We start from the raw sequence: 57671 nt of genomic DNA, 5'->3' as shown, positions 1-57671 counted from the left end.
GCTTTCTCCTTTTCTCTGAAAACTGCCATCCTCAACGACTGCTTCAAATGTAATGGTATCAGGAAATTCAAAAGGAAAATCAACACTTTCCAGATACTGGCTGTAATCCACCACATAATTCTGCACCAAAAGATCATACAAGGCCTTTGCATTTCCATCCAGCTGAGCACCATAGCTGTCCGTGTAATAGTCCAGAGAAAAAAGGCTGATGCCGCTGTCAACGGAATCTCCTGCAATAGCACCGGAGATGATCTCACCAGATTCTTCTGCCTCAATCCTGTCATTTTCCTCTGTGGAAATTTCAGCCTGAAAGCCATTTAAATCCTCATTTTCCACTTCAGGAGCTGCAGCAAATTCCTCCTCATTCCCCTCGTCAGCCCATATTTCTTCTACTGCCCCAAAGCCTTCTGCATCCTGCATTTCTGCGGCAACGCACATGGGCTGAGCAGCCATGACAAATGTTGAAAGTATAACCAGTAAGCGCTTCCGTTTCTTCATTTATCCCTCTCTTTTCTTATAAATCATTGCATATTTATTTCCGATTCGTTATAATATTTTAACATGAAATTTTATTTTTGTGTGAATAGCAGAGCATATTTCACAAATATTTTTTACACAGGAGATTCTATATATGAATAAAGAAAAGAAAATACCAGGACATATCCTCTCGCTTTTTATCATTCTTCTCTCTATCAGTGGTGTATGTCTTCTTATGTATAAAGCCCAGTTTCGTTTTAACCTTCATCAGCCCATTGAGTACGTTATGATGACAACTCATAAACCTACAGGTACCATAACCTTGTCCTCGGATTCCCCCGTTCTTACAGAGACGTTTACCTGTACAGTTCCTGAGTTAAAGATGTTTACACTTGAGGGCACTGCAAAAAATAAAACTTCCAATGCCCGCCTTTTCATCACCTTGACGAATGCAGATTCCGGAGAAATTTATTATCAGGCAGAACACACGCTTTCCGTTTTCCGCGCAACAAAAAAGAAAGAACTGACCTGCGATCTGTCCCAGCCAGTAAGTGCCTCTGAAAATGCACATTTACAATTAAAACTGAAATTAATAAATGGGGACAAAACGGTTCTTTCTTTTACATCAAATGAAAAACAGGCCCTGATTCAGGAGTTTAACAACGATACAAACAGTCATACAAATATTATTTATTCCTTCACTTACGGCGACAATAATTTCATGCTTTATTTTTATATTGCGCTGTGTGTTATCTTGCTTTTATTTATAATAATGACATTTTATCTGATCATTATCCGCCAGATGACCGTGCAGAAATTTTATATTCCTGTTGCTTTATTTCTGGGACTGATTTTCCAATGCCTGGTTACCGTTCACGGAGTTCCGGATGAACCAACGCATTTTGATGCAGCTTACAGCCTTTCTAACAAAATGCTGTTTGTAAAAAATACGGAAACCCCAGGCAATACCATATATAAACGGCGTTGTGATGCTCAGTTAAGCGATATGTTAAGCAATGGACTGGAGACGAACTCCTACTACCAGCTTCTGTTTCACAGCTTTGAGTTTGCTTCGGATACGGATCTGATTGAAATTTCCTATGTAAGCACATCAGGTCTGGTTCCTGCAGTCGTTTATGTTCCGGCTGCAATAGGACTTAGTATTGGACGGCTGCTGCATCTTTCCCCCATGCTTACCTTCCAGCTGGCAAGGATCTGCAGTCTTGTGGTATTTATCCTTCTGGTCTATTTTGCCATTTGCATTGCACCATTTGGAAAAAATCTTCTGGGAGCACTTGGGCTTTTGCCTATCACGCTGCAGCAGGCAGCTTCTGCTTCCTATGATTCTGTGATAAACGGGTTCATCTTTTTGTTTACGGCACTGTGTTTTTACCGTTTACATAACCCTAAGCGAAAAAAAAGTTACCTGATCGCTCTTGGATTTCTGGCACTGTTCATTGCAATTGTGAAAGGCGGGGTTTACCTTCCACTTTTGTTATTGCTGCTCATGTGTTTTTCCCATGTGCCGCATCCTCACATGCATAAAAAGATGCGCTGGATCGTTCCTTTATGTATCTGCGTGGGAGCTGTCCTTTTAATTGCAGTTACTTTAATTAAATTTATGCCTATGTTTTCTGCAATGTTTGCCACAGATATTTCTGCGGATCCGGAAAATACTATTTATCCGATTTCATATGTATTCCAGCACCCGCTCCAGACCATTTATATTTTGTGGAATACTATCATCCAGTGTAGTGACACCATTCTTCGAGGCTTATTAGGCGGAAAGTTATCCTGGCTGGATATTAATATCAACTGGTCCCTTTTAATAGTATTCCTGATCATTCTTTTACTGCTTGTAAACGTAAAAGGAGACACCCCGGTTTTCACCAGAAAAAGCCGGACATTTATCGCCTTTAGCTGTCTGGGATCTTTGCTGCTGATTATGTTTTCCATGATGGTCGGTTATACCACAATGGACTGTGATCATATACAGGGCATTCAGGGACGTTATTTTCTTCCTCTTGCTCCAGCGCTGTTTTCCCTGTTTTCTACATCTATGGTGTCTGTGGATCATAACCGCAGCTGTAAAATATGGGAAACTATGATGGTGATTGAAAGTCTTGTTGTTGTACAGGCTATAACAATGATCATATAACAAAAAGTGGAAGCCTTTTCTGTGCTTCCACTTTTTATTATTTCTCCAGGCAGACCTATCGTCTCTAGAGCATGTTTGAAAAAGGCTTTCTGCAAGATGTGCGTCACAATTTGTGGGAGATTTTGTCCGGATGAGGGTGCCGTAGCGGGCTACGGTAACCGAATTCGGGCAAAATATACTGCAAAGTGGGGCGTGCAGATTGCGGGAATGATTTTTCAAACAGGCTCTAGCGTTACTACCATATATGAACGTTCGTGCTTCGCACTGCTATCCAGAACTTTCATAATAATTTGTTATATTGCTCCTGTATCCTTTGTAACTCCATTTCAAAGTCCTGCCGGTTCTTCTGAACCATTGTCTGCAGGACCAGTCCGGAAAACAATGACTGAATTGCTCCCAAAACAGCAAAACCACATACGATCAGAGTAGGAATTTTTCCCACACGTCCGGTTTCAAGGAAGGTTACAAATACCGGTATAAAGAATCCAATTCCAAGGATCAAAAGCACTGCTGCCACCAGTCCGAAGAATGCCATTGGCTTATAATTACGGTATAATTTGGCTATGGTTTTCAGTACCCGGAAGCCATCTGAATATGTATTCAGTTTGGATTCACTGCCTTCGGGACGGTCTCTGTACTCGATCACTTCATTTTCGATATACATGTTCTTATCAACTGCGTGAATGCTCATTTCAGTCTCAATCTCAAACCCCTTGGATAATACAGGGAAGGACTTTACAAACTGGTAGCTGAATGCTCTGTAGCCTGTCATGATGTCGTTTATCTGGGTTTTAAACATAATATTAATGCATTTACGCACCAGACTGTTTCCAAAATTATGGAATGGCCGCTTGTTCTCTGTAAAATAAGTAGATGACAGACGATCTCCCACTACCATATCAACTTTTTTATTCAATACTTTCTCAACCATTGAAGGGGCAAATTCTGCGGGATAAGTATCATCTCCGTCTGCCATGATATAACACTGTGCATCAATTTCACGAAACATTCTGCGAATAACGTTTCCTTTGCCCTGCTGATATTCATATCTGACTACAGCTCCTGCTCTGCGGGCAATTTCATCTGTATGGTCAGTGGAATTATTATCGTATACATATATTACCGCTTCCGGCAATACTTTCTTGAAATCGGTTACAACCTTTTCTATGGTTTTGCTCTCGTTGTAACAGGGAATTAGTACTGCTATTTTATCCATTTTAAATGTTTTCCTTTCCGGTGATTCTTAAGTAAGTTTTCTTTACGCAAAAAATCCGTCGATTGTCTGTAAGTGCCTCAAAACATGGCGTAGTGCAAAACAGCAGTTTTCCTGCTATAATGCCTACATCATTGTTTGAGGCATTTTTTTCTGCTTCTTTTCAAGCGGCACTGCTCCGGTAATTCTTTTGACCAGGGCCGGAGCTGATCGATAATGTTAATTGTTTTCATATCGTCGCAAGCTTCTACATATGCATAGCAACTGCAAGGCAGAACTGCGGCGAACAAATAAAAATCCGTAGCTTCGCCAGTTACACGATCGTAATAAGGAATGGTTGTACCAGCCCAATCAACCTGCATAGCATCTCCAGGTTTATGTGTGATACGCATCGTTGCTTTTGTGAGCCTTGCCCATTTGCGATATTTGTCACAAAACTGCGTGTACATGTATGGCGTCAGCTTAGATGCATAGCAATCGGAGCAGTATTCCGTCCATAATAGGGTGAGATTTACACCTGGCTTTGCTAATTCTATAGTGGTTCCTTCTGCAATACGCTTCTTCATAACTTTTTCAATGTCTGAAGAAGTTTCAAAAATGTATCAGCCTGGAAACCGTCTGGAACATAAACTTTCATTCCCTGGAAATAGATCATAAGCCGGTTGTCGGCATTAGTGGCTCTGCTTCCCTGGGAATAAGCATTGTTAACAGAATGAAGTACTTCGCCAAATGTAGTGACTGTTTCTGAATTTGGTCTTGCCATAAGTGTGCCTCCCTTGATATATGATGTTTTACAGTATAGCAGGAAGAATAGTGGGCGTCACTACGCCATGTTTTGAGGCACTTACAATTAGAACTTCTGGCACCATGGAATGAGGCCGTCAAAGCGGAAGTCGAATTGTCAAGCTACTCCGGTAAATTTTCATATCCGGTGTAACTATATATATCTATTTACTATAGGTATTTTTTTTATTAAGACAGTAATTATCAGACTTCCAATCAGCATTATTATTAGCATTATAGGTACTGTAATCAAAGGATTTCCATTTGCAACAGAAATCCCCTTATATGCGCAATTCTCTATGATAAACGGATGTACTAAATATACACCTAATGTACATGATGACAAATATTTCCATCCACGCCACTTTATATTCTCAAATGACAAAAAGAAACATAATACACAAACAGCTTGGATACAAGTCGGAATTGAAAAATAGTTATACAACCATTCCGCTGCTTCTCCACCATTATAGTAAATAGAATACCACCAATTCCCATAAGCACCTGCTATAGATACAACTATATATATAAGGCAACTTAATATCCGTGCATTTTTCCCATACTTCTTTTTGCTTAAATAATACCCCAACACCGCATAACCAGTATATATAATAGCTGCAGTAAAATTCGTCTTTTCTAATATGGCATTTAATAGATCTGATTTGTTTGGTAATATAATAAGATTTTGACGAAAAATTATCGCTCCGAATAAAACTAAACAATATTTCACGTTCAATGAATTATTATGTATTCCTTCATGTATAATTGGAAAAATCAAGTAAACCATAATCAGCGTTGGCAAAAACCATAAATGATAATGCCCATTTATACATCCAGTCAAAAACTCTTTTATTCCTGAATATGTATGGGTCCTTAATTGCAAATAACTCTCGTAGAAAATTGACCATACTAACCATAGCTTTACTAATCTAAAAATGTTATGCGATAGGAATCTAGAAATACACAGTTTTTCTTTTTCCAAAAACAAAATTCCACTTAACATAAAAAAAAGAGGTACTCCACACCGCGCAAACATATCAAATAAATTGTAAAGTTTCCATTTATCCAAATTAGGATCAATATACCAATCAATCGCAACAACATGAATTAAGACAACCATTACACATGCATAGCACCGTACTATATCCAAATTATATCTTCTATTTTGTACTGTAATTTTTATGTTTTCACTCATTTCTCTCATCCACAAAAGTATTCCATACTCAAAAATAAAAACAATTTCTTAGCTTCTCCATTTTTATTACTCTTTATTTTTTTCATCGAAATTAATCTTTTTTTCAATAATGTAAATCGGTTTATCCTTCAACTCAGAAAACATAACTGCTATATACTGTCCTATAACTCCAATTACAATAAACAGCACAGCGAACATAAAACAAATCAGCGTAACTAATGTTGTGTAACCACTTGGAGATCCTGTAATTGTACACAAGGAGTAAATCAGAACAATAATCCCAGCCAGTGCCGAAAGCAACCCAGCATATATCCCCAATTTAAGTGGAAAATCCGAAAAGCACACTATCGTACTTATAGAAAATTTTAATAACCGTTTAATATTATAATGGCTTTCACCCCCAGCTCTATCCGCAGCTGAATACTCTATAGTAGTACTTTTAAACCCAACACTTTGTACATATCCTCTTAAAAATCTTACCTTTTCCCTATAATTATTTTTTAATACTCTAGCTACATTATTACTAATCGCAAAAAAATCAGAAGCATTTTCTTCAAATCTTGCCTGATCGGATAATATATTTATCACTTTGTAAAAAGCCTTTGATGTTATATTTTTTATTAACCCTGCTGATTTATTTTCCAAACGAACCATGCTGATAACTTCATATCCCATTTCAAATTTAGCAATAATTTCATGAATGCATTCCAAAGGATGTTGTAAATCAGCATCCATACAAACAATTCCATTACCTGATGCATTATCTATTCCTGCAATCATAGCCGCTTCATGTCCAAAATTCCTTGAAAAGCTAATTATTTTTGCCTTTTCGTCCCTTGCAGCATATTCATATAACATTTTCAGACTATTATCGTTACTTCCGTCATTAACAAAAATAATTTCATAATCCCATTTAAACTGATTTTTTATTTTATCAAACTCTTCAAAAAATTTATCTATAGCATTTTCTTCATTATAAACAGATATAATTATTGATATTTTTTTTTCTTTCAACTATGTATTCTCCTATCTTTCTTAATAAATATAAATATACGCTGTACCATTCTCTATATAAATTTGTTCATTTGGTGAAAAATATTCATAATTTTTCTTTTCGCTAACATAATCTTTTACATTATCAAAAGATTTATTATAATTATTTCCTGAATAAAAATTAAAAAGCTGAATATTAGACCAATCTACTAAAATTGATCTACTGGCCATTTCTCCACCATATCCCCAGTTAGCAATTTCATTTGTATATTTATATACTGGATGTTCATCAGGCAAAAAAGCAATATTTTCTACAATACAATTATTTTCCATTTCATAGTTCTGTATATATTTAACAATATCTTCTGCTTCTTTTTTTTCCAGTGCACATGTTATTATGCAATCAACAGTATTTCTTTGTATTTCTACAATATTCACTCCAAGATAAACAATTCCAATAACGACAGCACATTGCAACACCTTTTTTTTATTTCTCATTCCGACTATAATCACAATATGCAAAACCATAAACACGCCTGTTATCGGAACAATCATCCTTGCTGGTTGATAAAAACTCTCTTGTAACACAACTGGCATACACATTACAGCAATACCTGCTAATAATGTAACCAGAACAGCTAAAATATTCCATTTAAACCTGCCAGTTATAATTAAATAAATTAAGAGAAAAATATACGCTCCACAAATAATACACATAAAATACTTCGGCAACAACCCCAAACCAGTATTCCAAAGCACTTTTTCATTTTTCAATAACATACATAACTTTTCCAATATCTGTTGGATACCGAAATCAGCCCTACTTCCAGAATACCCTACTCCAAATGCAACCAACAGCTTTGTACATAGCATGTTTCCCAAAATTGATAATATAGCAGGAATAGCAGCTTTTACAGTATATTTTATTGCATTTTTTGATATTTTTCCTTTTTCATTACATGTGATGAATAGCATAACTACAAAAACATAAATAGAAATAGAAATTTGATAACATCCTGCCGCTAAAAATAAGAAAAAGAAAGTGAGCACATAATCTTTAATTTCATTTCTAATGAGATAGACGGCCGCTAATGTTGAAAACAGAACAGAAAGCCCCCACTGAATATAGCCTAATGAAAACCAAACCCATTCTGAAATAAAAACATTAATAATAAGCATCAAACTGCCAATATTTATTGCTAACAAAGAAAAATCCGTTATTGTGCCTTCCTGTATGCTTATTATATTGTTTATAGTTATTGTTATCAACGTAACAGATGCTGAAAAACAAATTAGCATTAACACACCAAATAAAATTTGATATGTAACTACATTTATTTTTAAATATGATAATATTATATATATTACTCCTAAACATATCCTATAGCTAGAAAATATTACTGCGTTTGCCTCTCCCATCTGATCATAATAGCAAAAAAAATCATCACTAGAATAATGTTTACTAAAAACAAATAAACCGAATACACAGAAAATAATAACTGTATTAATTAAGAACAATCCAATATTTTTTCTTTTTTCCTTTAAAGAATATACCATTTAATCACCTACTTTTATATTAAAAAATAACTTTATATAACAATAAATCATATAGTCAACCGAATATTTTTTCTGCATATTCCAACGTATTTCGGTACGTTTTTCTGTCCAATATTCTTTGCTACTAATCATAGTTTTTATAGCTTGAACAAGTTCTTTAGTATTATGAATTTCTCCACGGTTTATTTCTTCTATAAGTTCCAAATTTCTTATCTTGCTTAGGTTTCCTGCCGGATTAGGCACTACCATTCCATACATTCCGTTTCCTACAAGTTCCACTGCACTCCCACACATTGAATGTATTATCGGTAAACCATCATACAAAGCTTCTGTTGCAGAAATGCTCCATCCTTCATAATATGAGTCAAGCACAAACACATCTGCCATTTGATATAATTCTCTAACTCTTTCATAATAGGGCAAGCAAATAATATTGGTCTTGTGTTCACATTTAGAAATTGAATCTAGTACTTTATTATTATATGCTTCGTCCTGAACATTTCCTGCCAATACCAAATAAACTGGTACCTCAACTAGTTTGGCTACTATATCAAATGCAGTAATTATACCAACTTGGTTTTTTCTTGGATCAATGCTTCCAACATTCAATATTACATAAGCCTCTTGGGGAATTCCCAGAAAAGCACGAACTTCTTCTCGTGTTTTTTGTGGTTCTTCTCGCAAAATCGCCGCGTTTCCAATAACTGCTATTTTATCCGATTGTTTAATCCTATTACAATATGTCTCTTTTACAATTTCAGATACTGCGATTAATTTGGTATAATATTTTTCGTTTTCCCTTTCAATTTCAGCCACATGATCACAGTAATATACATACATGTTATGTACTACTTCAACAATGGGAATTCCTTCTTTATGCAAGAATTTAATATGTCTTTTGACGTAATGTGTATTGACCAAAGAAGGTGGATTTTTCCTGATGTAGGTTTTAAACGCATGTCCTTTTCCGTGAAATATTAGGACTTCGATTCCTACTTGTTTTAATCGTTCTGCCATTAAGCCGCCATCATCTAGACATAACACCTTAATCGGAATATTCTTTTTATAAAATTCTTGAGCTAATAAGCCAACTACTTGTTCCAATCCTCCGCGATCCAAAGAATTCACAACAATTGCAATGTATCCTTTTTTTAATGGCTCTATATCAATATCTTTTTCTAAAGAAGGTTCATGCACTTCTTTAGGTACATAATTTTCTTCATCTTTCAAAACAATAGCTTTCGAACATGATAATGCAGCCAATTGATTGCGCATGACCTGTATATCTTGACGTATCCTCATATCTTTACGAAAATCATCGACCGAACAATATGGGATTCTCCCCATTTTGGCAAGGACAACATTTAACATAAGCTGAATATTTTGTTTAATATTCTGTTTTTTTATAGCACGTTTTATTCCTTCATGATATTGATTTTTTTCAAACTCAATATCATTAATATTTTTTTCTAAACGTGCAAGACTTTCTTCTAGTTCTTCTATTTCTTTGTCCAGATTCAGCATAATTCACGCCTTATTTAATCCTATAATCTCATTTATCAGTGACCCAAATTTAGTATCTAAAAACCGAGCATATCGAATTTTTTTTCGTTTCTCTTTTTCATAATGTGCTTCGACTTTCTTCTGGAACTCATAATACATATTTTGACATACAGTTTTATCAGTATATGCTTCAATATACTTGTCAGCATATTGATTTAATAATTCCATTTCTTTATATGGTCTCTCTGTTTCCTTCTCTTGAGATTTTTCTTTCACCCTATCAACGGCTCCTATAATGCAGTCTTTCGTTATCTTCTCAAATTCATTACAAAACAAATCTGGAAATTTACCTTTTAGCCACAATGTAATTGCACTACCATATTCACTTCCATACGTTAATACAACATCTACTCGTCTGGATTTTATATAATAGCTTATAAATTCCGGATAAGCATCTATATCTAAAAATGTACATAATTCAAAAACATCATCTGTTATAGCACTAAACTCTTGAATTGAATCAAAAGCACTTATTTCAGTCGTCATAATTCCAATATGTACATTTTCTATATTCAGATTATCCAATAATTTTATATATTCTTTTTGCAAAGAGGGAAGCAATAACAAAATTTCATATGATTTTTTTTCTTTAAGACAATCCCATTTCGAACATGTAATTTTCCTGTTTTTTTCCATTTTAAACGTTCTGGGATATTCAGTTGCATCTATAGAAGTTGAAATTTTTTTTGCAACCTCATGAATTCGTTCATAGGCTCTCTTTTTTGTTTTTTTAGAATCATTCGTCTCATGCAACGCCCCATTTGAACTGATTCGATACCAAGCTAATACGCTACCAATATGTATTGGATAATCACCTCGCGCCAAAAATCGTAACCACAAATTCCAATCTTCATGTGAGTATCTTTGGGCATCATCATAGCCACCAACTTCCAGAAAGGCTTTTTTACGTATTGTTCCTATATTTATTAAAAAATTTTTTCTTTTCAATTTTCTTGAATCAAATGGTACTTTCCATACATATTGCAGTTCTCCAAATCCTACACTGTCTGTATATGCCCACGAAGCTGTTGGATTAAAATACAAAGCAAAAAAAGTTTCCTCCAGATATACAGCCTCTATTAAGTCATCTGCATCTAATGGGACAATTATGTCAGTATTTGATTTCGACACAGCATAATTTCTAGCTCCTGCTGGTCCTCGATTTTCTATATGATATAATTTTATTCTGCTGTCTGTCACTGCTAATTTTTCCAATATAGCAAGATCCGCTTCATTCGTACTTCCATCGTCTACAATAATCCACTCGAACCATTCAAAAGTTTGATTCATTACACAGTTAAACGTTTGCTCAAAATATTTTCCCGCATTATAAAAGGGAGTTATAATGCTTACAAAATGCGGAATTGAAGAACTCTTATAACACTTTCTTCTTAATCCTGGTTGTTTCTCATACTCGAATTCAACATTCATAGCATACTCCCTTTTCCATTATTTTTCTAATATGTAATTACTCATATGAAATTATATCCACCTTGCCCATATCCCATTTATGATCAACATGAATAATTCCAGTCTCCTTCAAATCATAATCCGAATGTATTAAAAAACTTTTTGCCAATTTTATTTCATCCAGAACATCATTTTGCTTGTTATACAAGCCTACATTAACATAATATTTACCGCTAAGCAAATTTAATTTATCAAAAGTAACAGAAAATTCGTTATTTCCTCTAAGCCTTAATAAATCGCCTCGTTCTGCAACAAGATTAGTCCCATAATAAACCTGTCCTTCTCTATTACATATGCTGACAGAGAAATTAGCATTGCAATCTACCAATTTTGATTTAACGGTTATTTTTAAATGAATATTGCTTTCAGAATTATATACAACAGTTTCTTCCCCTACATCATTTGTCAGAACAATATCATCAAAGAAAACATCCTCGCCACCTTTTCTTTTCGCATGTTTACTACAGAATGCAGGTAACTCCATCTCTTCAGTTTTTTCTTTTTTTACTTTTCTTTCCTCAGCTTCGTCTTTCTCGATACGCCCCAATCTTTCTGCTTCCATATATTGATAATAATGAGCATCAACAGTTTTGGTTTTTCCTTCTTCCTTAATTACCCCATCACAAATCCAGATACATCTATCACAAATTTGTTCTATCTGCCCCATAGAATGCGAAACAATAACAATTGTTGCACCGTTTTCCTTAATTTCTTTCAATCTCTCAAAACACTTTTTCTGAAAGCTGACATCTCCTACGCCTAAAATTTCATCAATAAGCAGTACTTCTGCCTGAACATTAATCGCAACAGAAAAAGCCAAACGCATATACATACCTGAAGAATATGTTCTAACAGGATTATCGATAAAACTCTCTAACTCTGAAAAGGCGATTATATCGTCTAATTTCTCATCTATTTCCTTTTTCGTCAGACCAAATATTGATGCATTCAAGTAAATATTTTCACGACCACTCATATCAGGATGAAAACCTGCACCTAATTCAATAAGACTCGAAACCTTTCCTTTTACTTCTATGTTTCCAGAGTCGGGATATATAATTTTGGTTAAGAGTTTTAGCATTGTACTTTTTCCACAACCATTCTTGCCTATAAGCGCAATTGCTTCTCCTCTTTTCACATTAAAACTAATTCCTTTTAAAACTTCTCTTTTTTCCTCTCTACCGCGTCCAGGCATAGAAAGTATATCTTTCAGCGTTTTGTTTCTGTCATAGTATATCTTAAAACTTTTTTTAACGTTTTCAACTTTAACGACGATATCATTATTCATATTTACAATTCCTCAACAAATCGTTTCTGAATCTTGTCAAACACTAAATAGCCAATTATTAACACAACCACTCCCAAAAACGTTGCATGTAATAAATTTCCCATTTCAGGAATTTGTTTATAATATAAAATCTGCTGATAAGCAACAATCACTGGTGTCATTGGATTTATATTAAAAATCGCTACAAATTTATCTGGCACAATATTCATTTCGAAAAATACTGGTGTCAAATAAATCCACGCCATCATTAAAATCCCCATAATATACTCCAAATCTCTAAAATACACCGTTAATGCTGATGTAAGCATACAAAGTCCCAATGAAAGAATGTATTCAATAAGCATGACTACCGGTAAATAAGCTAATGCCAAAGCATTTACACCATGTCCTGAAAATACCAAAACCACAAAAACAACTATGAATGTTAATAACATATTTATAAAAGAACTAGTTACAAAAGAAACCGGTAATACTAACCTTGGAAAATAGATCTTTTTTATCAAATTTTCTTGATTAACAATGCACGAAGCACCACTAGTTCCACATGCGCTAAAAAAATTCCATGGAAACAGTCCAGCTATAAGGAATATATAAAAATCTTTTATATCCGATCTTAATATTGTTGAAAAAATAAAGTTATAAATAACAAGCTGAAAAAGCGGGATTAAAAAAGTCCATAAGAATCCAAGTGCTGATGCCTTGTACTTTCCTCTTAAATCGCGTTTTATTAAACTCGAAATCATTTCGCGATAATTATAAAGTTCTTTTACTGTTCTAATCATTTTTCCTCCACTCAAGTATGTGTCTAACTATTCTTTGACTTGCATTTCCATCCCCATATGGATTTATAGCTTTTGACATTTTTTTGTATTCTTGTGAATCTTCTAATAACTTCTTCACTTCATTTACAATATTATTCTCATTTGTCCCAACCACCTTTACAGTCCCCGCCTTAACCGCTTCTGGTCTTTCTGTCTCATTTCGTAACACCAATACAGGAATTCCAAAATGCGGTGCCTCTTCCTGAAGCCCTCCAGAATCGGTTAATACCAGATAACTCCTACTTAGCAAATTATGCATATCCTCCACGTCAATAGGTTCTAACAAATAGACATTTGTAATCCCCCCCAAATATTCATTTACAATATTTCGCACCATTGGGTTCGGATGAACTGGATATACAAAATTTAAGTTAGGATAAGCATAAGATATTTCTTTTATTGCTAAACAGATATTCTTCAATCCATATTCAACGTTTTCTCTCCTATGAGCCGTTATCAATACAACTTTTTTTTCATCTGCAAGTATATCATTAAGTTTACTATTCTTAAATATATAATTTTTTTTCACCGTAGTCGAAAAAGCGTCAATTACAGTATTACCCGTAATGTAAATATCTTTCTTTATACCCTCTTTAATCAAATTTTCGCAATTATTTCTTGTTGGAGCAAAATGAAGTTCAGCAATTTTACTAGTTAACGTACGATTCATTTCTTCGGGAAATGGAGAATATTTATCATAAGTTCTTAAACCAGCCTCTACGTGACCAATTGGAATTTTCTGATAAAAAGCAGCTAACGCAGCTACGAATGAAGTCGTAGTATCCCCATGCACTAAAACCAGATCCGGCTTTTCATTTATATATACTGATTCGATCTTTTGCAAAATACAACTAGTAATCATGGTTAATGATTGCCTTGGTTGCATAATATCTAAATTATAATTTACATTGGTCTTAAATATATCAATTACCTGATTTAACATTTCCCGGTGCTGTCCTGTCAAGCAAACTACACTTTGTATACTTGTATTTTTTTCCATTTCCTTGATCAATGGGCACATTTTTATAGCTTCTGGCCGTGTGCCAATAACACTTAAAACTTTAAGCATCTACCTTTGCTCCTATTAATTAAAACTTCTTTAAAAGCTTTACTATTTTTCGTGGAATTGCAGTAATTACCCAGCCAATTTTCCATGAAATAGAATTTTTTAGTTCCTCTATGCTTTGATAATATTTTTCATTTTGACGCACTAGAAAAGAATTACAAGTGTTCAATTCATCTTTCTTTTCCTGCAGCTCTGCAATTTTTTGATTCAATATATTATGTCGAATTTTCAAATCTGCATTACTATTTTCTAACAGGAAGATTTGATTATTCAATTCGTCATTTTGTAATATTTTTTCTTTAACCTGTGTTTTTAGATTTGAATTTGTTATCTGCAAACGAGCATTTTTATCTAGCAGTTCTTGATTTTCAGCTTGAATTTTTTGTTGAGCAGATATTAATCTGCTATTATCATTTTTAAAATTATAATACTGCTCTTCCAGCCAATTCTTTCCCTTCTGGAGTTCTTCTAAATTGTTATGCCTTTCATTCCACTGTATTATTGCCGAATGCATCAAACGTGTTATTTGTTCATCCTTCCAGAGTGCTCTTTTTTCCCATTCACTATCATATTTTTCATATCGTTCTTTCAATTTTTCCCGATGTAAAGAACTGTTTTTTATAAACAGCTCCACCTCTTGAAATATTCTATCCCGATATGTGTGATATTTTTTTAAATTTTGTGGTGGATTTTCCAAATCAAATTGAACATTACCATTGATAAATTTCTCAACAGATCCATGCAATACCAGGTCTTCCAAACCATCAAATCTTCCCTGCTCAGCAATATCATCATCCAATAATAACAATACCGGTGTTTCCAATCCTAAGCAGGGTAAAGCACAATGTAGTCTAGAAGTTATTACTGCCTGTGCATTTTGATAAATTTCCAGATATTTTTCAACATTTATGAAACGTTCCTGCCAAGTATTCTCCTGTAATACTACCTTTTCCCCTTCATGGTATACTTTATGAATCTTAATTCCAGGATATCTATTCTTTATATACGTTTCCACACTATCAGGCACATCAACCAAACATATATATTTATCATTATTTCTAGGATACTTTGCTGTAAGCGTTAATGTAACACAACCACTAAGCCATGTCTTTATTCCGGCTTTTTCTAAAAACTGTTGCGTTTCCTTATCTCTGCAGCCTACCGGTTCATGTTTTCTTAAATCTTCGCTACCAAGCCCTTGCAAAAATAAATCATTAACCCCTAGAGCATCATTTTCCCAAAAGTGCATAGACAAATATAATGGATTTATGCACGGAGAGATTGGCCACCCTAATTTGTTATACATCATCCAACCGTTAACAATAACATTAACAGCCTCCTGTTCATTGGAACGAAAAACATCAAGATGCTCTCTTTCAATATAATAATCTACTTGGGGTAATAATTGAGCCGCTGCATAACTTTGTATATCATCACCAATATTTTTAGTTTTTTTGTATACAATGACACCATATTTCATTCAAAGATGCCTCCATCATTTATGCCTTTTTTCGTGTAATAAAACTCACAATGTTATGAATTATTTTTTCCAATGTCTTTCCAACTACAGGCAATCCAATTATTTTCTTGTATATTTTTATTAAGCTTCCATCTGGCTTACTATATGCTTCATCTAACTTACTCTGCAACCATGTACGCGTATTCCAAATTTCTTCACACTCTTCTTCTTTTCTTTTGTATTCACAGTACATAGTATAGTAATCTGCCGGAAAATTAGGAGTTTGCTGTAAAGCATAAGAAATACTATGTCTTTTTTCTCTGGCAGCAGTATCGGTACATAAACTTCTTAATTCACAATCAAAATGCTCTACCATTTTTTCAAGCGAGAATCCCGCTTCTATTTTTCTCCTGCAATTCTCTGACATTTTAGTTGCAAGATCAGGTCTAGTCAATATTTTAGTTATATTAACTACATATTCCATAACTTCAGCTTCTGGAAATTCTCTTTTATTCAAATCCATTTCTTCGCTTTGCTGCAATGGAATCAATGCACCAACATCATTTCCAATTAAATCTCCCTGTCCTCCAACATCACTTGAAACCACTGGTACCCCCATAGAGCATGATTCATATGCGGTTAATGCTAGACCTTCTTTCAGTGAACAAATTAAGGTTACCTTGCTATCACGATAGCAGGCTCTCATATCATTACTCCGACCAATACAATAAATGTTTCTTGTTAAACTTTTTCTATGTATTGTCTCTTTTAGTTCGTCAAGTTGAGGACCATCTCCAACAACCACAAACGCTACATCAGGGACGTTTTTTATTACTCCTTCAGCAATATCTAATAACATAAACGGACGTTTTTGTTCATGAATTCTACATGGAAATAATACAATGGGTCTTTGTTTATCCAAATTCAGTTTTTCATGTAAATATCCTGCATTTTCTTTGTTTCTATCGTAGTAATTGTGGTCAACTCCGATATACATACATTCAACACGTTCAGGATCACAATCAAATATATCTGTCATTACCTTGCGTGTAGCACTATTACATACAAAAGTTTTTTCTGATATACCATTTTGTGCACTTGAAGCTCTCGCATGTCCTCCTGCTTTCCAATACCATTCCTCCATGTGAATATAATCGATAATTACAAGTTCTGGAAAATGCATTCTGAGCCACGGAAGCATATAGTATCCATCATATGAGTTTGTCACAACCATTACATCAATTTGCCTGCTCTGAATAAAATATGCCACAAACTCTATATATCTCGATGGATCCATAAAATCAGCCATACAGAATATTTCATCCGTATATTCTTCAAATTTCTGTTTCCAATCATTATCATTTATCAAGGTTGTTAAAACATAATTCTCATACCCTTTTTTATTCAACCCTGCAATCGCATCTAAATTGAATTTATCTGCGCCTCCCATTACCATCCATGGAATCAGCCACATAACTCTTTTTCCAATTTTGGTCGGATTACTTTTCCTTTCCCATTCTGTGTATTTAGGCTTATAAAATGAATATGCCGTTTTTCTTCTTGGATATTCAATCGACTGTACAGTAGTGTCGACATTTGCTGCAGCTTCTTTTATAATATTTTCACTAAATTTATTTCTTTCTTCATCATTGTTTAAAGTTGTCAGCATACCAGTATCATGTCTTCGATACCAAAATAGTTCTCCGCTCACATGTACTGGTTTTTTATGTTGCTCAAGCATTTCCAGCCAAAAGCGCCAGTCTTCATTATAGCGCCACTTTTCAATTTTATAGCCACCAATATCATCGAAATCTTTTTTTCGAATCATAGCAGTTGCAACGAGCATATTCTCCTTTTTCATTCGTTCAGCATTGAATGGATACTTCCATACATACTCTTGGGTACCAAATCCATAGCTATCTGTATATGCCCATGCTGCATCTGGATTTTCCTGCAATGCCCAATACAAATATTCTAAATAAGGAGGTGCAATAAGATCATCTGCATCTAAGGGAACAACCAAATCTGTTTTTGCATTATTAACTCCTGTATTTCTCGCACATGATTGTCCACCATTTTCTTGATTAATCACACGGATTCGAGTGTCTTCTTTAGCAAATTTTTCTAAAATTTTAACATCTTCTTCATTTGTACTTCCATCATTTACAATTATCCACTCAAACCATGGAAATGTTTGATTCATCACTGAATTGAATGTTTCTTCAAAATATTTCCCTGCATTATAATATGGTGTAATTATTGAAACTAACGCTGTACTAACTTCCGGTGCATAAAATCTTTTACGTATTTTTCCTGGTGTCTTAGAATAATCAAAATTTTCAACCATTAATTTTTCTCCCAATACTTTACATTATTTCTTTTATTATTTCCCATCTCTTTTCCCACGAATTATCATCTAAAAATTCTTTTTGTGAAATAGAATCATATTTACAATTCACTTCATCTTCGTATAACTTTATTATAATATTTTCATATTCCTCTGCATTCTTGTAAAAAAATACAAACGGAGCGAATCTCAGAACTTCATCATACGCTACTGTAATTACATTTTTCCCCATACTTATATATTCATATAATTTTACCGGATCCACATCCCTTATAATGTCATTCACCTTAAAGGGCATTATAAGCGCATCCATATCTTTCACATTTTCCCACAGTTTGCTGTGTTCCACCACCCCTTGCATTTTTATACGCGGATGTTGCGGCACTTCGACATTCGACACCGGTCCCCATAAATAGTACTCCAAATCAGGATATAAATCCAGACTTTTCAATAATAATGGAAAATCGAACCATTCAGCAATCGTGCCAAAATAACCAATTTTGTATGCTTCCTTATTCTTGTGTCTGACAGGCTCTGGTGGATAAATGTGCTCTGATACAAAGCCATTTCTTAATAATACACTTTTCCCTTCGCCACCTAGTTTCTGTACTTTTTGTAACAGACCGGAACTGCTTGCAAATACTATATCTGCTCTGTTTACCAATTGCTGCTCTGTTTTTTTTATTACTTGACATATATTTTCATCGCTGCACAAAGCCTCATGGTTATCCATACAGTCATAAACTATTTTACCCTTATAATTTCCTGGCAAATACCGATATAGTAGCGGATGACTAATCCATACTATATCATATTGCTCTACATTCTTCATTACTTTCTGAAATAAGATTTTTTGAATAAAATGAGCAATTATATTCTTATCACGATATGGAATTGCTGAAATTGGAATACTTTTTTCTAATTCATCATTATTTTTGCGCAGGGATTGCTTTACAACGACTTCTTTATAATATGCTACCGTTACATCATAATCCCTATCCAACATTTCTGCAATGATCTGAGGACGTTGTTTTATCCAATACCAGTCAATTCCCATCAGATACAAAATTTTCTTCATTAATAGCACCTATATTGCAATTTTAATATAGTTTCATACAATAAATAGCGAGGTAATTTTAACACATATACCTATAAAAGACAAGATTTTTGCCGCTCTCCCAACATCTCCAAATACACCTCGCACGCCCCGGCTGTCTTTTCCATCATAAACCGAATCCGCTTCTTTTCTGTCCCATAGCTTTTCTTGGTTGCTGCGCCGCTTTCATGTTTCACTGACATGGAAGGATCATACACAATATTATATCCTTTTTGTTGACAACGCAGCGTCAGTATATATTCTTCGTAGAAAAACTGGGTTTCTGGCTCAAAGGCTTTTTCTTCTTTTTCGACGAATAGCGGAGTAAAGATAAGGCATGCGCCAAAGGGAACAATGTCTTTCTGGGATTGACTATAGTTTGCCAGTTGTTTTTCCTGATTTACCAATTTGTTTTTCTCTGCTTTTTGCAGCATATGGTAAACGACAGGATACATAATGGGGTAAAAGCGTAACGCCAGGCGGTTCATTTTTATGGTATACTCTGCTTCTTCTTTCGTTCGGAGTCTGGTATCCATTGGGTTCTGATGTTCACCGGTGCTCTGCCTGATCACGTCGGGTCCCAGGATATAGCATTGATTATTTTGATAGCTCTGCTCCAATCTGCTGATAAAATCTTTTTGAGTAAATTCAATATCATTATTCAAAACGACAATATAACTTTTCCCGAAATGTTCTCTGGCATACTGATATCCTTGATTATTTGCATAAGAAAAGCCGCCATTTTCTTTAATTTGTAAAACCTTGATTCTGGAATTCTCCTGATATTTTTGGAGCAGTTCCTGCCTATCCTTTTCTTTTTTCTGAATATCGTTATCCACAACCACAATTCTAATTCGTTCCTGCTGTTCCATTGCCAATATGGACTGGACACAGGTGTCTGTTACTGAATAATCTTTATAATGCAGTATCACGAAGCTTACGTATTCCATTTGTATTCCTCTTAATATTTCTACTGAAATTTTATTTCAACGCTTAATATGAAGTATCGGAAATAACACGCCACACAATCTTTTTTATTATTTTTTTTTACTGATCAGCCGCCCAAAGAATCTAAGAAGTTTTGTTTTTAATAGAAACTGCAATACTTTTACTGCTGCTTTCTGCGTAAATGGAATGTCTACCTTTGCATTCAGCTTTGCTTTGCTGTTCTTCCAATAAGTTGGAAAATATGTATTTACCGTACAGCTAATATAATCGCACAATTCCCTGATTTTCTCCCATCTTGCTCCTGGGGCGAGTTGAAAAAGACATGTTGCAAAAATTCTCAGAACAAACAACTCATAGAATTCCGGACTGTTCTGAATTCCAATTTTATTTACTCTGGTTAAAGTATTTTCCAGGCCTTTATACGGAAGAGAGTATTTTTCCAAACCTTTGAAATTGTGAATCGCTGACGATGCGTGCTGCACATAATAATACCCGCATTCCGGCAGGGTAGCGATTCGTGGACATACAGCAGAAAAAAGCAGGGATACCGGCATATCCTCCCCCCGCTCACCGCTTTGAAATTTCACGTCATACTTTTCCCACAGTTCCCGTTTGTATAAATGGGAACATACTGCTGAAATTCGGAATGTCCACTCCTCATTTTCCAAACGTTTATACACACCCGGAATAATCTTATTCAGCTCTTTTCCACCTTCGTCCACATAAGTCAGGCCACATATTACCATATCAAGAGTTTCTTTTTCCGCAAGACTGTACATTTTTTCAATATAGTCTTCCTGCAGGTAATCGTCTCCATCCACAAATGTAAGGTATTTTCCGGTTGCTTTCTCTACACCCAGGTTTCTGGCTGCTGCCACGCCTTTATTTTCCTGTTCTAACAGAATAATCCGGCTGTCTTTCTGCGCCAATTTACGCAGAATTTTCCCACTTTCATCTATACTCCCATCATTGATTATAATGATTTCCAGTTCGGGTAAAGTCTGCGCCATAACCGAGCAGATACATTTTTCTACATATTTTTCACTATTATATACTGGAATAATGACAGATACTTCCGGCATGATTTTCTCCTTAATTCTCTTCACACCTCATTAGATTCTTCACTCTTCTGGTAAACCCTCTCAATCATTTTCGCAATCCACCCCGGCCAGAATTTCCGGAACATATATAAGTCTTCCGCTCTTCTTCCGTTTTCCTCAATCAGTTCCGAGGTTGTGGATTCCTGATGGATCCGGTGCTCCATTCCTGCCTTTGCAGTGTATGCAAACTCGCCTTTTCGCCTGGAAAGTACCTCCCAAGCCTGCCAATCAATGTTGCTTTTCATGTTGTTTTTAAAGGAAAAACCGGGCAGATTGTCTTTGACAAGGGTTACAGCAGGACAGCAGATTGCGGAGCCTATGGACAGGATTCGTCTTCGGATGAAGCGGCTTTTCCAGAATATCGGAAGCTTCAACGGGCTCAACAACAGGCGTTTTACCTTAAGCAGGCGATTGTCTGTTACTGTCTTGCCGTTTCTAAGTTCGTTATAGTCTGTAAATAAAATAAGAGGATGACGGCACTTTTTTGCTGCTGCCAGAATATCCTCTGTGTAATTCTCGTAATAACGGTCGTCCTGATGTGCAAGGGTTACCAGAGGTGTATTGGCGCAGTTATATGCGAAATTCCAGTCTCCTGCCAGACCTTTTTCAAGGTAATTAACAAAAATGGGAATATCGTACTTCTCGCCCATCTCCAGGATCTGGCTGTTCGGGGTGGATGTGGCAATCAGAATTTTGCTTTCTGTTTTCTGATTTAAAAGAGACTGTATACATTCTTCCAAATAAGGGCTCTCGCCATAAGCACAAATTGCAAATGTGTGAACCATATTCATAGCCTACCGTCCTTCCCCCATACCGATTTCCGACTGAATTTCCTGCTTTTCCAATTCTTCCTGCTCTAACATGTTTTCTTTTTCGTCTATTTTCTCGATCTTTTTATTTTCCGCCTTGGAGCGAAGGGCAACCTCCGCAGATAATACGCCGATTTTGTCCTCTAGCTGGGAGACAACGATGGACAGGGTAAATATTTTCTCTACCAGCAGGAAAATGATCACCAGAAACACCAGATTACTTGGTGACATAATTCCGAATATACGACACAATTCATAGGAAATTTCCGGAAAGATTGCCAGCAAAAGTAAAATGGCCGCAAAAAAAATCCAGAAAATAGCGTCCTCCATTTTGACTTTATTTTTTCGGATTTTTCGAAGAATCCATCCAACAGTCAGAACAGAGGCAATAATAAGTAAACCTTTCAGCGTGTCGCTCATTTTTTGTCTCCTTTCTCTCGTTTACGCACCCATTGAAAAATAAAAATAGAAAAGAACATTTTCATCATATACCAAATGGAATTTTTGAAATCCAGGTAGCTGGTTCCGGCAATTCGCTCGTGCATTTCTACCTGCACTTCTTCAATCTTTACCCCGCAATTCAAAAGGTATGCCAGGGTATCCGGTTCCGGACTGTAATTGATATCGTAGCCAAAGCGTTTGATCATGCGCTTATTAAAAAGGCGCATTCCGGAAGTTACATCTCCAATATATTTCCCGCCTGTGGTTATCATGATGGCGTAGGTAAGCAGCTGACTTCCAATCATTCTGGAATTAACAGGCTTCCGCTGGGTTTTAAATCTGGACCCGATCACAATGTCACAACCGGTCCGCTCCATCTCCGTAATCATATCCTCTATATACTTTGGATCATGCTGACCATCGCCGTCCAGCTGGAGAACGTAATCATATCCATAATAGTTCGCATAGCGCATACCGCTTTTGATCGCGCCGGAAAGCCCGGTGTTTACAGGAAGATCCATGAAATTATAACCGCGGCGGGCACATATCTTACGGGTATCATCGGTGGAGCCATCATTGATCACCACGTAATCATATTGAGGATAATTCCTTTCCAAATTATCTACTACCTTTTCTATGCATCCAGCTTCATTGTAAGCTGGTATAATGATCAGAATTTTTGATATTGTTTTTATTGAGGCCATGAATTCTCCGTTCTGTGTTTCTCCACAATCTCCACCAGTTCCCGCGCTCTCGCCTCAAAGGAATATTGCTCCTTAATCACCGGCCACTGCTCGTCGACTTTTGCTTTCACTTCTTCATAGTTGTTCTCAATTTTCTTCACGCACTGGTGGAATTCTTCTTTATTGCTATAGTACAGCACTGCTTCCGGAAAGATTTCCCTGAGCTCATCGCAGCAGTCAGATATTACCGGGAGACCGCAGGCCAGGGCATCGAAAATACGATTATTCACAAACTGATAATCCAGCATGTCTTTCCAGTGGTCGTTCAATGTGACGCGGGCACTTCGGTAAAGGACGGGAATCTGGCTGTTTTCGATGAAAACGTCCTGTACCATGGTCTTATCCGGGCCTAACATGGCTTTCCAGCCGGCACCCCAGATTTTCAGCGGAAGCTTATCCTGGGCTGCCCAGAGTACGCAGGGGCGGGCTACGCCACGGGAATTTCCGATGAATAAATAATCTTTTCCACGGCTGCATTCAGCTGCCTGATCCGGGTAAAAAAGCTCAGTGTCCGTACACTGAAGCAATGGATAAACAGGAACCGTAAGCTTCGCCTGAAGCTCCCTGGCATAATGGCGGGAACCTACGCATACAATATCATAGAGCTGGTATTCTTCTTGGGTAACCATCTCCGGGTGGCTGATATTCCACATAATATAGAGGCATTTGGTGTTCCGGCGATCCGGACGGTAAAATTCGCAGCCTCGAAGTACAAGAACCACATCTGCGTTTACTTCACAGTCCCAGTCTTCGTGCAGGTCAATTATAGTGTACATTCCCATTCGATCCAGGTAACGTTTCAAGGCAACGGCATACGCATAATCGCCCCAACGGATCTTTTTTTCCTCAGGAGCAGGACATTTGATCACCCAGATCTGGCGTTCTTTCGCTTCACGCAGCACCTGTGCAGCCCGTTTTCCCCAGTCGTCCCGGCGATGCAGTTCCTGTGACACATATTCCTTCAGCTCCAGCATGGACTGGCTGTTTTTCTGAAGCTCCAGGAGGATTTTTTCCTGGCGTCTATTCTCTTTTTCCAGTTCACGCAGCTTATTGTCCATATAGGTGCGGCTTACCGGAATAAAGCTTCGTAATTTCTGTTTCAGGGTATTCCAAAAGCTCATATAGAAACTCCTTGTATAATAAGTTGTCAATCGGTAAAAATCTGTTTTTGAGTCTTTGGCTTTTATTATAACGAAATATGACAGGAAACGCAACTCCCCACAGCAAATCACCAAACAGGACAGTAGCGCAGCGTTACTGCTCACTGGTAACGTTCCGCGAAGCGCGTTACTGTGAACGAAATGAACAGTAACAGCGCAGGCGCTCTGCAATTTTCGCCTGAAACAGTAACCCTTCACAATTTTTTCACGTTTTTTTCTACCTTTTATCACTAGGAAAGTAATTTCGAATTTGCTATAATAGTTTCACGACATCAGAGCATGTTTAAAAAAGGCTTTCTGCAAAATGTGCATCACAATTTGTGGGATATTTCATCCCCATCTTTATTCAACAAACGCATCAAACTTTTCTGACATTATAAATCTTAGGAGGATACCGAATTCATGCGAAGAAAAAAGAGCTTACTAATACCGGCTGTGCTGGCTTTTTCCCTTTGCACCGGTGCTGTTGTCCCAGTACTGGCGGAGGAGACCTCACAGACAGCTGATGCAGCAGATAATGAACAAGAGACACATACACAGAGTGCTACAGATACTTCTGATTCCCCTTATGAAAAAGGCACCATCACAGACACTGATTTTCAGAGTGAATGGCTGAATCTGAAATTCACACCACCGGAAACAGTAGTCATGAATACAGAGGAAGAGCTTCAGTCTGTTATGAAGCAGGGACAGACCACCCTGGAAGAATCTTCCGGCGTGGAGCTTGGAGATGACGCCCTGTCAGGAACCGTTTATGAAATGATGGCTTCTTCTATCTCTGGTTTTCCTAATGTTTCCTTAGTTGTTGAGGATGCTTCTCTGGAAAATATGACTGTCGACCAGTATTTTCTGACTGCACAGCAGATGTTGGATGCTACCGGGATGGGCTATACTTATTCAGACGTAACAGATATACAGATTGCCGGACAGGATTTCCGTGTTATGGAAACAAGTGTGGCAGTCAATGACTATGAAGTTCTTCAGAAATATTGTACCCGCAAACAGGGAGGAAAGTTTGTCTCCATTATTTTATCATACACCACAGATACCACCGCAGAAACAGATGAAATTCTGGCAGCTTTTACTCCATTAAATACAGATACGGAGGCTGCACCTGCAGAATAAACTATGGTCTATACTCCCTTAACCATAAAAGCCATAAAAATTGCATATAAAGCACATGAAGGTCAATATGACCAGAGTGGGGTTCCTTATATTCTTCACCCGGTTCATCTTGCAGAACAAATGACAGATGAAACTACCACCTGTATCGCCCTGCTTCATGACGTTCTGGAAGATACTGCCCTGACTCTTCCTGCTCTGGAAGCGGAATTTCCAAGAGAGATCACAGAGGCAGTCCAGCTGCTTACACACGATCCTTCCGATGATTATCTGGATTATGTACGCAGACTCTGCGAAAATCCGCTGGCTCGTAAGGTAAAGATTGCGGATCTCGCCCATAATTCAGATGAAACGCGGCTTTCTTCCGTCACGCCGGATCCAATGCAGCTAAAGCACTGGCGGACGAAGTATGCAGCTGCAAAGGAGATCATACGGGAATACGAAAATATCCCATAAAGTACAACTCCAGACTATGTAAAAAGGTACTCTGTTATATTAATATCAATTATGTTGATACCAATATAACAGAGTACCTTTTTTATATTTTGCAAAAGCAACTGTTAAATTTTTATTATTTCACCCGCAAAATCGACCTCACCAGTTCCAGATGCGGTCTGTCTGCATCCTTCTGGAACACGGCAACATGGTTCAGGTCTGCGCCTCCATCTGTATATGCCGGAAAAAGAAAGCCGCACTCCGGCTCACCTGGCTCGTATTCATCTGCAAGAGGACAAATTACACAGATCAGATATTCAAAAACAGCTTCTGATTCCCCCAGCCGCTCCTTATCTGCTGCCTTTGCCGGAATATCATATCTGTCGTGGAAAATATAAACTGCATAAGGTCTCCTGCTTTTATAATTCTCCATTACAAGATCATAGAAGCTGTCCATAAGAGCATCGTTTTTCAGCCCACATTCCCGGATTGCCATCAAAAGCTGCCACACGGTTCCTGGCCTTCTGTCTGCATCTGCAAATTCATAACGTTTCAGATTTACATTTGTTGCTGCAAAGGGAACTACCTTGGCAAGCTCAATGTTTTTCTTCTTTTCTGCGGCGGACAGCTTTAAAAAATTCACGTTAAAGCTGCCGTCAAAGTCCCCGTCCTTATCCACATAACATCCCGCAATCCTTGTAAAAGAACTCCGGGCAACATTCATCCTCCTGGTCAGCGCCAGCATATCTTCACGGTCGATTTTGTTGGTCATGGTTTTCTCCTGTGTATGCGCAAAATGTTTTTTCTATTTTACCATTCCTATGCGCTATACACAACAAAAAGTAAAAATATCTCCATTTAAAGTGCTTTTCTAGTTACTGTTCACTGGTAGCATTCCGCGAGGTGTTTTTTGTGAACAAAGTTCACAGAAAACCCGAGAGTTGCGGCGCGAAATCATGCAAAGCATGATTTCTGTGCATCGCGAAGCGTGTTACTGTGAACGGAGTGAACAGTAACACGCTTTTCTAATCCGCTCCAACGCCTCCGTCAGCGTTGCTCTTGGACACGCCACATTAATCCTCTGGAATCCTTCGCCTGCTTTTCCGAAAATCTTTCCACTGTCAAGCCAAAGTCTGGCCTTGTTAAGGATCAAATCCTCCAGTTCCTCAACAGTCAGGCCTGTCTCACGGAAGTCTAGCCACACCATATACGTGCCTTCCAGATCTGTCATCTTTACCCCAGGCAGATATTTTTCCACATACTCTTTTGTGTAGTTGATGTTCGCCTCCACATAAGCATGCATCGCCTGGTACCACTCTTCTCCCTTGGAATAAGCGGCCTCTGTTGCCACCAGTCCCAGAACCCCAAGCTGGCTGATTCCTGCCGCATCCAGCTGCTTCCGGAATCTTCGGCGAAGCTCCGGATTGGGAATAAAAATATTGGAAATCATCATACTTGCAAGATTGAAAGTTTTACTTGGGGAAGTGCAGGTAATGGAAATATCCTGAAACTCCTTTTTCAGGCCGGCAAACACCTGATGCTTTCCCTTAAAAACAAAATCCTGATGGATTTCATCACTGACAACGGTCACACCATTCTTTACGCAGATATCTCCTATTTTTTCCAATTCTTCTGCGCTCCACACTCTTCCCACCGGATTGTGCGGATTGCACAGGAAAAACAGTTTTACATTTTCCTCCACGATTTTCTTCTCAAAATCCTGAAAATCGATGTGATAACGGTTGTCTTCTCCCTGATAAAGATTGCTGCTCACTACTTTTCTGCCATTGTCCTGAATAACCTCTGAAAAAGGATAATAAACGGGAAGTTGGATCAGCACACTGTCTCCCGGCTGCGTATATGCTTTTACCGCCATCGCCAGGGCAAAAACAACTCCTGGTGTTTTGATCAGCCAATCCTCCTGGATCTCCCAGTTGTGGTGGAGCTTCATCCAGTTTGCAATGATTTCAAAATAAGGGGTCTGCACCTCACTGTATCCGAAAATCCCCTCTTTTGCACGCGCCACCAGCGCATCTTCAATATAAGAAGAGGTCTCAAAGTCCATGTCTGCAACCCAGAGAGGCAGCACATCTGCCGGTTTTCCCCTTTTTACTGCAAAATCATATTTCAGACATCTGGTATTTTTTCTGTTAATCACTTTATCAAAATCAAGATTTCTTTCCGCCATATAATTCTTCCTCTGTTTCTGCAAATACTTTTTCAAATTCATCAAGAAGATCCTGGGCATCCTCGATTCCAACAGAGAGGCGAAGGGTTGCCTCTGTAATTCCGTTGCGTTCCCGTATCTCCTTCGGCACATCCGCATGCGTCTGGGTAGTTGGATATGTGATCAACGTCTCCACACCGCCAAGACTTTCTGCAAACTTGATCATCCGCACTTTTTCCAGAACAGAAAGGGCAAACTCCTTGCTTTCCAGCTGGAAGGTAAGCATGGAGCCAAATCCTCTGGCCTGCTTTTTCATGATCTCATATCCCGGGTGTTCTGGTAAGCCCGGATAGATTACTCTGGTCACTGCGCTCTTTGTTTTCAGCCATTCTGCAATTTTGAAAGCATTTTTCTGTGCCTGCTCCATGCGAATTCCAAGAGTTTTGATACCGCGAAGAATCAGCCAGCTGTCAAAAGGAGCCAGGCCGGAGCCTGTGGTTTTAATAAGAAAACGAAGCTTTTCGCTGATATCCTCTCTGTTGGTTACCAGAAATCCTGCCAAGGTATCATTATGTCCGCCCAGGAATTTGGTTCCGCTGTGCACTACAATGTCCGCTCCCAGTTCCAGTGGATTCTGGAAATATGGAGATAAAAATGTATTGTCTACTATGAGAAGGAGATTATGTCTTTTTGCAATTTCTGCAAGTGCCGCAATATCAGTGACATTCATCATGGGGTTGGTTGGAGTTTCAATATAAATTGCTTTTGTGTTTTCATTTACATAACTTTCCACATTTTCTTTCCAACAGTCGATTCTGGAAAAATGGATCCCGTTTTTCGAAGAAACATTGTCAAAAAGCCGGATGCTTCCGCCGTACAGGTCTGCATCTATGATCAGATGGTCTCCTGGTTTAAACAGCTCCATTACCAGAGTGATTGCTGCCATTCCAGTGGAAAAAGCCAGTGCATCGATTCCGTTTTCCAAGGCTGCTACAATTTTTTCCAGATGCTCTCTGGTCGGGTTCTGCAGTCTGCTGTAGTCAAAGCCTGTGCTCTGGCCTACTGCCGGATGCTCATATGTTGCTGTCTGATAAATCGGAAAACTGATAGAGCCATAATTGTTACAACAGCCTTCCTCTTCTTCCAAATGTAAACATTTTGTATTGATTCCTCTTGCCATGATTTTCCTCCAGATTCGTATGATCGCGTTCAGAGAAATGTTTTCTCTCTTTTTTGTCTGAAGATATCATAGCAAGATAAGAGGATTTTGTATAATTCATTTTACCTTGAGTTCGTTATAGAATATTGCTATATCTGATTAGATACGTTAGATTTGGTGTATTGCCAATTTCAGCGCGTGTTTGAAAAAGGCTTTCTGCAAGATGTGCGTCATAATTTGCGGGAATACTTTTTCAAACACAGTCTAAAACACCCTCTGCACCAGCAGCATATACAAAATCGTTCCACCGCCAATACTAAGCAGTGTATTCTTTTTCCACTTATGCAAAAATACGATAAACAAAATCGCAATGGCTTCTGGCAGCCCATAAGGTCCGCTTCCGTTCCTTCATAGTTACACTCTTCGCGATGCACAGAAATCATGTTTCCCATGTTTTCGCACCGTACTTCTTGGGTTTTCTGTAAACGAAGTTCACAAAATATCTCTTGGGATGATATCTGCTGAATAGGAGCAGGCATTAATTACCGGCCAGTTCCCTGATAGCATCTGTCAAGGTCGTGTACTGCTCTTTCACCTGCGCGTAAAGCTCATCACTTCCTGCGGTTTCTCTTCCTCTTAATACCTCCGTAAGCTCTGCACTGACCTTATACAATTCTGTAAATCCAAGATTCAGGCACACGCCCTTCAGGGTATGGGCTGCACGGAATGCTTTCTCTCCATCCTGTGCGGCAAGACCATCTGTCAGCTCCTGAAAACTCGGATCATTAAGAAATTTCACCGCAAATCTTTTCACAAGCGCTTCGCTTCCCAGTCTTTTCAGAACTCCATCGTAATCTGAGCCAACTTTCTCATAACATTCTTTTATTGTCATTCCAGCCTCCTTAATTTTCATTCCGGTTCCCTATGTAACTGCTTTCTGCACTTTATTATATTAAATTGAAAGAAATTTGTCCACAGGTTTCTAGAGCGTGTTTGAAAAAGGCTCTGACATTACGCATCAGACCTGGAATAAGCATTCTTCATCTGATTACTCAGCTCATAAAGCACTTTATTCAGTGTGTCAGAAGCCTCTTTTTTCACCATATCCGCAATTTCCTGGTTGGCCTGATGGCGAAGGGACATTCGCTTCGCTGCGTCAGACTCTTTTTCCAGAAGAGCGTCATATTTGCCAATCAGCTGGTGGCCTTTTGACATTACACGCTCCTGATAACGTTCAATATGGAAAATGGAGCTCTTATAAGAAGCATCTGCCATGGCACCGATCATGCGGCTTACCCAGTAGAAACTGTCAGTGGTTACTTCTCTGGTGGTGCTGGAAAAATAGTCCGGAGTGGTATCAATTGTGGCATAAAACGGCACCAGTACATTAAATGCATTAGATGCAAACGCAACCCATTCCAGGATATTGCAGTCCTTTTCCATGCCTGGTCTCATCTGGATCAGAGACAGGAAATCTGTACGGTTCACACCGATAGAACGGAATGCTCCACGCTGTTCTTTTTCTCCATAGGAAGCGTATGGATCATAAGAGGTTCCCTGATAATGAGAGGACAATACATATTTCACGTCCTCTACAGTAATCTTTTTCTCCGGAATCATGCACCATGGCAGATCATCAGAATATGGAGTAAATTCTGCATTTACGCCATCCCAGATTTTTGTCTTCGGATTCAGGGTTCTCAGCATATACCATGCACGAGGAGTATTATAAACATGGTCGGAATCGTCATGGCTTCCGAACGCATCTCTTGGATTCAATGCACCATCCATGGAAAGATCCAGATGATTTTTGCTGATAAATTCTTTCAGGTCAGCGGAACACATGTATTCCAGATCCGCATATTCCTCACATGTGCACTGATATTTTTCCTGATCCTTCAATGCTTTTTCCAAATCAAATTCATCAATTCCAAGCTGATTTGGCATTACCACATACGCCTCATCCGGAACCTTTCTTGCCATCCAGTGATGGCCGCCGATGGTTTCCAGCCACCAGATTTCATTCTGATCCTGGAAAGCAATTCCGTTCATCTCATAGGTTCCGTATTTCTCCAGGATACTTCCGAGACGGATTACCCCTTCGCGGGCGCTGTGAATGTATGGAAGAACAATGGATACAATATCTTCCTCTCCGATTCCACCGGCTGCTTCCTCTTTACCGTCCTGGGCAGGCTGATAGGTTACCAGAGGATCCGCACCAAGTACCCGGGGATTGGAGGTAATCGTTTCTGTAGCAGTCATTCCCACATTTGCCTCATTTACACCGCTTGCTGCCCAGATTCCTTCACCGTCTACTGCATTTGGCACAGATGTATAGCCCATTGGATCATCTGGAAGATCAATTTCCACATGAGAAATCACAGATTTATATTTCCGCGGCTGTTCCTCCGGATGAACCACCACAAATTTTTTGGGCATATAATGGCCGGAACCGGAATCGTCATTTCTTGCGATCATAGTAGAGCCATCATAAGACGCCTTTTTTCCAACTAAAATTGTAGTACAACCCATTTAAATTTCCTCCTGAAAATATTTCGTAATCTACTATGCTCTATGTTAGCACAATCGGGCATTTTATGGAATACAGGATTCCGGAAATCAATTATTTAACGGTTGTATTGTCTGCCATTAAGCTTTATACTTATCTCATTCCCGTAGCAAAATGATACGCGAAAGAATCCTGCCCATCAGGGCTTTTCTATTACTTAAAGGAGTATTCCTTATGCAGACATCTAAAGATTATTTGCATGTTTTTCTTGATATGGGCGACGCACTGTTAAACAGCGGCGCAGAAATTTTCCGGGTGGAGGATACCCTGAACCGGATGGGGTATGCCTGTGGTGCTACCCATATGAATGTTTTCGTCATCACGTCCAGCATTGTTATTACTATGGAATTTCCCGGAGATGGCGCACGGACGCAAACACGGCGCATTCATGAATGTGGGGGGAATGATTTCACCAAGCTGGAGCAGCTCAATGACCTGAGCCGCCGCTTCTGCAGTCATCCGGTTTCTGCTGCGGAGCTGCGAAATGAATTTGAGAAGATCAATGCAAACAGACCTAAGCCTCTTTGGAAACTGCTTGGAAGCGTTCTTGCAGCCAGCAGTTTTGCCCTTTTCTACGGCGGCACTATTCCGGATGCCATTACTGCCGGCGTCGCTGCAATCCTGATATGGAGCCTACAAAAATATCTAAGACCAGTATGTATGAACGAGGTTACTTTCCAGTTTGCAGCATCTTTTCTCACTGGCTGCGCCATTTGCGGATTTACTTTGCTCTGTCCTTTCCTTCACATGGACAAGATCATGATTGGTGATATTATGCTTCTGATCCCAGGACTTATGTCAACTAATGCAATCCGCGATGTACTCATTGGTGATACCCTTTCGGGTATTATCAGACTGATCGCCGCGTTACTTCTTGCAGCAGCACTGGCACTTGGTTTTATGGGCGCAATTATTCTTTTTGGGAGGTTTGGACTTTGATCACAATGACGGTTATACAGCTGATTACCGGAGCTATCGGATCTGTGGCTTTTGGTCTTCTTTTTCACATGAAAACTAAATATCTGCCGTTGGCTACTGCCGGTGGTTTTCTTAGCTGGCTGGTCTTTCTCTTTGGGAAGAATCTGTGGGGAAGTGTTTTTCTTCCGGCACTGCTGGCTGGTTTTATTGCAGATGTGTATGCGGAAATCCTGGCAAGAATCTGCAAGGGAACTTCCACTTCTTTTTTCGTTACTTCCGTGATTCCGTTAATTCCCGGAAGTACCCTTTATTACTGCATGAGCAGTATTGTGGAGGGAAATCCCATGCAGGCACTTAACTATGGGAGGGACACCTTTCTCTTCGCATTTGGAATCGCCGCGGGAATGAGTATTGCGTGGGCGATCTGTTATTTTCTGAGAAGTGTTAAAGCACGATAGTTTCTTATTCACAGTTTCCGGATTTCCACCTTGCGATTCCGCCAGCCTTTTTTCCAAACCATGAGAAAAACCTGAAAATCCAGGCTGTCCCTGGCTGTTGTAAAGGGCTCTTCTCTTAATACCTCCGCATGGATTCCGTCCCGGGTCAGTTTTTCCTGCAGTTTTCCCGCTTTTGACAGCAGACTTTTTAACTGCTGATCAGCCTCATTTCCAAAATTCCGGTCAGGATAAGCTGCCGCTGCGCTTTTTATTTTTCCGGTAAGAAGCTCAATCACTGCACTATGCTTATTCTTGTGTAATGCCCTGGCAAAAATCCTGGCGATAAATGGAACTGGAAATTTCTTATAAACATGCAACAACCGAAGCAGAGAAAAATCCCGGGCTTCTTCTGCTAGCTCTTCCATTACCTGAAATGCTGCTGCAGACGGCTTCCAGGGGTCTTCCTTTGGCACAATATACTGTTTCGGCACTGCCGGATAACAGCAATAATTCAACGGTGGAAAGTCCGCCAGCTGCACAAGTGCCCTTTCTTCTTCTGTACAAAACTCTTCTCCCAGATATTCCAGCTTATCTCTTGCAATGGCGATCCGATATTCCAACTGACGCAGATATTCATACCCAGGTACCCAGAAATGACCGATTTCCCCATAGTTATAAAGATAAACCTCCAGATCCAGCATTCTGAAAAACAGGGTGACTACGTTCTCCCCCTGCCATACTACCAGTATATATTCATCCCCTTCCTGACTTAAGGATGATTTCAGAGGACCTTCATAATTCTCCAGATAAGAGCCTGTAAGTCTGGCGTCCCGGAAAATGAGAAAGCTTTCTACGGCATCATTCATCAAATAAACAAGGCGGATATCGCCTGGATTTTTCTCTTTTCCCACTCTGGCAAGGCTGTCTTTTTCGCCCTGTTTCCCCTCATTATTTTCATATGTCTCATAACATTCCCATTCAGCCTGTGCTCCGTTTTCTTTCGGAAACAGCAATTCAAATTGCTCCTGTTCCAAAAGCTCCTCCAGCATTTCAAATGTATCCTGCATCTTGTGATTACCTCAAACTGTTCGATTCCTGTTTCCAATTTCACTTTTTATTATATGGGTATCTGACAGAAATGTCAAAATAACGACAACAGATATATAGCTATAAAATAAATAGCATACAATTTACAGCTTACATTTTTCATATATTTTCTATATACTTTATATTATGGATAAAGAAGCTGTCGTTCCATAATATAAGAACCCGCAGGCAATCAGGAAGCGGTGAAACCGTTCCATAGATTGCCAGAGCATGTTTGAAGAAACTGTTTGAAAAGGGTTTTCTGCAAGATGTGCGTCAGAATTTGCAGGAGATTTTGTTCAAATTGGAAAGCAGCTTAAATGCGTGTAAAATCACAGGTAAGCCAGTTCGGCACCTGTTAAAAAGATTGGAGAACGAATATGAATCAGATTGATTACGAAAACTTAGGATCCCGAATGAAAGAACTGCGAATCAAAATGAAGCTTACCCAGGCAGAAGTTGCCAAAGCTCTGAATGTAACTCCTGGCTACATCAGCAACGTGGAGAATAACCGTACTGCAATGTCCCTGCGTATCCTTATTTATTATGCAAGGTTGCTGAACATCTCCCTGGATTCCCTGATTGGCAGAATTGATTCTGAATACCGTGAAACTGCCCTGGACCGCGAGCTTTCCGAGCAGGTACATAAAATGAGTATTCCAGAGAAACAAAAGCTTCTGAAAACCATGAAGGTATGGATGGAAGAAGATTGATTCTGAACGTAAAGGGGCTGTCTATTTCCTGACAGCCCCTTTTGTAACTTTATGGTGTTTATAGTATTATATCAGATTTTATTCCCCCCCATTTCTGTGATAGTATCACATACTTTTCTTTTTTGCCTTGCGGACCAGTTTTCGGATCAGGACTACAATAAGAATAATAATTACAAGGAAGAGCAGGCAGATCAGCACGATCATTACTGAGAATCTATTGGGATTTTTCACCAGATCAATAATATTTGTGCTGTCATCTACAACCTTACGGTTATGAGTGACTGCATAATATTCCGGTACATTAGCAATTCCATCCCCGTCTGTATCTTCAAAAGACTGCATGTATCTTGCAATAGCATCCCACGCTTTCAATTCCCTGCCATCTTCCATGATTGCCTGATCTTCCAGATTTTCAATTGGATTTCCGTTCTTATCCTTTGGTTCAAGAGACAACAGACTATAGGACATTTTCATTACAGAGCCAAGCATTTGTCCTGTATACAAGTCAGTCACAACATGGTACAGTTTATCATCCTGAATTTCAATTCTTTCTCCATCTTCTCTGGTCAGATAACAGTCCGTCACCTTATTCAGAATCATTCGATGAGGATTATATGTAAAATTCAGTCCGCTGCAATACAATCTTGCAGTTGTCATAAAATCCGAAACAGAAGCGTCTACTTCTGCTGCCAGCTTCAATTCTTTTCCTGTCAGATATGCATTGATAAGAGGATATCCTGCCACACCGTCTTTTCCAATTCCCAGAGAAAAAGAATTGTAAACATCCTCTACTGTAATATTGCCTTTTGTATATGTGTCACGGACCGTTCCGCTTGGCACAACCGCTACATCTACCGGATTCCCATCGTAATACTCTGAATTTTCCACAGCATATACATACGCATCAGACATAATATCGCCAAGATTCAGTTCTTCATGCTTTGTTCCCATCTCTTCCAGACTGTTAAATTCAATATCGTTCTGAGCCAGAACTTCATCCCTGGTGTACCCAAAATCTGCAAGATAATTGGTGTCTACTGTATCCATTAATTCATCAATCCGTTTCTGTGTTTCCTGATCCGGCTTGATCTCATCAGACACAGGAATCAGCTCATAGGAAGTCATTTCCCAACGCCCGTCCTCCTTCTGTGTCATTGAAAGTGATCCAAGGTTTCTCCCATACTCACCGCAGGATACAATATATGTATTCCCATGCTTAATGGCTTCATTCAGCTCTGTATGGGAATGTCCACTGATGATCAGATCCAGATCCGGCACCTTTTTTGCAAGGATTTCATCCTCTGACTTATCCTCGTCCTCCCAGGTTCCGCCGTGAGACACACATGCGATCATATCCACATTCTCATTTTTCTTAATCTCAGCTACCGTCTGCTTTACCGCCTCTACCGGATCTTTAAACAGCAATTCACATGTAGGCGCACATTCCAGGGCATCTTTTCCAAATACACCAACCACAGCAATTCTCGTATCACCCTTTTGCACCACAACATAATCTTTCACGCCGTACGCTTCAAACGCTTCTTTGATCTGCTTCTGCCCATCATTTAAACCATCTTTTTCCATAGCGTCCCAATCCACGTTGCACACTGCGATCTCCGGCACTGTCTCACCGGAATTTATGGCTGCCTTCAGCATATTTGCCAGTCCCTTTGACCGGTAGTCGTATTCGTGATTTCCAAAAGTAGTCACATCATACCCCAGATATCCCAGCATTCGAAGCTCCGCTGCCTCCGTATCATATACGGTCTGGATCAGTGTACCCATGGAAAAATCTCCGCCATCCAATACCAGGGTATCTGGATTGTCTTTCTTCTTTTCATCCATCAGGGTTTTTATTTTCGCAAAACCGCCAACTTCTTTTTGCTGTCCATCTACAATTGTTGAAAAGCTGTCCAAATGGGAATGAGTATCATGGGTAAACAAAACGTCTACCTTTTTCGTCCCAGCTGCTGTCACAGGAATATCCAGTACAAGCAGAAGCAGTGTTGCAATTGTTAATACAATTGACAAAATTCGTTTCCGTGTCTTCATAACTTCTCCTTTTCATTCAAAAGATCTTCATCTGATTTCTATAGCATATCTTCTGCCAGCATCTCCTGATATCCGGCTGTCCTGTATTTTCCGATCAGCGCTGCCACCGGCTTTAACCTTTCATCCGTTATTCGTTCCAGTATTTTCAGCCGCTTAGGTGATATGACCTCTTTGGACCTGCATCTTTCGTAATCCGCGGCTTCCATATGCCAGTAATAAAATTCGCCCTTATAATACTGTGACAGTTTCTGTGCGATCAACACACCTTCCGGATCCAGATCTCCTGCATAATAAATCCGTGTTTCGGATTTTGCAAGTAAATCCAATGCCATCAAACCTGCCAGTCTTGGCTGACCGTTCATGCACATATATGCTTTTTCCTTATGATCTGTTTCTTCATTTCCACAAAGCATGGCAAAAACCGAAGGATTTTCCACAATATATATTTCATTTTGGGGACAATAGAGTGCATCCCATTCTGTAAGCACTGCAAGAGGAACCTGTACAATATGCTGTTCTTTCGCAAAACCTGCCATACCTTTATGATAAGTTCCATCTTTTTTCACAGCCTGCACCTGATACAGCATGGTATAATTGGAAACATCATCCAGCATGATTCCTGCCAGCAGATAACTTTTCTGACGCTTATACGCAGGAAATATTGCAGATGTCTCTACTGTAATTCTTCGTATTTCCAAATCCATCTGTATGATCTGATATAAAAAATTCCCATCCGCTGTTCCAATATCAAACGCATGTGGATTGCCTGTCCGCATAGCTGCAAATACGGCAAGGTACATCTTTGTGCTGCGATATGGCAGATTGTTATAGATTTCTGCTCCAAGCCGCAGCATCTTGTCCCATTTGGCCAGTTCCTGATTCCCGTTGTCTTTCACAATGCTTCGCAACGATTCTAAGGCTGTCTCTACAGGAGTTCCTTCATAGTCTCTCTGAAAAATCTCCCATATACGCTCTTTTTCCTGTTCCCGTAAGGATTTTTGCTCCTGTCTTCCAAGCAGTGGCTCTTCAAAAAAATTCTCCAACAGGCATTCCGGCGTTATCTCTTTATATCTGCTTGTTTCCAGCGCCTGTCTGAATTTTTCTGAGGACACCGTTACACTTTTCTGACTGTGAAAAGATTTTCCAAAAAATCCTTCCAGTTCTTCAATATCTGTTGGTTTCAGATTCTTCAGAATTACTTTCCCACCAAACCTTCCGTAAGAAATATATTTCTCCCGGAAGCCTTTCAGAACCTTCTCCCAGACCGGGCTCAGGTGAAAATAAGCCAGACAGTCTTTCATTTTATTTTCAGATTTATACTCCTTCTGCCTGTCCAAGCTCTATTCCTCTCTGTTCTACTTCTTCCTCGTGTTCTAACAATTCTTTCCTGTGACCATTCCATAAATAAGGCATAACGGTTACAAATTTCGCATTTCCCGGACGGATTAACTGATAGATTGCCAATGCGTCCAACGTATCACAATCTCCCCACAGAACCTGTGAGTTAATAATAAAATCAAACCGGAATTCTGTCATCAGACGGAACATATCGCGAATATTTTTATTATCTACTCCGGCAAATGCCTCGTCCAGAGATATCAATCTCGGTGCATCTTCTCTTCCTCCCTGATACTTGGCCACAACTGCTGAAAACAGCGGTACATACATGGACATTGCCTTTTCTCCGCCACTGAAGGTTCCGAATACACTATTTGTCAGCTCCTTCTGACGTTCCCCGTTTTTCTGGGAAAACAGCTGGAATTCAAACCATTTACGGTAATCCAGCGTATCCTTCATGATCTGATAGAAGGATATCATTCCCGCACTGTCTTTCGCATTTCTTCGTGCCTCTGCCACTTTGGAACGGAAATGGGCAGACAATCTGGCTGCCTCATCTTCACTCATCAGCCGATAATCTTTCTTCAGTAATTCTACCAGTTCTTTCGTATCCAGCTGGTCTTCCTGTTCTGCAGTCTTACTTCGCCATCTAAGGCTAAGCTTTAATCCGCTGGAGGTATTCATACCGTTCATCAGGGAATTCATTTTCTGTACCCATGTATTGGAACCGTTAATCTTTCCACGGATTTTTCTGCTTACCGTATTGGCAAGAATGTCTTCAAACAACTCCCGGTCTCCATCTTTGATCAGATTCTCCAGCTCTGTAATGTCTTCTTCAAGATGCAAAAGAAGACTGGCAAATGATATCTTTACGCCTTGATATCTGGCCGAAATGTCCAGTCGTTTTGCAGGAAATTCCGTTTGTTCTTCTTCCGTAAACAACTCATTCTGCATTAAATGATAGTCTGTAAGAAAACCTCTGTTTTCAAAATATACCTTATTCAGATCGCGGATCACACTGTCTTTATCCAGCGCTTTTACATCTGATTCCAGATAACTTCTGATATGTGCGGCATCTTCCGGTATCTCTTTTGGTATTTCCACATAATGCAAAGCCTTTTCCATATCATAGCATTCTGAAAAATATTTCGTTTTCTTTTCATATTCTTCAATTTTCTTCTTGTTTTCGTCTAAACGCAGTGTCAGTTGTCCCACTTCGTCTTCTTCATGTGTCTGTCTGCTTACGCATACACGTAATTGCTCCGGATACTCCTGCAGCCAGTTAATACATGCATCAAGCCGTTCTTTAATTTCTTCGTAATCAGTCAGACGCAATTGTTCCTGAATGGAAGTCTGTTCTTCTGTCTTTCTCCTGATTTCTTTTTGAATTTCCTGCAGATCATACCGTATCTGTTCCATATCTGCATCCAGATCTTCCAGATGTTCTTTTCGCTCTCTCAGATACATCAGACTTCTAAGATACATTTCATGTGCAGCAATCAGGCTGATCAAATGCTTTCCATATTCTTCTGCTGCTTTTTTTGCTTCTTTAAATATATCATAAGAACAGGTCAGATATAGTGCTTCTGCAATTTCCAGTGCTTTCTTTTTCTTTTCTTTCAGTATCTCGGCCAGTTCACGGATCTGATATTCCAGTTTATCACTCTCTCGCTTCAGCTGTTCGCACTCTCGTTCCTCGGCCTGCAGCATCCGAAGTGCTTCTCTCATATCTGTGTCTTTCGGAAGATTCTCGTATTCTTTTCTGAGAATAACTTTTCTGTCAGACAGCTTTCTATGCAGTTCCTCCAGCTGCTGTAATGCGGTTTCCAACTCTGTGATTCTCTGTCTGCACTCTTCTATCTTTGCCTGTCTGTGTTTTTCACGGGCCTTTGTTCCAAGGAATCCTGCCTCATATTCTCCTGTTACAGTTCCGGCAAGCACTCCCATTCCGTAAGTTCCATCTTCTGCAACCGTAAACAAGCTCTCACTATCATATGCAATGCTTCCGAGAATTCCGGTCAGACGCTGATTGGAAAATATGTCATTCACTTCTTCATTCAGTTCCAATACATCTAACAGACTTCTATCTGGCTGCAAATTTTTCTGACTGTTCTTGCAGATAAACAGATAATGATCTTCACATCCTTTTTCTGTTTTCAGAACCTGCTCTTTGTATTGCTCATCTATTACCAGTGCATCCAGAATTCCCATCTTTAATAAAGCTTCTTCCAGACGGTTACAGGCTTCTTCTTCCAGATTATCTCCAAATTCTATGACCTTGTAAAATTCCTGATATGGAATTCCAAGAGCATCCAGTCTCTTACGGTTACGTATAACTGCCTCTGAGCGCTCCGGCTGTGGTTCTTTCTGGTTCTCCCATTCAGCCAGATCTGCCCTTACTTCTTCCAGCTCTTTTTTCGTATTTTGGCTCTCTGTATCATTTACGGAAAGTTCAGATTCGATTTCTCCATTTTTCTTGATCCATACATCTGCAATCCTCTGACGAACCTCGGCAAAATCCGAGGATTCCTTATACGCTTCTGCAAATATACTTAATTCTCTTAACAATTCTTTTTCTAATATCAACTCCTGGTTTGCACCATTCCACTGATACAATGCTTCTTTCCATTCATTCTGCGTCTGCACAAATACAGATTCCAGTTCTGACACTTTTCTCTGAAGCGTATTCAGTTCACGAATCCGTCTTTCTCTTTCTTTTATCAGATCATCCTTCTGTCTTTCCAGGCGATCTGTCTCTGCCAGTATCTCTGTTCCCTCATTAATTTTTTCTTTTGTGTTATCAAATTGCTGCTGGTGTAAATTGAATTTGTATGGTTCTTCCGGATGTTTTTCCAGCTCTTCTCTCATAAAAGCATGCTCCTCAAAGGCCATGACATCAGCCTCATCCTGCATCTCTTCTATAAGCTCTTCCAGTTCTTTTTCTTTCTCATATTTCCTGTCTTCTTCTGTTTTAATCTGATTCTGTGCATCCTGATATTGCGTCTGCTTCTGCTCCAGAAATCTCTGCTTTTCTCCCAGGTTTTTCTGTTGTCCGTTTAATTCCGTAATCAGCTCCGCTTCTCTTCGCTTCAATGCTACCGCGTCGCTTTTGTTCAGAGATTCTTTCTCTTTCTCCATGGACTCACGTTTCACATCCAGCTGCTGATGTTCTATTTTCAGAGCTTCAATTTTCTTTCTGCATTCACACAGCTTTTTCTCCTGTTCTTTTTGTTGTGTCCTTGCATTTTCCAATTTTAGCCCAGCCTGTTCACAGCGTTCTGCTTTTTCATATAATAATTTCTGATTATATTTTGAAAATACTGCCTGGATTTTTTCTGCTGCCTGTCTGGCTTCTTTTCTGTTTTTCAGATTCATGGTCATGGTATCCATATTTTCAATGGCTTCTGACATAGGACGCAGGTCATCATCAGACAGGGGCTGAAGGGAATCACTTAAAATATCATTGATTACAGATGGCTTAAAATCCTTGGAAAGCTTCGGTGTACGCAGTTGAATCAGAAGATCTATCATTTCCTTATATTCTTCTGTTGTCTCAAATCCAAAAATCTGGCGGTTCACATACTCCATATAGTCAACCTGCCTGTCGATAACGCGGCCGCCATCCCCAATTCTGTTTTCCAGTTCTTTTTTGGAAAGTGTAACCTTTTCGCCTGAATCCTTATACAAAAAGAAATCCTTACCGATACGTCTTCCATCGGTCAGGCTAAAATACCATTTATCCAGATTCTTTCCTCTTCTTGCGCGGATACCCATTCCAATCGTTAAATATGTGTCACTGTTTTGTCTTTTAAGCTCCAGATACAGATAGCCAGTACGTTCTTCACGTCCGTCATCTTCTTCCAGAAGATAACTGCTCATCTTACGATCCCTGGAACCGAAGGGATCCAGTCGTTCCGGACTCATATTTCCATCCAGAAGAAGGGGCACCACACTCTGCATGGTTACTGATTTTCCCGATCCGTTTGAACCTCGAAGGAGCATTCTTCCCTTCACAAATGAGAATTCCTGTTCGTCATAATACCAGAAATTAATCAGCCCGATCTTATTTGCCTGCCATCTGCTATTCATCATTTCTTCCTCCCATATAATCCTCCGGATAACTTCCCTGTATTTTTCCGGCAAGCGGACATATTTTTATCTGATGAGCGGTCTCTTCTTTTCTTATAAACATCCACAATTCCATCTCATCCAACACACTTTTTACAAATTCCCCTTCCGGCATCTCGCGATAATTTTTCGAAAATCCACTTCCATATTCCTGTTTCATTTCTTTTATCATATTTTCAAATTCAATCTGATCCACAAGGCAGATTTCATCCAATCCGGTCTTCCATTGGCCACTCTCAATCTTCTTGCGTATTTCACGAAAACACAAAAGCAAAATATCGGATATGGAATTATTGCCGGGAAATACCGTTCCCATCCTGCAGTCGTCTCCGGATAGCAGATATGCACTTCCCTTATGAATGTGCACATGACAGTCAAATATCTGCTCCAGTTCTTCGCTTAATCTGCGTCCGTAATATTTCAGATATTCAAAATCCTCCGATGAGCCATCCGCTTTGTACATACCAGGTGCAAAAATCAGTCTTTTATAAACCCTGTGCCTTCTTGCAAAGCCTCGGTCTTCATCCACTTCAAACCAGTCACTTTCCTGAAAATCTTCCGGTTTCGTATATTCCATAATGTCTTTTGAAAAGCTCTTCATAAAATACCTGGATGCACCTGTATTTTCATAAAGCACTTCTCCTCCTTCATCGTCCATAAATGCCTCGTCTTTTCCATCAGTAACTCCAATAAGCCCCTGATCTGCTGCAAATCTCATTACACGGATCAGCTTCCTTCTGTTCGTATACAATGTCCAGTCGGAGATTTCCCCAGGCAGATTTGCTGTGATATATTCTGTCAGCTGTGATATGATAAACTGCTCCTGTGCATCTCTGTCTTCCAGAAACATCAGCAGAATACAGAGATAGGCATATTCTTCTTTTGAGGAAAATTTCTGAATACCCATAAAGCTTTCCGGTATCACCGGAATCTTCTCCATCTTTATCAGAAGTGAATTATCAATGATCTGGCAGCCCATTTTCTCTGTAGTAAATTTACGCAGTTCTCCAAGGGCATCTCTTAATTTATAATAGGTTTCCTTATCTCTGGATTTTAATATCCATCTTTTATTTAACAGGATCTCCAGTTCCTTCATCACGGTTCCTCCTGAAATACAATTGACAGATCAGGCATAGTAAAATTACCATCCAGACAATGCACAACACAGGTCTCATCTGCCCGGCTTCTGTCTAATATATATCTTCTTCCATCATCCGTTCTTGCAGAAAAATCCGCAGATTCCATGGCATCCGACAGCCATTTCAAAAGGATCTCTCTGATTCTTGGTTCCAGTACCGGTAATTCTCCAAAATGAATCCTTCCATTCACTTCCAACGCCTGCAGTTTTTCCATTTCTTCTCTCTGTTTTTCCAGCATTTTACGTCTTGTTTCCTGCTTTTGCTCTGCTGATTCGCGGATCGCACTTCTTCTGGATTTCTCCCTGTATGTACGTATCCTTGGCTTTAAACTGATTTCCATGGGTTGTTCTTCGTATACTCCGATATTCATGCTATCCGTTTCACGTACCAGATCTCCGGCAATATGCTGCGGGCACTCCATGCCAAATACCATTGCAGACATTTTGTGGGCTTCTTCCATATTCTGGCATTGCAAAAATAATTCTGCCACTTTGCGGTATTCTTCTTTTCGGTTAGCCCCCAATGCATTCTTTTCACTTAACTGCGCTGCATATCTTGTGATCCTGCGAATAATGTCATTTGTCGCATCAAAAAGCTTTCCCGCTTCATTCTCCTGGCCTTCATTTCCTACGAACCAGTCATAGATACTTTGATAACGGCCCTTTACTTTCTGCCAGATCATTTCCTTCGATACTTCCACATCCATTCGCGGTATCGACAATTCATAATCAACTACTTTTTCAAATACCTGATTTTTCATCTCTTCCTTCTGCATGCATAAGCTTTCTTCTATCACACCTACATTTCTCTGTAATCCCTTAATAAAGCTGCGCAGATATTCGATCAACCGGTCTTTAAACACCAGAAACTGTTTCGTATGCATCATTTCTTCTGCCCGCACACTGTTCAGATCTCTGATATAGTCCTGATAATTCTGATTCAGACGTACAAAATCATTATTCAGATCTGTCCACCAGGTATATACTTCATTTTTATCTCTTTCCACCATCTCCGGAAACCGTTCTATACCTCTTCGTATCCGCTCCAATAATGTGGGCTCTAAGGATGCACCTTCAATGAACAGGTTCTCAAGTCTAAGCACCAGACGTTCTATCTCTACACTATATTCTGTCATCTGATAGCGGTACTTTTTGTTCTTAAATTCTTCAATGGATGCCACCTTTTTCGTATCCTGGATCGTATTCAGATTCTTCCATTCTGTCAACATTGTGAGATCCTGCTGACACTGCTCTGGTCTGTAATCTGCAAAAAAAGGATCCTTTATCATTTCTTCGTAAACCTCTTCCTGGTACAGCCAGTATTTCAGTTTCTCGTAATGTTCAAAAAAAATACGCATAATACAGCGATATCTGCTTACATTATCTGCATTTAAATATTTCGCTTCTGTCAGTGGTTTGATTAATTTATCTGATACCTGCATGAGGCCTCTCCTTCTTTTCATACATGGGGTTACTTATATATAATGTCGGGGGCAAAAGTCCCCGACTACCATACCTGCGGATTGTTTCACTGATTACATTGTACCAAGACGTTGTCCAGTCGACCAGTCCTAATCTGTAAAAGCTACTATTTTTTGCACGAAAAGAGGCTGCAGGAATTCTATCCTACAGCCAATTTCGCTTTTTTGTTTATTTCACTTTTTTATTCGAACTCAATATCAGCAACTATATATTGTGTCTAATCACATTATATATTGCTATATTTTGTATTATTATTCTTAATATTCTATGCTCTCTTTATCTTTTTGACACTTTTTGCAAGCATTTTGCAATCACGTTCAATATATAAGAACTATTCCCATAAATCTAATTCCTCTTCCGTATAATTTTCTTCTCCATTTTGTATGCCACTTTTTGCCTTATCATAATCACCTTGATTAGTCGGAAATTGTGATCCTATTTCATTCGCTTGGCTCATTTCGCTCTGAATTTCCTCTGCCCTTTTCATAACATCCTGTTCTGACAACAATTTATCCTTAATAAAATTTAATGTAAGACTAATCTTTTTACTAATTCTTAGATACATATCTGCAGCTTTTGCATTTCCCTGAGCTTGTTTTTCATAATCGCATATTTTTTGTATACTCGCCAATATAGTTGCTATTATAGTCAATATTAGGGCAATTATTTCAGCCATTTTACTTCCTTTACCAAACACTACTGTAAGCAAAGTAGTCCCCGTAATTGCATTTAAAAATATTTGTATAAAAGATAATATTCTATAATATCTACGTTTTCTTTCAGCAGCATTGTAATGCTTTTTCTTTTCGTAAATTGCGTCTGCTTTAAACTGCTTTAACTGTTTAACTATACTATCCATCAGTTCCCCTTTCTATCATATATTCTTTTTAATTCTATCAAAATTTCTTTACACTCAGTCTTAAGACCTGCATTCATTACCTTCATTAATATATCCCCATGACAATTTCTTAACCTTTTTCCACTTCCACAAGGGCATAACAAGTGACCTCTATATGAAAAATTCGCTATAAAATGCATAATATCAAAGACTTGTCCCCATTCTTTAACATTAAATAATTCCTTTATATATTCCAAATCGCCCATAATACCATGCGATCTCTCTCCAAACGGATATATACCATATTCTTCATAATAGCGATATGTATATAAGTAAGGTACTATATACATATCAACAAAGCTACTTATATCTGTATTTTGTGAAAAATACATCTTTAGCTCAAAATCAGAAGCCAAACACAACTGCCCATCATCGTACCGATGAGGATAATTTTTATCAATCCTATTTGATACCTCTTTTACTACTGGTATTTGCAAAGAACTATCACCTAAAACTGTAATTTCCAAATTAAATTTTCCAGTCAGCCGAACATCATTATAAATATGATCCAGGTCAAATTCTCCTGTAAAAATATATTCTTTTTCATGTTCAATAATTTTAAGCGTAGGATACTTTTCTCTCATGGTTACAATATCACGATTATCAATTTTCATAGGCTACTTTCCCCATGGTTTAGGTGTATTAATAATGACATTTGGCACCACACTATCATAGTCTTCCAATTTTACATTCTTCTTCACATAGTCTCTTCCAAAATTATTTTCTAACAATGCTACAAAATCATTGTCTTCAAGATTCATTGAATCTAGACAATCTTTTTTCATTGCTTTTACCCATTTAAAGAATATTTGTGCCTTTTCCGGGTTATCATTCCATGAATCAGCCAAATTATCCTTTGGATTGACAGGATTTATAATATACCATATACCTTTACGTTTACGAATAATATTTTTATCTATATATTGCCTAGAGAACTCTTCTTCTTGCAATGTTTGATTATAAGAATAAATCTCAAAATCATTGGCAATTGCTTGCAGTAATTCAAACACATTCATTGATGGATTCATACCATATGCAATTTCTGCACAAATTGTAGTAATTATAGCAGAAGTTGGTTTTAAATTTTCTTTTTTAATTCTACAATAATATACATCTCTATGATGCTTCAAAATCTGTATAACGCGTTGCAATGATGAACGTTCTAAACCTTCTGGTATTTCTTCAATACTATTATAAATTGTTCTATTCTTTTCCAAAAGAATCTTTTTCCTATTTTCCCGATTAAAATCCAAAAAAGGCTTATTTATTGTTTCAAACCAATTTTTATATGCTCTCGGATTACTTGTGAACCAATAATAGTTCTCTCCTCTTTTATCTGTAATCGCAACCGCAAGTTCAGCGTTTTCTCGAGATACCCCAAGATTTATCATTGATTGAACAACATCATTTGATTCAGAAACACCCGGTACAATGTCAATATTAAATCCTATACCATTAACTTCAGCATATTCCAAAGTCCAACATTTATCCCACTCTCTATTCTGTAATTTTTCTTTATATACTTCCGATTTACAAATAGTTTCTTTTATGATATTTTTCACATATTTAGCAGTTGTTTTTTCCTTTAACTTTCCAAGACAACAAATAAAATCCAAATCATAATCCGCTTCTTTAGATTCCCTATATGGACGAACTACTGTACCTAAGCTAAAAGAACCTTGTGGGAAAATATCACATTCTACCCCTTGCTCCTGTAAATATGTACCAACAGCCTTGTATTTATCCGTTGCATTTTTATACATAGTCGGTGATATATCCAACCCTTCAATCAATTTTAATATATCCTGTTGTCTTAATTCCGTCTTTCTCATATAAATCCTACTCCTCTATTTGCATATTAATCTTCTCAATCCACCTACTGTCATCACTCTCAAACAGCTTTATAAACTTTCCAAAATTACTGCTACCAGTAACAGAATCATCCGAATCCAAATCTTTCACTCGTCGACTCATATCTTTATAATTCTCCACAGTAACGTATTCCATAACCTCTTCAATCTGGTCTGCTCTTCCTTTGTAATTTTCAACTCCGGTATATTTTTTAATCAAAGGAGCATTTACCGGTTTAGCCGGAGATTTCAAATTTTCATCTGTCCAATGCTTAGATATAATCTGCATTGTGCAAGGATTACCAAATATAATCACTGCATCTGCAGCAGTATTCACGCCATGAAATACATTAATCTTACGCTTAATGTCCTCATATTGCTCGTGAGGTTTCTTTTCTGTATCACAGAACACAAGCACAAGTTCATCTGCTCCATTTTGATATCAGTCCTGATACCTCGCTGGGATATTTCCATTTCCACCAGCATTTACCAATGAAATATCATATTGCTCATTCCATACTTTTAAAATTTTTAATCGTTTTAGATACTCATATTCCTCATTGCCTTCACAGATAATACAGATTTTGTGATTATCCAAAAACTTAGGGAGTTTATTTGGCATCGGCATCATCCCCCTTTACATTACCTTTAATACTAAGCAAAGAGTTAATCAATTCAGGATCAGGTAAAGCACCAAGTGCACCTTTTCTATATTTTTCCATAACATCCGTCGTATCCCTCACTCCCTGCTGCGCAGTAAAATCAGCAAGTGAATATACAAATACACCTTCCTCATCTTTATGCACAAACCAAATCTGCTCCTTCCGGAACATTCTCTTGCAGTCCATGAGATTTATATCATGAACTGTAAATATCATCTGTGCACTTGTATTTAATTCATTATTAAACATCGCAACAATCGCCCTTGTAAGCTTAAAATGAATACTGCTATCCAACTCATCCACCACTAATATTCTGCCCTGTTCAAGTGCTTCAATTACATAACTTGCAATAGCTGCAATCTTCTTTGTTCCTGTGGAATCAAACATCATACTTGGTACATGAACACCTTTATATGTGGAAACTAACCTAATCTGATCCATAATATTCTCCGGAATATCAAGCACTTTCTCATCTGGCTTTTCATCCCCTTCACCAGTTTTCAGTTGTATCTTATCCATATCCACATATTCAAAGTTATCCATATACAGGTCTGCATTTTTTATAAACTCAACAACCTTTTGCTGTAACTGATTCTTATTTTTCATGAGTTCAATTGTGTGTTGCATAGGTATGTTATTCGTATTGATGACATCAATTTTTTCTGCAAATCCGACAAGAATCTGCTTCATCTCGTTGACATGTTCAAATTTACTTGTATCTACTACATAGCATAGCAAATTATTTTTAGATACTACCGACATCATAGCCTGCACAGTTTCATCAATACATTCATATATTTCGCTAATGGTATCCTTTTTCAACCAGCAAACTTCTTTTTCATTGTTATATTGATCTTTGAATATCTCAGAAAATGATTCATATATATATTCTTCTTTTTCTGCATCATATTTAAAATCATAAGAAAACTTTCTTCCAGATGCCATAAATGTAACACCTAACTCGCATACATCACTATCAGTAAATATATTTGTTATCAGTCCATTCTTCTTATTTAAAAGTACATTTCTTATTGCCCTAATGCACTTGATTAGACATGTTTTTCCTGCATTGTTTGGTCCATATATTCCTACAGTTTTAAGCACATTAAAATTATTCTCCTGATGAACGTTTGCTCCAAATTTTTTATTTCGCATATCTGCTTTCATCGAAAATGTAATGTCATCCTCAAATGCATAACAGTTTTTTGCTCTTATCTCTATAATCATAGCTCATTCCTCCAAGTCACTTTTCTTCTTTACTTATCATTATTATATCATTAATTATTTTTTATGCAACTTTTTTTCACAAAAAATATAATTTAGAGATTAATTAAACTTAACATAGCAAAAAGGACAGCCTCCCAGCCGCCCTCTACATCACACATACACCACCTTCCTCACCACAATCTCCTCCGCACAAGCAATAATGTTATTCATCTTCCCCACCCACATCATCTGATTCTCTGCTTTCAATTTCTCTGTCACGCCTTGCTTTTCCTCCATCTGTTCCACAAGTCTGTCCCGCATCTCATAACATTCCTCGTCAATCTCATGCAGATATTCATTTAGTCTTCCATGTGTTATTGACCTTTCTCTTGCCGGAGAAAGGTCTTTTTAATGCTTGTTTTACCATGCCATAACAGTTTTCCTCGTAAAACTTTCGGTTTGCCTTGCCAGACAAAACGATAAGATTCGGATTGATAGCAAGCATGCGATCATTGAGCTGCTTAATAATCTTATAGCCTTGTGCTCGGCTGACGCCCCAATCATCACAGACTTCTGTAACGTCTACATACATATTTTTATTCATAGGCTGATTCCCCCTTTCTTCACTTCAATGTCTTATGAAAACATTTTCGATTATTTAACGCGTACATTTTTGTACTTGTGTAATTATGGTATAATATCTATTTTGTTTTGTCAAGTACTTTTTTGTACTTTTATTTTATTTGATATTAACTTTTCTGTTCACTTTTTTGTTTGTTCGTGGTACAATAATGCTATTAAACAAGAAAACACTTATCGTAAAGGAGATTTTTATATGACTCTTGGAGATAAAATTAGAAAATATCGGACACTAAAAGGTCTGACACAGGCACAGCTTGGCTCAATGGTCAAACTGACCGGAGACCGCATACGCCAGTATGAAAATGATGTAAGAAAGCCAAAGGATGGAAAGCTGTTTGAGATTGCAGACGCTCTTGATGTTAATCCTTCTACACTCGCTGAACCGGATTTTGATGATCCCATCAGTGTAATGCATGTACTTTTTGAATTGGAGGATATCTATGGATTACACTTTGAAAAAGTCGGTGATAATTATCAATTAGCCTTTTCAAAGGGAGAATATTCGAGTGCTAACTGGATTATTGAGGGACTTGCGGCATGGGTAAAAAAAAGAGACGAATTACAACCGGATATCAATGACTCAAATAGTACCATTGCAGATAAGAAAAACGATTATATCCGTTGGAAGGCAAGATATCCATATAATTTTGCCGAAGAGATTACCAGCAATTTTGCATTGGTTCAGAAATTTAATGAAGATGCCTCTTCTCTGCTACCTTCTGGCAGGCAACCGATTACTCGCTTCTCAGAGTTCTATCGCAGCTTGCTTGCGTTGGAAGATGCAGGAGTCAAATTCACTATATCCGTGGATGAAATTATTGGCAAACGAAGCGCCGCTTTTTATATTGAATTAGATTACATTATGAACAGTTCAGATGAAATCAAGAAACTATATACGGGATTTAGACAATGCTGGTATGATATGAAAGAGATTGGAATTGAAATACATGAATCGCCAGTTCCTGTAAATGGCAATATGAATATACTACTATATTCCGATAACATTCAGCTTATAGCACTGTTCCATGCACATATACGTCACTTAGAAGAAAAGAAATCACCTATGTATGAGGCTGAAATTGAGGATACATTGCAGATATTCAATGTACCAATAAAAGAATATGCATAAATAACTATACTAAATAAAAAGGAGTAACACCAATGGCAAAAAAAGAAGCTAACTTTGATTTATATATACACGATTTACTTGTCGAAGCTGGCATACAAGCAGATACACAAGGTAGCAACATCATTGAAATTAATAATGCTCTAAAATCAGCTTCAAAACATAAAACAGGCAATGTCGGATTTCCTGAATATTGCGCAGTTGTCAATGATTTTGTTCTTGTCATGGAGGATAAAGCTGACAGATCAAACTTGTGTGCCTTTGAGGATGATGGCACTACTATTTCCTTGACAGTACAGGCCACAAAACATTATGCCGTAAATGGCGCCTTACATTATGCCAAACATATTTTACAAAACACTACATATGATAAAATATTTGCGTTTGGTAATGCTGGAGACCGCAAACATCATATCATTCAACCATTATTTGTTGACACTAACGGCTATACATGGCTACCAGAAGTAGAAACTTTTGAAAATTTTTCTGCAAACCATATTTTAGAATATTACAAAAGAATTGTATTAAAAGAAACTCCACCAGAGGATATAGAACTTGCCGATATTCTTAAGAAAGCAAAGGAACTCCATGAATATCTACGTAATTATGGAGGTTTGGGCGAAGACGAAAAACCGCTTGTTGTATCCGCAATTCTTCTTGCATTGCGTGAACAGAAATATAGTTTTCGCCTTGATATGTTAAAAGGTGACTTCTTAGAAAGTAACACTGATGGAGCAATTCTATATCAATATTTAGAAACGAACCTACAACGTGCAAAGGTTGCTCCTGAAGTAAAAAAAGCTCGGGTACTTAACCAATTTACTTTGATAAAGGACAGACCTCAATTAAATACTAAACGAGAAGACTTAGGCAATAAGACACCCTTAAAATTTTTTGCAGAATACATTAATGAAAACATATTCAAAGCTCTGATATCAAACTCAAATGAAGATTATTTAGGCCGATTTTATGGGGAATTTGTTTCATACTCTGGTGGGGATGGCCAATCTCTAGGAGTAGTTCTTACCCCTAGCCATATTACCGACCTATTTTGTGAATTAGTAGATTTAAAACCTACCGATGTTATTTTAGATCCATGTTGTGGCACGGGTGGTTTTTTAATTTCTGGAATGCATAAAATGTTAAAAGAAACAAAAAATCCTTCGAAACGATTACACATAAAGCAACATCAAATACATGGTATTGAAATTCGTGATGATATGTTTTCCATTGCCACTACAAACATGATCCTACGTGGTGATGGTCAAAGTAATTTAATCTGTGAAGATTTCCTTGCTCAAGACCCAGGAGAACTCCAGTTAAGAGGAGGCGGTATAACTGTTGGTTTTATGAACCCTCCTTATTCACAAGCCAAAAACAAAGACACTGCAAATTTATCAGAATTATGCTTTATTCGTCATCTATTAAATTCTATAACAGAAGGCGGTCGTGCTGCAGTCATTGTTCCTGTATCTGCAATGATTGGAAAAACCAAAGATGACAAAGCAATCAAAAAAGAAATATTAAAGAACCATACTTTAGAAGGTGTTATTAGTCTGAACAAAGATACATTTTATCGAGTAGGAACAGTACCATGTATTGCAGTATTTACTACAGGAATACCACATCCAACTGAAAAAAAAGCAAAATTTATTAATTTTGAAGATGATGGATATGAAGTAAAGAAACATTTAGGTCTTGTGGAAACTGAGCGTGCGAAAGACAAACGACAATATTTGCTTGATTGCTGGCATGGAAAAATAACAGATTTTCCATCAAGTTTTATGGTTGAAACAACTGTTGAAAATACAGATGAGTGGATACACTCATTTTATTACTATAATGATGAAATACCAACAGAAGAAGACTTTATGAACAGTATTGGAGATTATTTAACTTTTGAATTCAACATGATTACTCATGGTAAAGGCTATCTATTTGAACAAAGAGGTGATGCTGAAAATGCTTAATTTACACGACAGAGACTGGAAAGAATTTTATATTAAAGATATTTTTTTCATCAATCCAGGTAAACGCTTAACTAAAACTAATATGATTGATGGAAATAAACCTTTTATTGGCGCAACAGATTCGAATAACGGAGTAACTGCCTTTGTATCAAATTCTAATATATCTGAGGATAGAAATGTTTTAGGTGTAAACTATAATGGCAGCGTAGTCGAGAGCTTTTATCATCCGTATTCGTGCTTATTTTCAGATGATGTTAAACGTTTTAAACTAAAAGCTATATCAGGAACAAAATATCACTATTTGTTTTTCAAAACTGTAATTTTACAACAAAAATGCAAATATGCTTATGGCTATAAATTTAACGAACAAAGAATGCAAAAACAAATGATATTGCTGCCCGTTACCAATAGTGGCACTCCTGATTATGATTTTATGGAACAGTACATCAAAGAACGAGAACAAAAGATCACGCAAAACTACATATCTTTTATTGACAATGATTTACAAGAAGAAAAAACACCTCTTTCTCTAGAACAAAAGAAATGGAACACATTTTTTGTTGGTGATTTATTTACCGTAAGAAGACCACAAGCTCGTTCTGAAAAACAATACCAGTTTGGTTCAATTCCATTTATTGCATCCGGTAATACAAACAATGGTCTTACTAAGTGCTGTATGCCAAAAAAGGAAGAGATTCTGGATGAAGGGAACTGTATTACAATTAGCCCTGTTGATGGCAGTACTTTTTATCAAGAAACTGCTTTTCTTGGCAGAGGTGGTGCTGGCTCTTCTATTCTGATATTATACAATTCTAATATGAACAGATTTTCAGGTCTATTTATAGCAAGAATGTTAAGGCAAACTTGTTCAAAATATTCTTATGGAAAAATGGGAAATAAAGAAAGTATAAAACGTGAGAAGGTAATGCTTCCAATCAACGATAATGGTAAACCCGATTATCTCTTTATGGAACAGTATATAAAATATATAATATTAAAATTAAAAACAAAATACCTTAAAGAAAAATAAATATATAACACTTAATTTCTAAAATTATATTAAAATGCATAAATACTAGGAGGTCCGACATGATAAATAATTTTATATATGATGATGTTTCTAATGCGATATTAAATGCGAATACTGCTCTTAACGAGATTACCAAATCTATCACTAGCGCTACAGCAAAACCATATTTTATTTATGCTTATTCTTTATTTGAAAGTACCATTACAGAAATTACTAGATATTATATAAAAGCTTTTCCTCATAAGATTGACAAGAATATCTCTGTCAATAAGGATTTATTTCTTACATCATCAAGATCAAGCGATATAATAGATACCATAATAGATCAAAACATACGAAAATACTCATGCAAGTCACTTTATGAATATATACATTTTTTTATCTCCATACAGGATTTAGATTTATCTCTGAATGAATATAAAATTAGAGAAATATCTGATTTACGTAATTCTATTGTTCATGATGACATCAAAAACTCATTAATGTACAAACACACAAACAACACTAAAAGCTATAATAAAAATCCACCTACCTCATTATACAAAGACCACATTTGCTATTTTATTGAAATTCTTGATTTGTACAACACATGCATTGAAAAAAAATACCATGAATATACTCTTGATAAGTTAGCACGTTCAATTTGGAAAAATACTTTTTCAACACCATTACTTTCTTTCGATGCAGTTTGGGAATATCATTCTGAAGGTTATTTAACAATTAGGGATATAAATGACTTAAAGTCAAGAGCAGCTTCTCTATCAAAAAGCGAGCATTTATTCCTTGCAATTTTTCTTCAGCAATATAATAACGATTTAAATAGTTATATTAACAACTTCAATCAAATACCATCGCTTGTAAGTATAGATACGCATAATAAAGCAAAGCTTGTAGAACTTATTGATTTCTTTGATTCATTTCCATTACTTTTTAATGGTGAAAGAATCAGATAAACAGACTCAAAATAAACTGCAAGCATTTTGCAAGCACATAAAACGAGAAGCCTTAATTTATAAGGCTTCCCGCAATTTTCACACTATTCAAACTCAATCGTTCCCGGTGGCTTACTGGTCAGATCGTAGAATACGCGGTTAACTCCCTTAACTTCATTAATAACACGATTCATAACCCTGTTCAGTACTTCATACGGAATCTCTGCGGACTCTGCTGTCATAAAGTCAATCGTCTTCACTGCTCGCAGTGCCACTGCATAATCGTATGTTCTGAAATCGCCCATAACGCCTACGCTTCGCATATTGGTAAGAGCTGCAAAGTACTGGTTCGGCATCCAGGATGGTTCTTTGCCATTCTCAACTTTATAAGCTTCTGCTGCCTTATCAATTTCTTCACGGTAAATGAAATCAGCATCCTGCACAATGCGAACTTTCTCTTCAGTAACTTCGCCGATAATACGGATTCCAAGTCCCGGTCCCGGAAATGGCTGACGGAATACCAGCTTCTCTGGAATTCCAAGCTCCAGTCCTGCTTTGCGGACTTCATCTTTGAAGAGGTCACGAAGCGGCTCAATAATCTCCTTGAAGTCTACGAAATCAGGAAGTCCGCCTACATTGTGATGAGACTTGATCACTGCAGACTCTCCGCCAAGACCACTCTCTACCACATCTGGATAGATGGTTCCCTGTGCAAGAAAATCAACAGCACCGATCTTCTTAGCCTCTTCTTCAAAGATACGGATAAATTCCTCACCAATGATCTTACGCTTCGCTTCCGGCTCAGTAACTCCCGCAAGTTTATCATAATATCTCTGCTGTGCATTCACACGGATAAAATTCAGGTCAAACTGTCCATTAGGACCAAATACACCCTCAACCTCATCGCCCTCGTCTTTACGAAGAAGGCCATGATCTACAAACACACATGTCAGCTGCTTGCCAATAGCTCTGGAAAGAAGTCCTGCTGCTACAGAAGAATCAACACCGCCAGACAGTGCCAGAAGGACTTTGCCGTCGCCCACTTTCTCACGGATTTCTTTAATTGTATGCTCAACAAATGCATCCATCTTCCAGTCTCCGGCACATTCGCATACACCAAGTACGAAATTGGATAACATCTTCTTTCCTTCTACTGTATGGAGAACTTCCGGATGAAACTGGATCGCATACAGTTTCTTCTCCGCATTCTCGGCTGTAGCCACTGGACAGTCTGCTGTATGTGCAGAAATCTCAAATCCTGGTGCTGCTTGGGAGATATAGTCTGTATGGCTCATCCAGACAATTGTTTTCTCTGATACTCCTTCAAAAATTCTAGAATCTTTTTTGTCAACCAGCAACTCTGTTTTGCCGTATTCACTTACATCTGCTTTCTCAACTTTACCGCCGAGAACATGCATCATAAGCTGTGCACCGTAGCAAAGCCCAAGCACCGGAATACCAAGTTCGAATAATTCTTTCTGGTAAGTCGGTGAATCAGCTTCGTAACAACTGTTCGGTCCACCGGTAAGAATGATTCCCTTTGGATTCATGGCTTTGATCTTCTCAAGATCGGTCTTGTAAGAATAGATTTCACAATATACATTACATTCTCTGACACGTCTTGCAACCAGCTGATTGTACTGACCACCAAAATCAATTACAATAACTAATTCTTTCTTCAAGGTTTTCCTCCTGTTTTTCCCTATAAATTCTCATTGGAATCGTTACTGTTCACACTGGAAAATCTCCGGTAAACAATAACCTTGAATCTTCTTTCCATTATAAATGAGTATTACAACTTTTACAACGACTAATTTTCTTAGCTGAATAAAATTATGAACCATTTATGATAATGTCCTAATATACCACAAAGGAAAATGTCCCAATGTAGTATAATGCTTCCATCAACAGATGGAGGTAACGA

General features: G+C 38.0%; 54 protein-coding genes and 2 pseudogenes (1 of these 56 running past the window's edge). 12 read left to right on the top strand and 44 right to left on the bottom strand.

Annotated features, from left to right (window positions below; genetic code table 11):
- Positions 1-498, bottom strand: partial view of a transglutaminase domain-containing protein gene (locus LIZ66_RS05370; protein ID WP_227200581.1) — the 5' end (the start) only. Its footprint begins 1662 nt before the window's first position; only the first 498 of its 2160 coding nucleotides appear in the window; its start codon is at positions 496-498; the stop codon falls past the left edge of the window.
- Between the two features lie 133 nt (positions 499-631).
- Here LIZ66_RS05370 and LIZ66_RS05365 point away from each other — a divergent pair, with 133 nt between their 5' ends.
- On the top strand, positions 632-2635 hold the full coding sequence (locus LIZ66_RS05365) for a DUF2142 domain-containing protein (protein WP_227198844.1): 2004 nt from the start codon (positions 632-634) through the stop codon (positions 2633-2635).
- Between the two features lie 96 nt (positions 2636-2731).
- Positions 2732-2818 (top strand): annotated as a pseudogene (locus LIZ66_RS19060) (DUF6783 domain-containing protein); the annotation flags it as partial.
- A 97-nt stretch (positions 2819-2915) separates the two neighbouring features.
- Here the strand turns inward: LIZ66_RS19060 and LIZ66_RS05360 are convergent.
- The 21 genes from LIZ66_RS05360 to LIZ66_RS19850 form a co-directional block, all read right to left on the bottom strand.
- Positions 2916-3851 carry a glycosyltransferase family 2 protein gene (locus LIZ66_RS05360; RefSeq protein WP_148462165.1) on the bottom strand — a complete coding sequence of 312 codons (936 nt, stop codon included), beginning with the start codon at positions 3849-3851 and terminating at the stop codon, positions 2916-2918.
- Between the two features lie 128 nt (positions 3852-3979).
- Positions 3980-4414, bottom strand: a complete 435-nt coding sequence (locus LIZ66_RS05355) for a hypothetical protein (protein WP_227200579.1) — start codon at positions 4412-4414, stop codon at positions 3980-3982.
- Positions 4411-4611, bottom strand: a complete 201-nt coding sequence (locus LIZ66_RS05350) for a hypothetical protein (RefSeq protein ID WP_227200570.1) — start codon at positions 4609-4611, stop codon at positions 4411-4413. Before LIZ66_RS05350 ends, LIZ66_RS05355 begins: the two co-directional genes overlap by 4 nt.
- A 174-nt stretch (positions 4612-4785) precedes the next feature.
- Entirely contained in the window at positions 4786-5826 is a 1041-nt protein-coding gene (locus tag LIZ66_RS05345) for an acyltransferase (protein ID WP_227200568.1), read from the bottom strand.
- Positions 5827-5892: 66 nt separating this feature from the next.
- On the bottom strand, positions 5893-6840 hold the full coding sequence (locus LIZ66_RS05340) for a glycosyltransferase family 2 protein (protein ID WP_227200565.1): 948 nt from the start codon (positions 6838-6840) through the stop codon (positions 5893-5895).
- 21 nt (positions 6841-6861) lie between these two features.
- Entirely contained in the window at positions 6862-8376 is a 1515-nt protein-coding gene (locus LIZ66_RS05335; protein WP_227200562.1) for a glucosyltransferase domain-containing protein, read from the bottom strand.
- On the bottom strand, positions 8377-9900 hold the full coding sequence (locus tag LIZ66_RS05330) for a glycosyltransferase family 4 protein (RefSeq protein ID WP_227200559.1): 1524 nt from the start codon (positions 9898-9900) through the stop codon (positions 8377-8379).
- 3 nt (positions 9901-9903) lie between these two features.
- The gene (locus tag LIZ66_RS05325; RefSeq protein ID WP_227200556.1) at positions 9904-11370 is read right to left on the bottom strand and encodes a glycosyltransferase family A protein; all 1467 of its coding nucleotides are present in this window, start codon (positions 11368-11370) and stop codon (positions 9904-9906) included.
- Positions 11371-11407: 37 nt separating this feature from the next.
- Positions 11408-12697: an ABC transporter ATP-binding protein gene (locus tag LIZ66_RS05320; protein WP_227200554.1), complete on the bottom strand. Its 1290-nt coding sequence runs from the start codon at positions 12695-12697 to the stop codon at positions 11408-11410.
- Between the two features lie 2 nt (positions 12698-12699).
- A complete protein-coding gene (locus LIZ66_RS05315; RefSeq protein WP_264467155.1) occupies positions 12700-13479 on the bottom strand; it encodes an ABC transporter permease in 780 nt (259 codons plus the stop codon).
- Positions 13472-14587, bottom strand: coding sequence for a non-hydrolyzing UDP-N-acetylglucosamine 2-epimerase (wecB, locus tag LIZ66_RS05310; RefSeq protein ID WP_227200552.1), 1116 nt, complete (start codon positions 14585-14587; stop codon positions 13472-13474). Before wecB ends, LIZ66_RS05315 begins: the two co-directional genes overlap by 8 nt.
- 19 nt (positions 14588-14606) lie before the next feature.
- Positions 14607-16064, bottom strand: coding sequence for a polysaccharide pyruvyl transferase family protein (locus LIZ66_RS05305; RefSeq protein WP_227200551.1), 1458 nt, complete (start codon positions 16062-16064; stop codon positions 14607-14609).
- Between the two features lie 19 nt (positions 16065-16083).
- Positions 16084-18390 (bottom strand): glycosyltransferase, encoded by a 2307-nt coding sequence (locus LIZ66_RS05300; RefSeq protein ID WP_227200549.1) that lies wholly within the window; start codon positions 18388-18390, stop codon positions 16084-16086.
- A 19-nt stretch (positions 18391-18409) separates the two neighbouring features.
- On the bottom strand, positions 18410-19468 hold the full coding sequence (locus tag LIZ66_RS05295; protein WP_227200547.1) for a glycosyltransferase family protein: 1059 nt from the start codon (positions 19466-19468) through the stop codon (positions 18410-18412).
- A gap of 71 nt (positions 19469-19539) precedes the next feature.
- The gene (locus LIZ66_RS05290; protein WP_227200546.1) at positions 19540-20436 is read right to left on the bottom strand and encodes a glycosyltransferase; all 897 of its coding nucleotides are present in this window, start codon (positions 20434-20436) and stop codon (positions 19540-19542) included.
- 87 nt (positions 20437-20523) lie between these two features.
- On the bottom strand, positions 20524-21516 hold the full coding sequence (locus LIZ66_RS05285; RefSeq protein ID WP_227200544.1) for a glycosyltransferase family 2 protein: 993 nt from the start codon (positions 21514-21516) through the stop codon (positions 20524-20526).
- Positions 21517-21536: 20 nt separating this feature from the next.
- A complete protein-coding gene (locus tag LIZ66_RS05280; RefSeq protein ID WP_227200542.1) occupies positions 21537-22325 on the bottom strand; it encodes a glycosyltransferase family A protein in 789 nt (262 codons plus the stop codon).
- 3 nt (positions 22326-22328) lie between these two features.
- Positions 22329-22763 carry a DUF2304 domain-containing protein gene (locus LIZ66_RS05275; RefSeq protein ID WP_227200539.1) on the bottom strand — a complete coding sequence of 145 codons (435 nt, stop codon included), beginning with the start codon at positions 22761-22763 and terminating at the stop codon, positions 22329-22331.
- Positions 22760-23470 (bottom strand): glycosyltransferase family 2 protein, encoded by a 711-nt coding sequence (locus LIZ66_RS05270; protein WP_334292549.1) that lies wholly within the window; start codon positions 23468-23470, stop codon positions 22760-22762. The genes LIZ66_RS05275 and LIZ66_RS05270 overlap by 4 nt, the downstream gene beginning before the upstream one ends.
- A 5-nt stretch (positions 23471-23475) precedes the next feature.
- On the bottom strand, positions 23476-24648 hold the full coding sequence (locus LIZ66_RS05265; protein ID WP_227200537.1) for a glycosyltransferase family protein: 1173 nt from the start codon (positions 24646-24648) through the stop codon (positions 23476-23478).
- Between the two features lie 322 nt (positions 24649-24970).
- Positions 24971-25021 carry a DUF6783 domain-containing protein gene (locus LIZ66_RS19850; RefSeq protein ID WP_373119316.1) on the bottom strand — a complete coding sequence of 17 codons (51 nt, stop codon included), beginning with the start codon at positions 25019-25021 and terminating at the stop codon, positions 24971-24973.
- A 68-nt stretch (positions 25022-25089) separates the two neighbouring features.
- Here LIZ66_RS19850 and LIZ66_RS05260 point away from each other — a divergent pair, with 68 nt between their 5' ends.
- A complete protein-coding gene (locus LIZ66_RS05260; RefSeq protein WP_195409639.1) occupies positions 25090-25812 on the top strand; it encodes a hypothetical protein in 723 nt (240 codons plus the stop codon).
- Positions 25813-25815: 3 nt separating this feature from the next.
- Complete coding sequence (locus LIZ66_RS05255; RefSeq protein WP_195409638.1) at positions 25816-26265, top strand: HD domain-containing protein; 450 nt, start codon at positions 25816-25818, stop codon at positions 26263-26265.
- A gap of 115 nt (positions 26266-26380) precedes the next feature.
- Here LIZ66_RS05255 and LIZ66_RS05250 read toward each other — a convergent pair whose 3' ends face one another.
- The 7 genes and pseudogenes from LIZ66_RS05250 to LIZ66_RS05225 all read right to left on the bottom strand — a co-directional run bounded on the left by LIZ66_RS05250 (position 26381) and on the right by LIZ66_RS05225 (position 32102).
- Positions 26381-26989: a DUF4317 family protein gene (locus tag LIZ66_RS05250; RefSeq protein ID WP_118582927.1), complete on the bottom strand. Its 609-nt coding sequence runs from the start codon at positions 26987-26989 to the stop codon at positions 26381-26383.
- A 246-nt stretch (positions 26990-27235) separates the two neighbouring features.
- Complete coding sequence (locus tag LIZ66_RS05245) at positions 27236-28432, bottom strand: MalY/PatB family protein (protein ID WP_227200535.1); 1197 nt, start codon at positions 28430-28432, stop codon at positions 27236-27238.
- A complete protein-coding gene (locus tag LIZ66_RS05240; protein WP_195589779.1) occupies positions 28413-29591 on the bottom strand; it encodes a trans-sulfuration enzyme family protein in 1179 nt (392 codons plus the stop codon). Before LIZ66_RS05240 ends, LIZ66_RS05245 begins: the two co-directional genes overlap by 20 nt.
- A 115-nt stretch (positions 29592-29706) precedes the next feature.
- Positions 29707-29817, bottom strand: a complete 111-nt coding sequence (locus LIZ66_RS19845) for a DUF6783 domain-containing protein (RefSeq protein WP_368370790.1) — start codon at positions 29815-29817, stop codon at positions 29707-29709.
- A gap of 17 nt (positions 29818-29834) precedes the next feature.
- Positions 29835-29966 (bottom strand): annotated as a pseudogene (locus LIZ66_RS19055) (AzlD domain-containing protein); the annotation flags it as partial.
- A gap of 142 nt (positions 29967-30108) precedes the next feature.
- Positions 30109-30462, bottom strand: a complete 354-nt coding sequence (locus tag LIZ66_RS05230) for an Hpt domain-containing protein (protein ID WP_148462144.1) — start codon at positions 30460-30462, stop codon at positions 30109-30111.
- Positions 30463-30581: 119 nt separating this feature from the next.
- Positions 30582-32102 (bottom strand): C69 family dipeptidase, encoded by a 1521-nt coding sequence (locus LIZ66_RS05225; RefSeq protein WP_173770207.1) that lies wholly within the window; start codon positions 32100-32102, stop codon positions 30582-30584.
- Positions 32103-32313: 211 nt separating this feature from the next.
- Here LIZ66_RS05225 and LIZ66_RS05220 point away from each other — a divergent pair, with 211 nt between their 5' ends.
- Together LIZ66_RS05220 and LIZ66_RS05215 are read left to right on the top strand one after the other, a co-directional pair.
- A complete protein-coding gene (locus LIZ66_RS05220; RefSeq protein ID WP_173770206.1) occupies positions 32314-33078 on the top strand; it encodes a threonine/serine exporter family protein in 765 nt (254 codons plus the stop codon).
- 5 nt (positions 33079-33083) lie between these two features.
- Positions 33084-33515 carry a threonine/serine exporter family protein gene (locus tag LIZ66_RS05215; protein WP_195391849.1) on the top strand — a complete coding sequence of 144 codons (432 nt, stop codon included), beginning with the start codon at positions 33084-33086 and terminating at the stop codon, positions 33513-33515.
- Positions 33516-33523: 8 nt separating this feature from the next.
- Here the strand turns inward: LIZ66_RS05215 and LIZ66_RS05210 are convergent, their stop codons facing one another.
- The gene (locus tag LIZ66_RS05210; protein WP_227200532.1) at positions 33524-34561 is read right to left on the bottom strand and encodes a DUF3878 family protein; all 1038 of its coding nucleotides are present in this window, start codon (positions 34559-34561) and stop codon (positions 33524-33526) included.
- A gap of 267 nt (positions 34562-34828) precedes the next feature.
- Between LIZ66_RS05210 and LIZ66_RS19840 the strand changes: the two genes are divergently transcribed.
- Both LIZ66_RS19840 and LIZ66_RS05205 read left to right on the top strand, forming a co-directional pair.
- Positions 34829-34900: a DUF6783 domain-containing protein gene (locus tag LIZ66_RS19840; RefSeq protein ID WP_373119314.1), complete on the top strand. Its 72-nt coding sequence runs from the start codon at positions 34829-34831 to the stop codon at positions 34898-34900.
- A gap of 60 nt (positions 34901-34960) precedes the next feature.
- Positions 34961-35293: a helix-turn-helix domain-containing protein gene (locus LIZ66_RS05205; protein WP_173715800.1), complete on the top strand. Its 333-nt coding sequence runs from the start codon at positions 34961-34963 to the stop codon at positions 35291-35293.
- A gap of 105 nt (positions 35294-35398) precedes the next feature.
- On the opposite strand, the gene LIZ66_RS05200 is transcribed toward LIZ66_RS05205, so the two are convergent.
- From LIZ66_RS05200 to LIZ66_RS05140, 13 genes are all read right to left on the bottom strand, one after another.
- On the bottom strand, positions 35399-37345 hold the full coding sequence (locus LIZ66_RS05200; RefSeq protein ID WP_173718444.1) for a bifunctional metallophosphatase/5'-nucleotidase: 1947 nt from the start codon (positions 37343-37345) through the stop codon (positions 35399-35401).
- A 38-nt stretch (positions 37346-37383) separates the two neighbouring features.
- Positions 37384-38682 carry a DUF2399 domain-containing protein gene (locus tag LIZ66_RS05195; RefSeq protein ID WP_173718445.1) on the bottom strand — a complete coding sequence of 433 codons (1299 nt, stop codon included), beginning with the start codon at positions 38680-38682 and terminating at the stop codon, positions 37384-37386.
- A complete protein-coding gene (locus tag LIZ66_RS05190; RefSeq protein ID WP_408611503.1) occupies positions 38660-42772 on the bottom strand; it encodes a TIGR02680 family protein in 4113 nt (1370 codons plus the stop codon). The genes LIZ66_RS05195 and LIZ66_RS05190 overlap by 23 nt, the downstream gene beginning before the upstream one ends.
- Positions 42765-43907, bottom strand: coding sequence for a TIGR02678 family protein (locus LIZ66_RS05185; protein ID WP_173718446.1), 1143 nt, complete (start codon positions 43905-43907; stop codon positions 42765-42767). The genes LIZ66_RS05190 and LIZ66_RS05185 overlap by 8 nt, the downstream gene beginning before the upstream one ends.
- Positions 43907-45391, bottom strand: a complete 1485-nt coding sequence (locus LIZ66_RS05180) for a TIGR02677 family protein (RefSeq protein WP_173718447.1) — start codon at positions 45389-45391, stop codon at positions 43907-43909. Before LIZ66_RS05180 ends, LIZ66_RS05185 begins: the two co-directional genes overlap by 1 nt.
- 371 nt (positions 45392-45762) lie before the next feature.
- The gene (locus LIZ66_RS05175) at positions 45763-46290 is read right to left on the bottom strand and encodes an SLATT domain-containing protein (RefSeq protein ID WP_195409737.1); all 528 of its coding nucleotides are present in this window, start codon (positions 46288-46290) and stop codon (positions 45763-45765) included.
- On the bottom strand, positions 46290-46943 hold the full coding sequence (locus LIZ66_RS05170) for a YecA family protein (protein ID WP_195409736.1): 654 nt from the start codon (positions 46941-46943) through the stop codon (positions 46290-46292). The genes LIZ66_RS05175 and LIZ66_RS05170 overlap by 1 nt, the downstream gene beginning before the upstream one ends.
- A gap of 3 nt (positions 46944-46946) precedes the next feature.
- Positions 46947-48161 (bottom strand): nucleotidyltransferase domain-containing protein, encoded by a 1215-nt coding sequence (locus LIZ66_RS05165; RefSeq protein ID WP_195409735.1) that lies wholly within the window; start codon positions 48159-48161, stop codon positions 46947-46949.
- Between the two features lie 7 nt (positions 48162-48168).
- The gene (locus tag LIZ66_RS05160; protein WP_226836563.1) at positions 48169-48591 is read right to left on the bottom strand and encodes a hypothetical protein; all 423 of its coding nucleotides are present in this window, start codon (positions 48589-48591) and stop codon (positions 48169-48171) included.
- Positions 48592-48621: 30 nt separating this feature from the next.
- Entirely contained in the window at positions 48622-48801 is a 180-nt protein-coding gene (locus tag LIZ66_RS05155; RefSeq protein WP_226836562.1) for a hypothetical protein, read from the bottom strand.
- A complete protein-coding gene (locus tag LIZ66_RS05150; RefSeq protein ID WP_195409734.1) occupies positions 48791-50068 on the bottom strand; it encodes an AAA family ATPase in 1278 nt (425 codons plus the stop codon). Before LIZ66_RS05150 ends, LIZ66_RS05155 begins: the two co-directional genes overlap by 11 nt.
- Before the next feature lie 150 nt (positions 50069-50218).
- Positions 50219-50368 carry a TnpV protein gene (locus LIZ66_RS05145; RefSeq protein WP_237963645.1) on the bottom strand — a complete coding sequence of 50 codons (150 nt, stop codon included), beginning with the start codon at positions 50366-50368 and terminating at the stop codon, positions 50219-50221.
- A 34-nt stretch (positions 50369-50402) separates the two neighbouring features.
- Positions 50403-50651, bottom strand: a complete 249-nt coding sequence (locus LIZ66_RS05140) for a hypothetical protein (RefSeq protein ID WP_195409733.1) — start codon at positions 50649-50651, stop codon at positions 50403-50405.
- A gap of 231 nt (positions 50652-50882) precedes the next feature.
- Here LIZ66_RS05140 and LIZ66_RS05135 point away from each other — a divergent pair, with 231 nt between their 5' ends.
- Genes LIZ66_RS05135 through LIZ66_RS05115 form a run of 4 tightly spaced genes read left to right on the top strand, consistent with a single transcriptional unit; the run spans position 50883 to position 55768 of the window.
- Positions 50883-51818, top strand: a complete 936-nt coding sequence (locus LIZ66_RS05135) for a helix-turn-helix domain-containing protein (RefSeq protein ID WP_195409732.1) — start codon at positions 50883-50885, stop codon at positions 51816-51818.
- A 32-nt stretch (positions 51819-51850) separates the two neighbouring features.
- Positions 51851-53785: an HsdM family class I SAM-dependent methyltransferase gene (locus LIZ66_RS05130; protein WP_226836561.1), complete on the top strand. Its 1935-nt coding sequence runs from the start codon at positions 51851-51853 to the stop codon at positions 53783-53785.
- Positions 53778-54815 (top strand): restriction endonuclease subunit S, encoded by a 1038-nt coding sequence (locus LIZ66_RS18645; protein WP_276530415.1) that lies wholly within the window; start codon positions 53778-53780, stop codon positions 54813-54815. The genes LIZ66_RS05130 and LIZ66_RS18645 overlap by 8 nt, the downstream gene beginning before the upstream one ends.
- A 59-nt stretch (positions 54816-54874) precedes the next feature.
- Complete coding sequence (locus LIZ66_RS05115) at positions 54875-55768, top strand: hypothetical protein (RefSeq protein WP_195409730.1); 894 nt, start codon at positions 54875-54877, stop codon at positions 55766-55768.
- An 83-nt stretch (positions 55769-55851) separates the two neighbouring features.
- Here LIZ66_RS05115 and guaA read toward each other — a convergent pair whose 3' ends face one another.
- Positions 55852-57429 (bottom strand): glutamine-hydrolyzing GMP synthase, encoded by a 1578-nt coding sequence (gene guaA / locus LIZ66_RS05110; RefSeq protein ID WP_118579374.1) that lies wholly within the window; start codon positions 57427-57429, stop codon positions 55852-55854.
- Positions 57430-57671 lie beyond the last annotated feature (242 nt).

This window comes from Blautia faecis (assembly GCF_020554845.1).
Classification (GTDB): Bacteria; Bacillota; Clostridia; order Lachnospirales; family Lachnospiraceae; genus Blautia_A; species Blautia_A faecis.
The sequence above is the reverse complement of the archived record's forward strand: the minus strand, read 5'-3'. Positions and strand labels throughout refer to the sequence as shown.

What these genes read in the sequence shown, in the direction of transcription:
- LIZ66_RS05365 (WP_227198844.1), top strand. Translation starts at nt 632, where the DNA reads ATGAATAAAGAAAAGAAAATACCAGGACATATCCTCTCGCTTTTTATC.
- LIZ66_RS05360 (WP_148462165.1), bottom strand. Translation starts at nt 3,851, where the DNA reads ATGGATAAAATAGCAGTACTAATTCCCTGTTACAACGAGAGCAAAACC.
- LIZ66_RS05355 (WP_227200579.1), bottom strand. Translation starts at nt 4,414, where the DNA reads ATGAAGAAGCGTATTGCAGAAGGAACCACTATAGAATTAGCAAAGCCA.
- LIZ66_RS05350 (WP_227200570.1), bottom strand. Translation starts at nt 4,611, where the DNA reads ATGGCAAGACCAAATTCAGAAACAGTCACTACATTTGGCGAAGTACTT.
- LIZ66_RS05345 (WP_227200568.1), bottom strand. Translation starts at nt 5,826, where the DNA reads ATGAGTGAAAACATAAAAATTACAGTACAAAATAGAAGATATAATTTG.
- LIZ66_RS05335 (WP_227200562.1), bottom strand. Translation starts at nt 8,376, where the DNA reads ATGGTATATTCTTTAAAGGAAAAAAGAAAAAATATTGGATTGTTCTTA.
- LIZ66_RS05330 (WP_227200559.1), bottom strand. Translation starts at nt 9,900, where the DNA reads ATGCTGAATCTGGACAAAGAAATAGAAGAACTAGAAGAAAGTCTTGCA.
- LIZ66_RS05325 (WP_227200556.1), bottom strand. Translation starts at nt 11,370, where the DNA reads ATGAATGTTGAATTCGAGTATGAGAAACAACCAGGATTAAGAAGAAAG.
- LIZ66_RS05320 (WP_227200554.1), bottom strand. Translation starts at nt 12,697, where the DNA reads ATGAATAATGATATCGTCGTTAAAGTTGAAAACGTTAAAAAAAGTTTT.
- LIZ66_RS05315 (WP_264467155.1), bottom strand. Translation starts at nt 13,479, where the DNA reads ATGATTAGAACAGTAAAAGAACTTTATAATTATCGCGAAATGATTTCG.
- wecB (WP_227200552.1), bottom strand. Translation starts at nt 14,587, where the DNA reads ATGCTTAAAGTTTTAAGTGTTATTGGCACACGGCCAGAAGCTATAAAA.
- LIZ66_RS05305 (WP_227200551.1), bottom strand. Translation starts at nt 16,064, where the DNA reads ATGAAATATGGTGTCATTGTATACAAAAAAACTAAAAATATTGGTGAT.
- LIZ66_RS05300 (WP_227200549.1), bottom strand. Translation starts at nt 18,390, where the DNA reads ATGGTTGAAAATTTTGATTATTCTAAGACACCAGGAAAAATACGTAAA.
- LIZ66_RS05295 (WP_227200547.1), bottom strand. Translation starts at nt 19,468, where the DNA reads ATGAAGAAAATTTTGTATCTGATGGGAATTGACTGGTATTGGATAAAA.
- LIZ66_RS05290 (WP_227200546.1), bottom strand. Translation starts at nt 20,436, where the DNA reads ATGGAATACGTAAGCTTCGTGATACTGCATTATAAAGATTATTCAGTA.
- LIZ66_RS05285 (WP_227200544.1), bottom strand. Translation starts at nt 21,516, where the DNA reads ATGCCGGAAGTATCTGTCATTATTCCAGTATATAATAGTGAAAAATAT.
- LIZ66_RS05280 (WP_227200542.1), bottom strand. Translation starts at nt 22,325, where the DNA reads ATGAATATGGTTCACACATTTGCAATTTGTGCTTATGGCGAGAGCCCT.
- LIZ66_RS05275 (WP_227200539.1), bottom strand. Translation starts at nt 22,763, where the DNA reads ATGAGCGACACGCTGAAAGGTTTACTTATTATTGCCTCTGTTCTGACT.
- LIZ66_RS05265 (WP_227200537.1), bottom strand. Translation starts at nt 24,648, where the DNA reads ATGAGCTTTTGGAATACCCTGAAACAGAAATTACGAAGCTTTATTCCG.
- LIZ66_RS05260 (WP_195409639.1), top strand. Translation starts at nt 25,090, where the DNA reads ATGCGAAGAAAAAAGAGCTTACTAATACCGGCTGTGCTGGCTTTTTCC.
- LIZ66_RS05255 (WP_195409638.1), top strand. Translation starts at nt 25,816, where the DNA reads ATGGTCTATACTCCCTTAACCATAAAAGCCATAAAAATTGCATATAAA.
- LIZ66_RS05250 (WP_118582927.1), bottom strand. Translation starts at nt 26,989, where the DNA reads ATGCTGGCGCTGACCAGGAGGATGAATGTTGCCCGGAGTTCTTTTACA.
- LIZ66_RS05245 (WP_227200535.1), bottom strand. Translation starts at nt 28,432, where the DNA reads ATGGCGGAAAGAAATCTTGATTTTGATAAAGTGATTAACAGAAAAAAT.
- LIZ66_RS05240 (WP_195589779.1), bottom strand. Translation starts at nt 29,591, where the DNA reads ATGGCAAGAGGAATCAATACAAAATGTTTACATTTGGAAGAAGAGGAA.
- LIZ66_RS05230 (WP_148462144.1), bottom strand. Translation starts at nt 30,462, where the DNA reads ATGACAATAAAAGAATGTTATGAGAAAGTTGGCTCAGATTACGATGGA.
- LIZ66_RS05225 (WP_173770207.1), bottom strand. Translation starts at nt 32,102, where the DNA reads ATGGGTTGTACTACAATTTTAGTTGGAAAAAAGGCGTCTTATGATGGC.
- LIZ66_RS05220 (WP_173770206.1), top strand. Translation starts at nt 32,314, where the DNA reads ATGCAGACATCTAAAGATTATTTGCATGTTTTTCTTGATATGGGCGAC.
- LIZ66_RS05215 (WP_195391849.1), top strand. Translation starts at nt 33,084, where the DNA reads ATGACGGTTATACAGCTGATTACCGGAGCTATCGGATCTGTGGCTTTT.
- LIZ66_RS05210 (WP_227200532.1), bottom strand. Translation starts at nt 34,561, where the DNA reads ATGCAGGATACATTTGAAATGCTGGAGGAGCTTTTGGAACAGGAGCAA.
- LIZ66_RS05205 (WP_173715800.1), top strand. Translation starts at nt 34,961, where the DNA reads ATGAATCAGATTGATTACGAAAACTTAGGATCCCGAATGAAAGAACTG.
- LIZ66_RS05200 (WP_173718444.1), bottom strand. Translation starts at nt 37,345, where the DNA reads ATGAAGACACGGAAACGAATTTTGTCAATTGTATTAACAATTGCAACA.
- LIZ66_RS05190 (WP_408611503.1), bottom strand. Translation starts at nt 42,772, where the DNA reads ATGAATAGCAGATGGCAGGCAAATAAGATCGGGCTGATTAATTTCTGG.
- LIZ66_RS05185 (WP_173718446.1), bottom strand. Translation starts at nt 43,907, where the DNA reads ATGAAGGAACTGGAGATCCTGTTAAATAAAAGATGGATATTAAAATCC.
- LIZ66_RS05180 (WP_173718447.1), bottom strand. Translation starts at nt 45,391, where the DNA reads ATGCAGGTATCAGATAAATTAATCAAACCACTGACAGAAGCGAAATAT.
- LIZ66_RS05175 (WP_195409737.1), bottom strand. Translation starts at nt 46,290, where the DNA reads ATGGATAGTATAGTTAAACAGTTAAAGCAGTTTAAAGCAGACGCAATT.
- LIZ66_RS05170 (WP_195409736.1), bottom strand. Translation starts at nt 46,943, where the DNA reads ATGAAAATTGATAATCGTGATATTGTAACCATGAGAGAAAAGTATCCT.
- LIZ66_RS05165 (WP_195409735.1), bottom strand. Translation starts at nt 48,161, where the DNA reads ATGAGAAAGACGGAATTAAGACAACAGGATATATTAAAATTGATTGAA.
- LIZ66_RS05155 (WP_226836562.1), bottom strand. Translation starts at nt 48,801, where the DNA reads ATGCCAAATAAACTCCCTAAGTTTTTGGATAATCACAAAATCTGTATT.
- LIZ66_RS05150 (WP_195409734.1), bottom strand. Translation starts at nt 50,068, where the DNA reads ATGATTATAGAGATAAGAGCAAAAAACTGTTATGCATTTGAGGATGAC.
- LIZ66_RS05145 (WP_237963645.1), bottom strand. Translation starts at nt 50,368, where the DNA reads ATGCGGGACAGACTTGTGGAACAGATGGAGGAAAAGCAAGGCGTGACA.
- LIZ66_RS05140 (WP_195409733.1), bottom strand. Translation starts at nt 50,651, where the DNA reads ATGAATAAAAATATGTATGTAGACGTTACAGAAGTCTGTGATGATTGG.
- LIZ66_RS05135 (WP_195409732.1), top strand. Translation starts at nt 50,883, where the DNA reads ATGACTCTTGGAGATAAAATTAGAAAATATCGGACACTAAAAGGTCTG.
- LIZ66_RS05130 (WP_226836561.1), top strand. Translation starts at nt 51,851, where the DNA reads ATGGCAAAAAAAGAAGCTAACTTTGATTTATATATACACGATTTACTT.
- LIZ66_RS18645 (WP_276530415.1), top strand. Translation starts at nt 53,778, where the DNA reads ATGCTTAATTTACACGACAGAGACTGGAAAGAATTTTATATTAAAGAT.
- LIZ66_RS05115 (WP_195409730.1), top strand. Translation starts at nt 54,875, where the DNA reads ATGATAAATAATTTTATATATGATGATGTTTCTAATGCGATATTAAAT.